The following is a 54772-nucleotide window of genomic DNA, read 5'->3' on the forward strand; positions in this document are numbered from 1 at the left end:
TCCGGCGGGTTGTCCATGCCGCTGCTGATCGCGCTGGTGGGCATCGTCGGGTGCGGCCTCGTACTGTTCGAGGTCGCGACACCGTCCTTCCTCCCGGCGGTCGTGCCCGTGGCCTTCCTGCCGCAGGCGAACGCGCGCCTGCAGGCGACGACGGCCACGATGCAGGTCGGCGGGCCCGGCATCGGCGGGGCGCTCGTGCAGCTGCTGACCGCACCGGCGGCGCTGTGCGCGACGGCGGTGGGGTACGCGGCATCCGCCATTGCGCTGGCCCGAGTGCGCGTGCCGGAGACGCGGGGGCAGTCCACGCCGTTCCTCCGGGCGCTGCGCGACGGGCTCGCGTTCGTGCGGGCCGACCGGTACCTCGTGGCCAACCTCGGGTTCTCCGCGATCTACAACCCGTTCTCCCAATGGGTGATGGTGCTGCTGCCGCTGCACGCGGTGGCGACGTTGGGGTTGGATGCCGCGGCGATCGGCCTGGTCTTCGCGGTGGGGGCGGCCGGTGCCGTGCTGGGCGCGATGTGCTCCGCGGCGGTCGTGCGGCGATGGGGCGCGGGTCGTCCGCTGATGTGGTGCGCCGCAGTCGAGTGCGTCGTGCTGCTCGGGCTGCCCGTCGTGGAGCGTTCGTGGGGCACCGTGGCGGTCATCGCCGCGCTCGGTGGCATCCTGGCCGTCAACGGCGCCTGCACCGCACTGTCGAGCGTCATCCTCGTGACGATCCGGCAGTACCGCTCGCCGGATCGGATCCTCGGACGCGTCAATGCCAGCATGCGGTGGCTGACCTACGGCACCGTCGCGCTGGGATCGGCCGCCGGCGGGTTCGTCGGCGAAGCGATCGGCACGCGCGGGGCGATGACGATCGGGGCGATCCTGTGCCTGGGCACGATCGTGTGGGTCGCGCTGTCGCCGCTGCCGCGAATCGGCGATCCTGCTGAGCTGGCGGTGGTCAGCCGCCGCTGACGCGGCGGCGGGGTGCGGCATCCACTCCCCGGCGCCGACAGCCAGTTCCCGGAACAGGAGAACTCCCCGCCACAGGACGATTTCCGCCGGAAGCGACCTGTACCGGGGAGATCGCCTACGTCGGAGAGATCGCGGTGCCGGATTACTCCAGGCCGCTGTAGGCGTGCAGACCCTTGAAGAACTGGTTCACGATCGTGAAGTTGAAGATGACGGTCGCGAAGCCGATGATCGACAGCCATGCGGAGCGCACGCCGCGCCAGCCGCGGGTGGCGCGGGCGTGGATGTAGCCGGCGTAGAGCACCCAGATGACGAAGGTCCACACTTCCTTGGTGTCGAATCCCCAGTAGCGGCCCCACGCGTCGTTGGCCCAGATGGAGCCGGCGATGAGGGTGAAGGTCCAGAAGATGAACCCGATGATCGCGAACCGGTAGGCCAGCGACTCGAGCGCGTCGGCGCTGGGCAGGATGCGCAGGAACCCGGAACGCACCGGGCGGGCGACGGCGGCGTCGACGGCGACGGCCTCGGCGGCGCGCGCACGCGTCTCGCGGTGTGCTTGGAACAGTTGCAGCACCGACAGCGCGAACGCCAGCGCGAAGAAGGCTGTCGACAGGGATGCCACGAAGACGTGGACCACAAGCCACACGCTCTTGAGCGGGTCCATGAGCGGCACGACGTCGACGTGGTAGAGCGTCGCCCCGCCGAGGAGCACGGCGACCAGGCCCGTGATGAATGCGCCGAGGAAGCGCAGGTCGTAGCGGAACAGCACGCCGAGGTAGACCGCGACGATGAGCATGGTGCCGGTGAGGGCGAACTCGTACATGTTGGCCCACGGCACCCGCTCGGCCGCGATGCCGCGCAGCACGTCGGCGGCGACGTGGAATCCGAAGCCGAGCCACGTCAGTGCGGTGCCGATCCGCGCCCACAGGTATCGGGCGCGCTTGCCGGGGCGCGCGTCGAGTTCGGCCGCGGCCGCCTCCTCCTGCGCGCGCAGTTGACCGGCGGTCTCGCGGGCACCGGCAGCGCCGGCTCCGACGAGCTCGCGCGCACGGGCATCCTGCGCCTTGACGGCCTGGTCGGAGCGGCGGGCGAGGTCGACGGCGTATGCCACGAAGGCCAGCGCATAGATGACGATGGCCGTCCACACCAGCAGCAGGGAGACGTCGTCGAGCGAGAGCGCTTCGGTCGCAGGCATGGCATCCAGTCTACGTCGGGCACCTTCCGCCGAAGCGGGCGGGCAGGGCGGTACAGAGGGGTGGGGTGCGAGTACTCACTCGGCGACGCGAATACTCACTCGGCGATGCGAATACTCACTCGGCAGCGCGAATACTCACTCGGGAGCGGAGGCGGGACTCTAGGGCGTCGGTGTGGCGACGGGCGACGTCGTCGACGGCCGCGCGCAGCGTCGGGTCCTCGCCGCGGGCAAGACCGGCGTACTCGAGGCGCACGGTGCCGCCGTCGACGGTCGCCTTGACCCACATGCGCCGGCGCGGCATGAACAGCGCCACCATGAGCCCGAGGGTCGCCAGCACCGCGAAGAACAGCACCCACGGGGCGCCCACGTCGCGGTGGATGGACAGCGAGGCGAATCGCGGCACCGATTCGGTGTACCCCTCGGCACCGGCGGGCGAGGCATTCTCGAACGTCACAGTGCCCCAGCCGTTGGGAAGGTCGGCCGTCTCGCCCGGGGCCAGCTCGATCGAGTCGGCATCCACGGCGCGACCGGTGAGCTGCTCCATGCCCTCCGGGTCGAGCGTGTAGACCGAGCGGGGCGTGCCGTCGTCGATGCCGAGATCGCCGGCGTAGACGTCGAGGGTGACCACGGGGTTGATGAGCGCCGGGTACACCGAGGTCAGCGCGCCGGTGCCCAGCGCCGTCGCGGTGGGGTAGAAGAACCCGATCATGCCCAGCTGCTCCGGCAGGCCGTCGGTCACCTTGACGACACCGAGCGAGGTCATGGCGGCATCCTGCGGCAGGAACGGCACCGACTCACTGAAGACGACCTCACCGTCGGCGTCGCGCACCGTGATGGTCGGCGCATAGCCGTTGCCCATCAGGTAGATGCGGTCGCCCTCGAGGTCGACGGGGTGGTTGACCCGCACTTCGGCGGCCTGCTCGTCCTGGCCGGGCACCTTCGTCGTCAGCACGGCGGCGAAATCGCCCGCCTGACCGGCGCCCTGCTCGCCCATCGGGATGTAGTTGACCTGGAACTCCTCCAGCGTCATCGAATACGGCGGCAGCGCCTCGGTATCAACGAACCGCCCCGGGCTGAAGGAGGAGTAGTCGGCGAGGGTGTTGACGAAGCTCTGCCCCTCCACCAGCACGTCCTGGCCGGTGTAGGTGAACCCGCCCCCGACGGCCACGGCCACCAGCACCCCCACGAGCGACCCGTGGAAGACGAGGTTGCCGGTCTCCCGCAGGTAGCCCCGCTCGGCCGACACCGAATAAACGCCGCGGCCGTCGTAGCGCTCCACGCGGTACCCGGCCTTGCGCAGCTGGTCGCCGGCCAGGTCGATCGCCTCGGCGGCGACGGGTTCGGCATCCGTCCCCTCCGGCAGCGGGACGACCGCATCGGTGTGATCGTCCAGGCGCGACAGCCGCGCGGGCGTGCGCGGCGGGCGGGAGCGCATCGCCTTCCAGTGGTGCTTGGTACGCGGGATGACGCACCCGATCAGCGAGATGAACAGCAGGATGTAGATCGCCGAGAACCACGGCGACGAGTACACGTCGAACAGGCTCAGCCCGTCGAGGATCGGGTACAGGTCCGGGTTGTCGGACTTGTACTGCGTGACACCGTTGGGGTCGGCGCTGCGCTGCGGCACGATCGACCCGGGGATCGCGGCGATCGCCAGCAGCAGCAGCAGCACGACGGCCGTGCGCATGCTGGTCAGCTGCCGCCAGCCCCAGCGCAGCCATCCGACGAAGCCGAGGTTGGGCTGCTGGATGCCGGTGGGAGCGTCGCCGTCGGCGTGATCGGCGGGCCGCATGGGACCGTCGATCGGCTCGTCGGGGGTCACCGTGTCAGAGGGGGAGCTGGACACTGCCGATCACCGCCCCGAGCCGTGACATCAGATCGGTCCACACACCCGTGACCATCAGCAGTCCGAGAGCGATCAGCAGGATGCCTCCGATGATGTTGATGGCGCGGATGTAGCGCTTGACGAACGCGACCGAGCGGGTCGCCCAGCCGAAGCCGATGGCCAGCAGGATGAACGGCAGGCCCAGGCCCAGCGAATAAGCCACCCCGAGGATGCCGGCACGCACCGGGTCGCCCTGATTGATCGAGATCGCGAGGATCGCCGTCATCGTCGGGCCGATGCACGGCGCCCAGCCGATGCCCATCGCGATACCGAGGAGCGGGGCCCCGACCAAGCCGAGATTCTCGCGCATGCGGGGTCGGAAGGTGCGCTGGGCGACGCCGAAGACGCCGATGAACACCAGGCCCAGCAGGATCACGATGACACCCAGCACGCGCGTGATCGGGTCCTGATACCGGATGAACAGCTGACCGAGCGTCCCGCCGATCACGAAGATCGCCACGAACACCGCGGTGAACCCTGCGATGAACAGCAGCACGCCCCACAGCAGCCGGGACTTGTTCTTCCCGCCGGTGCTGCCGGCGCGGGCCGGAGCGGCCCCGCCGAGGAAGCCCAGGTACCCCGGGACCAGCGGCAGCACGCACGGGGACAGGAACGACACCAGCCCCGCGAGCATCGCGATCGGGATCGCCAGCCACAGTGCGCCGTCGAAGACGATCGCGAACGGGTTCACGAGCTCTCCGCCAGGGTGTCGCGCACGATCGTGGTCAGGATCGAGGCGTCCTGCAGCTGCCCGATGATGCGCGCGGCCAGACGGCCCTCGCCGTCGAGCACGAGGGTCGTCGGCACGGCCTGCAGGGACGTCACCTCGGCGAACGCGAGCTTGAGGTCGGGGTCGCGGTGGGCGAGCACCGACGGGTAGGTGATGCCGTAGGTGCGGTCGAAGGATGCTGCAGTGGCGGCTTCGTCGTAGATGTTGACGCCGAGAAACGACACGTCGGCGTCGGTGAACTCCTCGTTCGCCTCCTGCAGGTGGGGCGCTTCGGCGCGACACGGGCCGCAGCCGGCGTACCAGAAGTTGACCACCACGACGTCGCCGGCGAGGTCGTCGCTGGTGATCGTGCCACCGTCGACGGCGGTGCCGGAGAACTGGATCGGCGCCTCACGGTCGGCCGCGGTGATCTCGGTGACGGCGAAGTCGCGCGAGACGAACCCATCGCCCTCCTGATAAGCGTCGACGAGGTCGTCGTTCTGCCCGCTGCAGGCGGCAAGGCCCGCCGTCAGCGCCACGGCGGCCAGTGCGGCGGCGATGGTGCGCAGCCGGTGAGTGCGTCGGAGCGCCATCACACCGCTCCGACGTCCACGGCGCCGGACAGCGTCGCCGGCTCCACGTACGCGATCTCCGACCAGGTGCCGTCGTCGTCCAGGCGCAGGCTGGTGATGCTCGACAGTGCGCAGCGGCGCTGGGTGGGATTGTGCCGCAGCAGCCCGCCGGTGACGGCGAGGTGGGTCACCCAGATCGGCAGCTGGTGCGAGACGATCACCGCGTCGCCGGCGGCGGTGGCGGTCCAGGCGTCACGCATCGCGGCATCCATCCGCGCGACGATGTGTGCGTACGGCTCACCCCAGCTGGGCAGGTCGGGGGAACGCAGGTGGCGCCAGTTGGCTGGGTTGGCCAGGGCGCGCTTCATGCGACGGCCCTCGAAGACGTTCGTCGGCTCGATGACGCGCTCGTCGATGACCGGTTCGAGGCTGAACAGCTCCGCGAACGGTTCCGCCGACTCACAGGTGCGCTGCAGCGGCGAGCAGACGAGGTGGCCGACGGGGCGCTGCAGTGCCTGCACGTACTCGGCGGCCTGCCGGGCCATGCGGTGGCCGTCGCTGCTCAGCCCGAATCCGGGGAGCCGGCCGTACAACACCCGTCCGGGGTTGTAGACCTCCCCGTGGCGCACGAGATGGAGGCGGTCGGCAGGCACGCGGCAAGTCTACGGTGGTCGGTTCTGTGCACGCGCTGAGCGGCCGGAACCTATGCGGCGTCGGGGTCGGCGGCGCGGCGGGTGTCCAGCAGCAGGCGGATGCGTGCGTAGAGGAACCACGCCACACCCACCGCGACGGCAACGATCACGACGTACTGCAGCACGTCGGCATACGCCTCGACGACGTGCCACGACTCACCGAGGAAGAACCCGGCCAGCACGAAGATCGTGTTCCAGATCGCACTGCCCGCGAGCGTGAGCAGGCCGAAGCGCCACACCGGCATCCGGGCGACACCGGCGGGGATGGAGATGAGGCTGCGGAAGATCGGGATCATGCGCCCGAAGAACACCGCTTTGCCGCCGTGCTTGGCGAACCAGGCGATGGTGCGGTCGATGTCCTCGGGGTGCAGCAGCGGCACCTTCGCGGCGATGGCGCGCAGCCGGCCGGCACCGAGCCACGCACCGAGCCCATAAAGAAGGAAGGCGCCGACGACCGATCCGGCGGTGGTCCACAGCAGCGCTTCGAACAGGGTGAACCCGCCGCGGCTGGCCGCCAGACCCGCCATCGGCAGGATGGCCTCACTGGGCAGCGGGGGGAACAGGCTCTCCAGCGCGATGGCTGCTCCGGCGCCGACGGGGCCGATGGTGTCCATGAGCGACACCGTCCAGTCCGCCAGTGCGGTCAGCCACGAGCCGTCCGAGGGGTCGGTGGCGGCGGAGGCAATCGTCACGGCGGCGAGCGTCATATCCCCACGGTAGGGAAGGCCTCCCGCTGGAACCTGGGGGAAGCCCGTACGCCTCGGGCGGGATTTCCCGAAAGCCTCCCCCACGTAGACTGGTCGATCGTGAGTGAACGCGTTCTCGTCCAGCAGCTTCAGGGTCTCCCCGATGGGCCCGTCACGGTGTCCGGATGGGTAGAGACCGTCCGTGATCAGAAGAAGGTGCAGTTCGTCATCCTGCGGGATGAAACCGGGGCCGTGCAGCTGGTCAATCCCGCCACGCGCCCGCCGGCCGCCGACGCGGTCGACGCACCCGAGCAGGATGCCGCAGCGCTCGCGCTGACGACACTCATCTCCGAGCTGACCACCGGCACCTTCCTCACCGTCACCGGTGAGCTCAAGCACGACGAGCGCGTCAAGCTCGGCGGCGTGGAGATCAAGATCGGCTCGCTCGAGGTGGCATCCGCCGCCCTCCCGGAGACCCCCATCGCCGCCGACAGCGGCATGGACAAGCGGATGGACTGGCGGTTCCTGGACCTGCGCCAGCGCCGCAACAACCTGATCTTCCGCGTGCAGACGACCCTCGAGCACGCGATGCGCTCGTACTGGATCGAGCGCGACTACATCGAGATCCACACCCCGAAGCTCATGGCATCCGCGTCGGAGTCCAACGCCGAACTGTTCGAGGTGCCGTACTTCGAGGACAAGACGGCTTACCTCGCGCAGTCGCCGCAGTTCTACAAGCAGATGGCCCAGGTCGCCGGCTTCGGCAAGATCTTCGAGATCGCCCCGGCCTTCCGCGCCGACCCGTCGTTCACGAGCCGTCACGCCACGGAGTTCACCTCGATCGACGCCGAGATCAGCTGGATCGACTCGCACGAAGACGTCGCCGCCATGCAGGAAGAGCTGCTGGCGACGGCCATCCAGGCGGTCAAGGACAAGCATGGCGCCGAGATCGAGGAGCTTTTCGGCCTCGAGGTGCAGGTGCCCGCGATCCCGTTCCCCCGCATCCCGCTGGCCGAGGCCCGCGAGATCGTCAAGGCCCGCGGCTACGACATCCCCCGCACCGACGGCGACCTCGACCCCGAGGGCGAACGCCAGATCTCGGCATACGTCGAGGAGACCTACGGTCACCAGTTCGTCTTCATCACCGACTACCACCCCGAGATCCGTGCGTTCTACCACATGCGCGACGCCGAGACCGGGTTGACGAAGTCGTACGACCTGCTGTTCAAGGGCGTGGAGATCACCACCGGCGCGCAGCGCGAGCACCGCGTCGACGTGCTGATCGAGCAGGCCCGCGAGAAGGGTCTGGAGCCGGAGCACCTGGACTTCTACTTCGACTTCTTCCGCTTCGGCGCCCCGCCTCACGGCGGGTTCGGCATGGGCCTGGCCCGCGTCATGATGCTGCTGCTCGGCGAGTCGTCGATCCGCGAGGTCACCTACCTCTTCCGGGGCCCCACGCGCCTGGCCCCCTAACCAAAACCGTGAGACCACAGCTGGTCGCCGAGACGTTGGGAATTTCCCACGGTCTCGGCGACCAGCTGTCGTTTCAGCGGGTGGAGGGCGGGGCGGCGGAGGTCAGGGTCGCGGCGGTGGTGCCGGGGGCGACGGCGTCGATCAGGGCCAGCAGGGCCTGATTCAGCCGGGTCAGCTGCAGCGACACCCGCGCCGCCGCTTCGGATGCCACGGCGAAGTCCTCCGCCGGATGCAGTCGCTCGGGGAGCCGCCCCGCGAGCACGTCGCGCGCGGCCTGTACGTTCTCGTCGGTCGCCTGCACGAGCGCACCCCAATCCGCAGCCTCCGGCATCGACGGGTGGATGCGGGTCACGGCACGGCCAAGGCGACGGGCGTAGTACAGCGCCGACCACAGCGCCGTCAGCTGAGCCTCGATGCCATCCGCACGCAACGCGCCCGGATTGCGCCGGACGGGCTTGGCGAGCTCCTCCAGCTGCATCATCAGCCGGCCGAGCTGGCTCTCCCGCTCCGCCCGCGCGTCCCGCTCGAGCGCGACACCGCCTACGAGTGGTGCCAGCTGGTCCTGGAGGAGCGCGCCGGTCTCGTCGAGGATGTGGCCCATGCTCGCCACCACGCGCGTACCGGTGCGGGTGGGCAGCACGACGGCGGCGATCACGGCCGCCACGACCGCACCGATCGCGGTCTCCACCAGCCGGATCTGCACCGTCTCGACATCGAGGGTGCCCTGCAGGTCGTACATCGTCGCCAGCATCAGGGTGACCCAGAAGCCCATCCACGCCGGGGCCACCGACCGCGACAGCGTCATGAAGAACACGCTCACGATCAGCAGCGGAAAGGCCCAGAGCGCGCTGTGCCCCGCGACGATCGCCAGGCCGAAGGCGATGCCGGAGCCGGCCATCGTCGCGACGATGCGCTGAATCGCCTTGCGTCGCGTCTCACCATCGGAGTCGCTGATCACCCGGAACGCCGGCATCGCCGCCCAGTACTGGTGACTGGTGGACACGAGGCTCCCCAGGAATAGCGCGAGGCCCGTGGCGAACCCTGCCTGCACCGCCTGCCTGTCGCTGGGACGCAGCCCACCGGCCTCCGCCGCCGGGGCGGCATGCGCCGTCGATCGTGCCGCGGTAGCCTCCGTGGTGGCGGCGCTATCCGTGGCGACGCCTTCCGTCGTGGCGGCGCTATCCGTGGCGACGCCCTCTGTCTCCGCGCCGCGCGGGCCGCCGGAATCCGCCTCGCCGGTCCCATCGTGGGCGAGCTGCAGCAGCCGCAACCCGTCGACCGCTTCGAGGAGCTCGACCGTGGCGAACAGGATGCCGCGCACCTCGGGAGCAAGTCCGTGCGGCGGCTGCCATGGCGCGCGCCGCACCGGGGGTGCCGTACCCGACGCGCCGTCCCGGAACGTGCTCAGTTCGAGACGCACCGCCACGAGATCGGCCGCCAGCCTCGCGCGTTCCTCCGGTGTGATCGAGGTACGCGACACGACCGGCAGCAGCGCCTGCAGGTTCTCCGCCGCCAACTGCACGTCGAACACGCGGATGCGCAGTGTGCGCGCTCGCTCGGGCGACATCTGCGCGGGCGTCAGCCTGTCGATCGGCCCGCTGATCTGGTCGACCGTGCGCTCCAGCGCCGCACGCTCGGCGAGGAGCGCGCGCACCAGCCGCCGGTCGGTGCGGCCGGTCGACACGAGATCGACCATCGTGTCCACGAGCACCCCGACGCGCTCGTAGAGGGCGGCGATCCCGCCGTCGAGCTGACGGGGGACGGTGGGCTCCGGGATGGTCTGCGCGAGCCAGGCGGCCGCGAGTCCCGCGACGGCGCACGCCAGCGTGCTGAGGATCGCGCCGGGGGTGAGACCGATGAGCAGGCTGAAGTAGAACGTCACGAACCCCAGTTGCGCCAGCGCCGTCAGTCGGCGGAATCTGCGCAGCCACACCGCCACTGCCGCCACGATCGCCATGGCGACCGCGATGGCGACGGGATCTTTCGGCAGCAGGCTGCCGAAGGTGATCGCGAACGCGACCGGGATGACCGCGACCGCCGTCGCTGCCAGCCGCGCCCGCGCCGTCGCGCCGGCGGCCACCGAGGGCGTGGCGAACAGCGCGATCATCGCGGCGATCGTTGCGCTGCCCGTGGCGGCCACCGACATGACGTTCGTCGCGATCGCCGCCAGGACGACCGCCACCGCGACGGCGGCAAGACTTCGCAGCGCATCGGTCACCCGCACCCGGCCGGGATCGATGAACAGCAGCTGCCGCCGCACCCAGGCCGTAGGTCCGAAGGGACGCCGACCGCTGCCGGAAGGGTCTTCGCCCGGTGCCGGGATGATCGGCACCCGGGGGCCGGTGATCGCGGCCGGCAACGGTGTGCCGGGCGTACGGTCGAGGGCGCCCGCGCCCGCCGTGGCGGCGAGGCCCCGGTAGACGGGCTGGTAGTCCAGGTCACGGCTGACGGCGGCCAGCAGCGTCTGCGCCTCGACGTCGAACGCGAGCCACTGCGTGTAGCGACGGTGGGCGTCGTCCGGGTCGATGGTCCCCGACGAGCGGACGAGCGCGGCCGCACGTCGTTCCACGGTGAGGAACCGCAGCACTCCGGGGTCGATGCTGCGCCTTCGCCCCGGTTCCCGAAACGCCGCCACCTCTTGGGCGAACTGCTCGACCCGCACCGGCGCGGGAGCCGATGGCACGGGGACGCGCAGCATCCGCCGCAGCCGTGACTGCAGCTCCTCGAGGTGATCGGCCAACGGTACGAGCGCCGGTTGCGTTGCGGCCGCACTCGCCGTCGGCATCCCCCAGCGCAGCGCCCCGACCACCCCCGCCGTCATGTACAGGCTGAACGGCAGGGAGACCTGATCCCGTCCGCTCTGGAGGTAGTACGCCAGCGGGTTTCGGCCAAGTCCAGCCGAGTAGGCGCTCAGCGGCTCGATGATCGAGCCGAGCCACGGATCGAGACGGCGCGGCCGGCCATCGGGAAAATACGGCGCGAGCACGTCGATGGGGTCGGGGATGCCGCGCCCGGCCCGGAAGTAGCGCGCCGACAGGGTGCGCAGCGCCCGCCCGACCCCGGCCACGCCGGAGACGAACGCCAGGACGAGCACGCCCACCAGCACGGCGACCACCGCCTGCACGACGGCGATCACGAGCAGCGCGTCGTCGTCGCCCGTACTGCCGCGGACGAGCTGCGACGCGGGCCACGCGCCGAGGTACAGCGCGTGCGCATAGTCCGCGTCGGCATCCCGTGCGGCGAGCATGGCGCCGAAGTAGATGAGGCTGAAGCCGGCGATGATGCCACACACCCACCACACGATCGCCGTGACCATGAGCAGCGAACCCGCCTGGCGCAGGGCGGCCGGCCGCCGTGCGCGCCGCAACCGCCGCGTCACTCCGCGCAGCAGCACCCACTCACCGCGCACGAGACGGTTCACGACGGGGCCGCCGGCGTCGGCGTCCAGCACGGTGACCAGCGCGTCACCCAGTGTCACCAGCACCAGAAGCGCCCCGCCGAGGAGCCATGCGGTCGCGCTCACAGCCGATCCCGGGAGCGGTGTCCCACCACCGCGGCGGATGCCGCGACGATGCTTGCCACCAGAATCCCGACAGCGAATGCGTCAGCGGCGAGAACACCCCCGACGGCGGCACCCAGCCCCATCAGCACGATCGCCAGCATCCGGCGCAGCACGCCGAGATCGCGCAGGCCCACGCCGAGGAAGAGAGTCATGCCCAGCCCCACCGTCGTACTCGAAACCGCGACCGTGATGATCTGCGACACCGCCACCTGCACCGCTGCCGCCCCCTGCGCCCCCATCGCGAACGACAGCACCGCCGTCACCGTGAAGGCGGATGCCGCGAACCGATGAGGCGGCCAGACGGCGGTCGCCGCCGCCACCAGCATGAGCAGGACGGCCACGCCCGCGACGACCGCGGTCGTACGTGACGTCCATCTCGGCGGTTCACCCCGTCCGATGCGACCGGCCACGGCAGCACCCAGCAGGAACCAGCCGAGCGAGAACAGCGCCGGCCCCCAATCGGTGCCGCCCGCACCGACCGCCCCCATGCTCAGCAGCAGCACGTTCCCCGACATGTTCGACGTGAACACGCCGTTCAGCGAGATCCAGCTGAGGGCGTCGACGATCCCCGTCCCGAAGGTCAGCGCGAGGAGACACCCGACATGGACACGCGACACTCCGTGACCCTGCGGATCGTCGTCGAACCACGTCCCTTCGAGAGAAGCCGCGCGCATGACGTCTCACCGAACGGGGTGCGGCACCGCGTGCAGGTGGCTGCCCCTCGAGCGCTCGACGTCGGTCATGCGGGCGAGCTTAGGTGGCCCCGGAGACGGCGGACAGGGGGGTTGACACACCCCTCGTCCCCGCGCCGCGGTAAACTCGAATTCTGCCTGCGCACAGTCGCAGGGTGGCCGACCGGGGTTCCTCCGGCGGTCCGAGGCTAGAAACCTCCGGCATCTCTCACCCAGACCCCCGGAGGTTTTTCTATGTCTACACCCATGTCCGGGCGCACCCGTTGGTGGGCCCTGGCGGTCCTCTCCCTCACGCAACTCGTGGTGGTGCTGGACGGCACGATCGTGAACATCGCACTCCCTCAAGCCCAGATCGCGCTCGATCTGACCGACAGTGCGCGGCAGTGGGTGGTGACCGCCTACGCCCTCGCGTTCGGCGCGCTGCTGCTGCTCGGTGGCCGCATCGCGGACTACTGGGGCCGCAAGCGCACCTACATGGTCGGCATGGTCGGCTTCGGCCTCGCGTCACTGTGGGGCGGGCTCGCGCAGTCCGGCTTCGAACTCATCGCCGCCCGCGGCCTGCAGGGCGTCTTCGCGGCGCTGCTGGCACCGGCAGCCCTCGCCCTCCTGACAGTCACGTTCCCGTCCGGCCGCGACCGCAACACCGCCTTCGCCGTGTTCGGCACCGTGGCCGGTGCCGGCGCCGCCGTGGGGCTGGCGCTCGGCGGTGTGCTGACGGAGTTCCTCAGCTGGCGGTGGTGCCTGCTGGTGAACATCTTCTTCGTGATCATCGGCATCGTCGGTGCGCTGCTGTTCCTGCGCGAATCCAGGGCCGAAGGCGACAACCGGTACGACGTCTGGGGCGCCGCCACCGTCACGCTCGGCCTCGGCTCGCTGGTGTACGGCTTCAGCCTCGCCGAGCACGGCTGGGGCAGCCCCTCGACGATCCTCTTCCTCGCCGTGGGCGTGGCGCTCATCGCACTGTTCGTGTGGATCGAGACGAAGGTGGACCAGCCGCTGCTGCCGCTGCGCGTGGTCACCCACCGCGTGCGTGCCGGCGCGTTCCTGATCCAGGCCGTTGCCGGCAGCGTCATGATCGGCGCGACGCTGTACCTCACATTCCACCTGCAGCTGGTGATGGGCATGTCGGCCCTCGAGGCTGGGCTTGCGAGCCTGCCGCTGCCGCTGGGGACCATGGTCACCGCGCCGATCGTGACGAAGCTGCTCGCGCGCATCGGCGCGCGTCCGCTGATGATCACCGGCCCGATCGTGGTGGCAGCGGCCCTGCTGCTGCTGTCGCGCATCACCGGCGGCGCGTACGCCGTCGAGGTGCTGGCCCCGCTCATCGTGATGGGTGCCGGTATGGCGTTCATCTTCGTGCCGCTGCAGAACCTGGCGCTGGCCGGCGTCCCGGCGCACGATGCCGGTATCGCCTCGGCCACCGCCAACTCGGCGATGCAGATCGGCGGTTCGATCGGCCTGAGCGTCTTCACCGCGATCTACGCCTCGGTCGTCGGCCCGCACGGTGCCGGCCTGCCGCCGGCAAGCGCCCTGATCGACGGGTACAGCGCGGCGTTCATCGCGGCTGCCGTCGGCATGGTCATCGCCGCAGTCATCGCGATCGTCTTCATCCGCGGCCCCCGGCACGAGATGATCCCCGGCAGCGGCGCGGCATCGGTCGCGCACAGCTGACCCGACGCAGCTGCCGCATGCGGCGGGTTAGGCTCGCCGCATGCCGCAGCGCCTGGATGGAACCGTCAATTTCCGCGACACCGGCGGGATGCCGCTGGCATCAGGTGGCACCACCCGGGAGGGCGTGCTCTACCGCTCGGATGCCCTGAGCGGCCTGACCCCCGAAGGCCTGGAGCAGCTCGCCGCGACCGATATCGACGTGATCGTCGACTTCCGGACGCCCTTCGAGCAGCAGATGGCCCCCGACCGGCTGCCGGCCAGCCGCACGTTCCGCACTCTCCAGTTGCCGCTGCTCGAGGGAGCACTCACCGCGCTCGCCCAGCAAGCCATGCAGACCGGCCAGCAGGCGGGGAATCCGGATGCCGCAGCGCGGGCGATCGGCGATGCACTGGAGCGGCTGCCGACACTGGGCACCCTCTATCTCGGGATGCTGCAGCACGCGGCATCCGCGTTCGCCGAACTCGCCCGCGCGATCGCCACGCCGTCCGCCGGCAACGAGGCCGTGCTGGTGCACTGCACCGCCGGCAAGGACCGCACCGGGGTCGCCATCGCGCTGATCCTGGACGCCGTGGGCGCCGAGCACGACGCGATCGTCGCGGACTACACGCTGTCCGAGCGCAACCTCGTCGGGCCGTGGGCGGATCGCATGCTCGGCACCGTGGCTGCCATGGGCGTGCCGCTGACCCCGGCGCTGACCACCCTGGTCGCGGGGTCACCGGCATCCGCCATCGAGGAGGCCCTCGCGTGGGTCCATGCCCAGGGCGGCGCGGCGGCATACCTCGGCACCGGCGGCCTCACCGACGACGAACTCACAGCGCTGCGCGCACGCCTGACGGCCTGAACGCCCGCCGTTCGAGTGTCAACTGCCACCCGAACGCGCGGCGGCGTCAGATCTCGAGGTCGACGGCCACGCGGTCGGAGCGGATGCCGCCGATGAACGCGGCGACCTCCTTGTGCGCGGGGTGCTCCTGGTAGGCATCGAGGCCTGCGACGTCGTCGAAGTCCGCGACGAGGGCGAGCTCCCAGTTGCCGGGGAGGTCGAGCGCGTTCGCGCCGGCGCTCATCGAGCGCAGCGTCGGAACGACACCGACCAGCGCCTCCAGCCGGCGGCCCGCCTCGGCGGCCTGCTCGGTGCGCGTCGCCGCGTCGTCGGCGGCGAGCTTGAATGCCACGATGTGACGGATCATCCGGGGACCTCCTCGGTCAGCGCCGCGCGCAGCCGGTCGGCCGAGACGCGCCAGTGTGCGTGCAGCCGGCCGTCGACGAGGACGACCGGGATCTTCTCCCACCACGCGTCGTACAGCGCGGGGTCGTCGAGGATCGACCTCTCCTGCACCGCGACGCGGTCTTCGGGGAGTTCGGCGACGACGGTCTCCACGATCTCGCGCGCGACGTCACACAGGTGACAGTCGGGCTTGGAGATCAGGGTGATCGTGGTCACGTCAGTGCTCGATCGGGAAACCCGCCGCGACCCAGTCGCTCGTGCCGCCGTCGACGTTCGTCGCGTCGTAACCGCGCTGCGTGAGCGCGGTGACGACCTGACCGGAGCGGCCGCCGACCTGGCAGATGACGTCGAACGGCTCGTCAGGGAGCCGGTCGAGCTGGTCGCCCAACTGTGACATCGGCAGGTTGATCGCCCCCGGCACGTGGCCGGCGGCGAACTCATGCTCTTCGCGCACGTCGATGAGCGGCGTGCCTTGGCGCTCCCGCAGCTGCTGAACGGTGATCGACTTCATGACACTCCTTTCGGCGGAACACGAAGCGCCCCCTGCGACGCGGTCATCGACCGGTCGGGGGCGCTTAGTGGATGCCGCTTACTTCTTGTTGCGGCGCTGGTGGCGAGTCTTGCGAAGCAGCTTGCGGTGCTTCTTCTTCGCCATGCGCTTGCGACGCTTCTTGATGACAGAACCCACGGGAACCTCACTATGTCGGGGGTCTGGGCGCGGTGGTACCACGCCCAAGATCGGGCAAACGGAAAATGCCTCGTGCCAGTCTAGCCGACGTCGGCGATGGGACGTTGCAGGGCCTCGAGGACGGCACTCTCGGGGACACGGTAGCTGCGACCGAAGCGCACGGCGGGCAATTCGCCGGCGTGCACCAGGCGGTAGACGGTCATTTTCGACACGCGCATGAGGTCGGCGACCTCAGCGACCGTCAAGAACCGCATATCAGGCAGCTCAGCCATGGTTTCCCCCTCACGCTGTGGTCACTCTAGAGCGAACGGGCGACGCGTGTAAACAGGTGTGACCGGTGGTGCAGATGGGACCAGCGCGTGCTAGTCCCATCCCGACCGCGGAGCCCGGCTTCGGTCAGCGGCCGGGGATCTTGTTGAACACGCTGGTGAACGCGTGCTTGGCGGATGCCGCGGCCCGGCCGACCGCGTCGGCCGCCTGCGCCGCCGAGTCGTTGAGGGTGTGCGCGCCGTCGTCGGCCTCGTCTTCGAGCAGGAACGGCACGAGCCAGTCGTCCACCGCATCCAGGGGCGCCGTGGACAGGCTGTAGTAGCGGTGCTGCCCCTCCTCGCGCACGGAAACGAGCTCGGCTTCGCGCAGCACCTTCAGGTGCTTGGAGACCGTCGGCTGGCTGACGCCGAGGTCGTGCACGATGTGCGAGACGCTGGTACCACCACGCTCGCCGTTGGACGCTCGGTCGAGCAGAAGCTGCAGGATGTCCCGACGGGTGCCGTCGGCGATCACGTCGAAGATATCCGCCATGGGGATAGGTTAGCGGCGGCCGTGCGGGAGTACCATGACACGGATCCAAGAGCGAGGGGGACGCCGCATGACGGGGCACACCGTCGGCACGCGTCTGCGGCGCCGCACCCTGGCCGGACTTCGTTCGGCGTGGGACGAACTGCGGGCGTTGACCACCTCCTCCCCCGCCCGGTTCGCCGTGCTGATCTTCGTCGCGCTCATCCTGGTGTTCACGGCGCTGTACTCACTCCCCGCCGCTGCGGCGGACGGGAAGCGCACTGCACTGGCCGACGCACTGTTCACCGCGGTGTCGACGATCTGCGTGACGGGCCTGTCGACGGTGAACATGTATTCACACTGGTCGCCGCTGGGCCACGTGATCACCTACATCGGCGTGAACGTCGGGGCACTGGGCGTGCTGACGCTCGCGTCGATCCTGGGACTGGTGATCTCCAAGCGCCTGGGGCTGCGCGCCAAGCTCATCGCCGCCGGTGACAGCAACCCGCTGCGCGCACACGGCGGCCCCGTCAACGAGGGCCAGACGGTGCGGCTGGGGGAAGTCGGTCAGCTGCTGGCCACGGTCGCACTTTCCACGCTCATCATCGAGGCCGCGCTGACCGTCCTGATCTACCCGGCACTGATCATCGCCGGCATCGACCCGGTCGCCGCCCTCTGGGAGGCGCCCTACTACGCGGCGATGTCGTTCACGAACACCGGCTTCGTTCCCAATGCCGAGGGCCTGGCGCCCTTCGCGGACGACTACTTCCTGCTCACGGTGCTGATGGCCGGCGTATTCCTGGGGTCGATCGGATTCCCGGTGATCTTCACGCTGTGGCGGCACACCTGGCACGTGCGGCGCTGGTCGCTGCACGCCAAGCTCACTCTCATCACCACCATCGTGCTGTTCTTCGCCGGCGCGGTCGTGTTCGTCGGACTGGAGTACCTCAACCCGAAGACCTTCGGGTCGATGGATGCCTGGGACACCGCGTTCCAATCGCTCTTCCTCTCGGCGATGACCCGCTCCGGCGGATTCTCGCTGATCGAGATCGGCGAACTGAACGGCTCGTCGCTGTTGGTCGGCTCGATGCTCATGTTCGTCGGCGGCGGGTCGGCGTCCACGGCGGGTGGCATCAAGGTGACCACCCTCGCGGTGCTCGCCCTCGCGGTGTGGTCCGAGGCAAAGGGGCGCCAGTCGGTGGAGGTTTTCGGCCGGCGCATCCCGAGCGACGTGCAGCGGGTCGCGCTGTCGGTCGTGGCCTGGGGCGCGACGATCGTGGCGGTGTCGACCATCACCATCGCGCAGATCACCAAGGCGCCGGTGGAGCTGGTGCTGTTCGACGTCATCTCGGGCTTCGCGACCGTCGGCCTGTCGACCGGCCTCACGGCGGAACTGCCCGACTCCGCGATCTACGTGCTGGCGGCGACGATGTTCATGGGCCGCGTTGGTACAGTGACTCTCGCGGCTGCGGTGGCTGCCACGACACGTTCGCAGCTGTACTCGATGCCGGTGGAAAGGCCGATCGTTGGTTGAGCAGATCCGGGGCGATGCCCCCGTCCTCGTCATCGGCCTCGGCCGCTTCGGCGCCGCGTGCGCCGGCGAGCTGGACCGCCTGGACCGTGAGGTGCTCGCGATCGACGCGAACCTCGAGCTGGTGCAGAAGTGGTCCGAGCGCGTCACCCACACCGTGCAGGCCGACGGCCGCAACATCGACGCGCTGCGGCAGGTGGGCGCGCAGGACTTCCAGGTGGCGATCGTCGCGACGGGTTCGTCTATCGAGGCATCCGTGCTCATCACCGCCAACCTCGTCGACCTGAAGATCCCGCAGATCTGGGCCAAGGCGGTCTCGCAGTCGCACGGCAAGATCCTCGCCCGCGTCGGCGCGAACCACGTCGTCTACCCGGAGCGTGAAGCCGGCGAGCGCGTCGCGCACCTGGTGAGCGGGCGGATGCTGGACTTCATCCGGTTCGACGACGATTTCGTCCTCGCCAAGATGTACCCGCCGAAGTTCATCCGCGGCGTGGGTCTGAACGAATCCGGCGTGCGCACCAAGTACCGCGTGACGGTGGTGGGTGTGAAGAGCCCCGGCAAGCCGTTCCGCTACGCCGAGGCCAACACGGTGGTCACCAACCACGACCTCATCATCGTGTCGGGCACCAACTCCGACATCGAGCGGTTCGCCGGACTCGACCGCTGACCCGCGTCAGGATCCGGCGGCCAGCTCCCGGGCCCGCGCAAGCGCGGCATCCGTCGCCGTCGTGAACAGGTCGTCCAGGCGCGCCTCCGCCAGCACGGCGACGGCCCGTTCGGTGGTCCCGTTGGGGCTGGTGACCTGACGGCGCAGCTCCGCCGGCTCCTCGCCGGACGCTTCCAGCAGTGCCGTCGCGCCCAGGAACGTCTGCTCGACCATGAGCCGGGCGGAGGCCTCATCGAAGCCCTTCGCGACGGCGGCCTTGGTGAGTTCCTCGATCAGCAGGAACACGTACGCCGGTCCCGACCCGGAGATCGTCGACAGCGCGTCGATCTGGTCCTCGGGAACCTCCACGACTGCGCCCACCGTCTCGAACAGCCGGCGCACCAGCGCGACGTCGTGGGCGGTCGCGGTCGTGCCGGCGGCGAGGCCGGTCACGCCCTTGCCGACCAGCGCGGGGGTGTTCGGCATCGACCGCAGCACCGCGACGCCGTCGCCCAGGATCTGCTCGAAGGTCGCGACGGTGACGCCGGCGGCCAGGCTCACCACGATCGTCCCGGGCCGCAGGTCGCCGGAGATCTCGCGCAGCAGATCCGGCACCATGCCCGGCTTCACGCCGATGAGGACGATGTCTGCGGATGCCGCGGCCTGCACGTTGCCATCCGGATTCTGCTCCAGGGCGACGCTCGTCACCCCGGCGAGGTCTGCCAGCTTGGCCGCCTTCGCCGCGGTGCGGTTGGTCACCGTGACCGAGGGTGCCAGGCCCGACTTCACCAGACCGTGCAGCACGGCCCCGCCCATCGAACCGGCACCCAGGATCGCGACAGCAGGCAGCGCAGAAGTCATGCATCCATCCTTTCAGACGTGCCGCGAGAGGGATTTGCGACGGCCGGGTGCCATCGGTGGTCACCGGGCACGCGGCTATAGTGACGAGCACGGGAACGGCCCCGGAGGCCCTCTCACCGAGCAGACGAAGGACTCATCATGCAGACCCTCCTCGACGGGATCTCGGCGCGGCTCATTGAGACGCCGCGCCTGACGGTCAACATCCTCGAGCGCATCGCAGACGATCCCGCCACGCCCGCCGACCGCACCGTCGTTTTCGTGCACGGCAACGTGGCGTCGAGCCTGTTCTGGCAGGAGATCATGCAGGATCTGCCCGGCGACCTGCGCCCGATCGCGGTGGATCTGCGCGGCTACGGCGACACCGATCACGAGCCGGTCGACGCCACGCGGGGCGTCCGTGACTTCAGCGACGACGTGCACGCGACGCTCGAGGCGCTGAACCTGCCGGCGACGCACCTGGTCGGCTGGGGAATGGGCGCGGGCGTGGTCATGCAGTACGCGCTGGATCACCCGGTGCTCTCCCTGACCTTGGAGTCGCCGGTCTCCCCCTACGGATTCGGCGGCACCCGCCGCGACGGCAGCCGGCTGACCGCCGATGATGCCGGCTGCGGGGCGGGTACGGCCAACCCGGACTTCGTCGAGCGGCTGACCGCAGGCGACAGCAGCGATGAGGCATCCACGTCTCCGCGCAACGTCTTCCGTTCGTCCTACGTGGCCCCCGGGTACCGCACCGAGCACGAGGACGTGTGGGTCGCGTCGATGCTGAGCACCTCCACCGCCACCGGCAACTACCCCGGTGACAGCGTGCACAGCGACAACTGGCCCGGCTACGGGGCGGGTCCCATCGGCGCGCTCAACACCGTGGCGCCGCGGTACTTCGACGTCTCCGGCATCGTGGACCTGGAGCGCAAGCCGCCGATCCTGTGGATCCACGGCACCGCGGACGTGGTCGTCTCGGATGCCTCGTTCTCCGATGTCAACCAACTGGGGCTGCTGGGCATCGTGCCGGAGTGGCCCGGCGTCGACGTGGCGCCGCCGCAGGAGATGGTTGCCCAGACCCGCGATGTGCTCGGTGCCTACGCCGACGCCGGGGGCTACGTGGTCGAACTGGCGCTCGAAGATGTCGGGCACACCCCCCACCTGGAGCGCCCGGCGGTGTTCCGCCACGAGCTGCTGGCCGCGGTCGGCTACATCGGCCGCCCGGCGAACCCCGCCCCGCCCACCGAGGCCATCGTCATCGCCTCCTCGGACTGAGCGAAGACGTCGGAGGGACGGCCGTGAGCGCATCGGGTGGCGGAAAGGCGATCGTCGCGGCGCTGCTCGCGAACGTCGGGATCGCGCTGGCGAAGTTCGTCGCCTGGCTGCTGTCGGGTTCGGCATCCATGCTCGCCGAGGCGATCCACTCGGTCGCCGACAGCGGCAATCAGCTGCTCCTGCTGCTGGGCGGGCGGCGGGCCAAGCGCGACGCCGACAGCGAGCACCCGTTCGGCTACGGCCGCGAGCGGTACGTCTACGCCTTCGTGGTGGCGATCATCCTGTTCTCCGTCGGCGGGCTGTTCTCTATCTACGAAGGCATCGACAAGCTCACGCACCCGCACGAGCTGGAGAACGTCTGGGTCCCGCTGACGGTGCTGGTCATCGCGATCGTGCTGGAGTCGTTCTCGCTGCGCACCGCGGTGCGCGAGTCCAACCACGTGCGCGAGAAGGGCACGTCGTGGGTCGCGTTCGTGCGGCGGGCCAAGGCGCCGGAGCTGCCGGTCGTGCTGCTCGAGGACCTCGCGGCGCTCACCGGCCTGGTGTTCGCACTGTTCGGGGTCGGCATGGCCGCGATCACCCACAATCCGGTCTTCGACGCGATCGGCACCCTCATGATCGGGGCGCTGCTGATCCTCGTCGCCATCGTGCTGGGAGTGGAGACCAAGAGCCTGCTGGTCGGGGAGGGCGCCACCGACGCCGACCACGACCGCATCGTCGCGGCGATCGAAGGAAGCCCCGGGATCGAGTCGCTCATTCACATGAAGACGCTCTACCTGGGTCCCGACGAGTTGCTGGTCGCCGCCAAGGTCGGGTTCGCGTCCGACAAACAGCTCGGCGTGGTGGCCGCGGACATCGACGACATCGAATCCCGCATCCGCGCCGCCGTCCCCGCCGCCCGCGTGGTCTACATCGAGCCGGACATCCGCCGCACGCCGAGTAGCCTGCCCACCAGCGACATCATCGTCACGTCCATCGACTGACCCCGCCCCGCCGCCGAGTGAGTATTCACGCCGCCGAGTGAGTATTCGTCGTCTCGAGTGAGTATTCGTCGTCTCGAGTGAGTATTCGTCGTCTCGAGTGAGTATTCGCGCCGCCGACGCGCCCGGCTCAGGGCTCGCGACGTGCGCCGAAGAAGTCACGCAAAAGCGCGGATGCCTCGTCCTGCCGCACCCCGGCGACCACTTCGGCCCGGTGCGGCAGCCGCCGGTCCCGCACGACGTCGTACATCGAGCCCGCCGCCCCGGCCTTGTCGTCCCAGGCGCCGAACACCAGCCGGTCCACGTGCGACTGGATGATGGCGCCCGCGCACATCAGACACGGCTCCAGCGTCACCACGAGCGTGCAGCGCGACAGGTTCCACGAGCCCAGCGCTTGCGCGGCCGCCCGCAGGGCGACGACCTCGGCGTGCGCGAGCGGGTCGTGCGTCGCCTCACGCAGATTCCGTCCCTCACCGATGATCGTGCCGGCGGCATCCGTCACCACGGCTCCGACCGGGATGTCGCCGTGCTCCGCCGCCTCGGCGGCCAGCTCGAGCGCGCGCTGCATCGCCACGAGATCGGTGTCACGCCCAGGCAGGTTCACGCGCTCCAGGCTATTGCCCGCCCGGCGCGGACTGGGAACTTCTCCCCCTGGGCCGGGGGTTGGGCTGCGTTCTAGACTCGCTCACGGCGGGAGGAGAAGCGGATGCCGGACGGTGCGACGGCACGCGTACGTGACCTGACCTTCCCGGCCTCGGTGGCCACATTCGATGACCACCCGGACGGCGTCATCCTCGCCACGACGGCCCCGCTGACCGACGCCGCGACGTTCACCGCCTTCGCACGGTTCCCCGACGGGCGGTTCGCGTGGCTCTCCAGCACGGCGGTGTGGGGCAGAGGCGGTCACCCGTGGGCGGTGGTGCGGCGGCTCCACATCGACGCTGACGCCCCAGCCCACCCTCCGGCGCACCCCGAAGACGCCCGCCTCAGCGGGGGCGGCGAGTTGACCGTCACCGACGACCTCGCCGCGGGACGTGACACGCTTTCCCCCGCCCGCACGACGGTGCGGCCCGCCCGGCTGCGCGCGCATGCCTGGCCCGGCGATACCGCCGGCGACGCGCGAGAGGCGCTCAGCGTCTTGGTTGAAGACGGCATCACTCCCGCGTCGCCGTCGACCATCACCGCCCTGAACGGAGGGGCGTTGCCGTCCGGGCTGACCCTCCGCGCCGAACCGGGCCTGGCCACGCGGCTCCTGGAGGGGCCGGTGGCGCTCACCTCCGCGACCGAGCCGCTCTCCCCTGACGCACCCCCGCGCCTACGCCGGAAACTGCCCGCGCAGATGACCGTCGTCGCCGACCCCTCGCCGGCGCGATGATCCCCGTCGCCAGCCGCGTTCGGGCACGGGCTCACGATCGCCTGCGCGGACGCCGCGTGGATGCCGCAGCAGGCCCGAGATTCGGATACTTCGCGTCACGGCCGGTCTGGGCCGAGAAAGAGGCGCCCGCAGCGCAGGAGCCCACCCCGTAGGCTGGACCCATGCGTGTGCACGTGGCCGACCACCCCCTCATCACTCACAAACTCACGGTGCTGCGCGATGAGCGCACCCCGTCACCGATGTTCCGGCAGTTGGTCGAGGAACTCGTCACACTGCTCGCCTATGAGGCGACGCGCAATGTGCGCGTGGAGCCGGTCGAGATCCGTACGCCCGTCACCGCGACGACCGGCGTCAAGCTCAGCGAGCCGCGCCCGCTCGTGGTGCCGATCCTGCGCGCGGGACTGGGCATGCTCGAGGGCATGGTCCGGCTGATGCCGACCGCCGAGGTGGGATTCCTCGGGATGCTGCGCGACGAGGTCACGCTGCAGCCGGCGACCTACGCCGAGCGGCTGCCCGACGATCTCAGCGACCGACAGTGCTTCGTGCTGGACCCCATGCTCGCCACCGGCGGCTCGCTGGGTGCGGCCATCGACTTCCTCTTCGCCCGCGGTGCGCAGGACGTCACCGCCATCTGCATCCTCGCCGCACCGGAGGGTGTCGCCGCGATCCAGAAGCAGGTCGGCGACCGTGACGTCACCCTCGTGCTGGGCGCCCTGGACGAGCGTCTCGACGAGCACGGCTACATCGTGCCGGGCCTGGGCGACGCCGGCGACCGCCTGTACGGCACGGTCTGACCCACCGGGTGGTGCGAGCGCCGAACGCGCGCCCGCACCGCCCGCCCTTCACGCTCGCACGAGACGCGCGAAGGCGCTCAGGCGGGCCACCCCCTCGGGCGTGCGGGGCAGGTCGTCGAGCAGTCCCGGTGCGTACACGACGTAGGCGGCGTACTTCGCGCGTGAAACGGCCACGTTGAGCCGGTTCTGCAGCAGCAGGAACTCCAGCCCACGCGGTGCGTCACGCCCGCTGGATGCCGCGAGCGACACGATCGCGATCGCCGCTTCCTGACCCTGGAACCGGTCGACGGTACCCACCGGCACCTCACCGAAACCGGCGGCGGCGAGGGCTTCCTCCACCTCCACCTGCTGTGCGTTGTACGGCGTCACCACGATGATGTCCGACGGGGTGAGCGGTCGGGGCGGCGCACCCGCGCCGTCGGTCCAGCCGCGCCCGACCACGTCGCGCACCAACGCGACCACCGTGGCCGCCTCTTCCGGCGACTGCGTCGCGTTGCCGTGGTGGCGCACCGCGACCGGGTGGACGCCGGGATCGATGCCCGTCACCAGCCGCGCAGCCGACGATGGGTGCGATGCCAGCTCCCCGGCGTACGCCAGTTGCGACACCGGCTCGGCGACCGCCGGATGCATCCGCCACGTCTGCGCCAGGAAGTACCCGTGCGTCTCGTCGATCACCTCGGCGCCGTCCATCACCCAGCCCAGCGCTGACGTGTCCACCGGCTCGGGGTGGGTGCCCTGGCTCACCTGCGGCAGTTGCTGCGGGTCGCCCAGCAGCAGCAGGCGGGACGCGGCGACCGAGACGGCGATGGTGGATGCCAGGGAGAACTGGCCCGCCTCGTCGATCACGAGCAGGTCAAGACTCCCCCGCGGGATGCGGGCGGGGTGGCAGAAGTCCCACGCGGTGCCGCCGACGACGAACCCGGCGGGCTGGTCGGCGGTGAATGCAGCCATGCCGTTCTTGGCGATGACGGTGAACGGCTCCTCGCCGGTCGGGGCTTCCTTCAGCGCCTTGGCGACCTGCGCCTTCGGCACTCCCGCGGCCACGACCCGGTCGAGCATGTTCTCCACGACCGCGTGGGACTGCGCGACGACGCCGACGCGGAAGCCCTTCTCGGCGACGAGCCGGGCGATCACGTGCGATCCGACGTAGGTCTTGCCGGTGCCGGGAGGCCCCTGCACGGCCAGGTAGCTGCCGTCGAGGTCGGCGATCGAGGCGGTGATGTCCGACGCGATGTCGCCGGTGCCGCGCGCGAGCGCGCCGGAGCGGGTACGAGGCGGGATGCGGCGCAGCAGATCGGTCGCGGCATCCGCCTGCATCGCCGGAGACGCGGCGATGACGGCATCCGCCCACTCGTCGATCGCACCCTGCTGGCTGCCCGCACCGGGAGGCCCTTCGGGTGTCAGCGCGACCGGCAGCTGCGACCAGGTGAATCCGTCGATGGGCGTCTCGCTGACGATCACGCCGTCGTCGAGCACCTCGACGATTTCCGCCGACCGGGCGGCGTGCAGCGCCCGGGGACCGGCGTCGACGGGGAACGGCGCGGGGCGCTCGTAGATGAGGAACGGCTTGCCGCCCTGCTTCAGCCGGGTGCCGGGGGCCGGTTCGCCGCGCAGTTCGACCAGGCGGCGGTCGACCCGTCCACCCTCGGGGCGATGCCAGTCCTGCACGACGCGGGAGCGTTCGGCGTCGAAGACGACGACGTCGCGGCTGTCGGCCCACACCGACACCGGCTCCCGTAGCCGCAGGAAATGCGTCGCCCAGAAGGTCTTGCGCTCGCGCGGGTAGTAGTCGATGGCCGCGGCGGCCAGCCGCAGCGCCTGCGCGTCGACCTCGTTCATGTCGGCGGCGATGCGGCCCAGCGCCTCGGCGCGCGGCGACGGGTCGTAGCCGGAGTCGACCGGGTCGGGTTCGACGGAAGGTCGCATGCCGGCATCTTTCGCGCGCTCGACGAGCCAGTCGCGCAGCCGCCGGGTGGAGACGCAGTCGTAGCGGTTGTAGTCGGCGAGGTCGGCGAAGATGGCCTCGGATGCCGCGGCGTCGCCGTCGGCGGCGTGGGCGCGGGCCTGCACGTACTTCACGATGGAATCGTCGCCGCGCTGCACGTCGCTGGTGCGCACTTCGGCGCCCATGTACAGCGGCTCCAGCTTCTTGATGGAGTACGACCGCGAACCCACCCGCAGCGCCCGCCGCACGATCGGATACAGGTCGACGAAGACGCCGTCGCGCAGCAGCCGGTCGACGTCGCCCTCGCGCACGCCGTAGCGGGCGGCCATCTGCAGCAGGTGCGTGGGCTCGTAGGGCGCGTAGTGGTAGATGTGCATGCCGGGCCGCTCGCGGCGCTGCAGCGCGATGAGATCGAGGAAGCGCTCGAACGCCTCCTTCTCCTCCGCGAAGCTGTGCGCCCACAGCGCGGAGTACTGCTCGCGCACGTCGACCCACCCGAACAGGTAGTCGATCCCCCACGTCGTGCCGGCGCCCTCGGTGTACAGCGGGTCGCCCTCGAAGTCGAAGAACAGGTCACCGGCGTCGGGCATCGGCAGTGCGCCGAGCGCCTGCGGGAAGACGACCTCGAAGGTGGGGATGGGGGTCGGTGCGAGGGTTTCGTCCGGCAGCGCAGGCTCGCCCACCGGATCGGGCTCGGGCACGCCGGCGGGACTGTCCAGCTGCAGGCGCGCCTGCGTCCGCAGCCCCGCGAACGTGTCCCACGACATGCGCGGCACCGCCTCGGTCGCGGCGGCCAGCTGATCGATCGTGGTGATGCCGCCCGCCCGCATCCGGTCGCGCTGCACCGGGCGCATTCCGGCGACCAGCAGCAGGTCGCGGTGCGCGACGACTTCCAGGTCGCAGGTGGCGCAGCGTCCACACGCGATGACGCCGAGGTCGCCGCGGGGGTCGCCCCACGGGATCGGCGCGCCGGCGGACCCCGACGTCACGTCGCGGTCCTCGATGAGTGCCAGCAGCCGCGCGCGGCGCAACCGGAAGGTGGGCAGGAGGTCGCGAACCGCGTGGGTGGACGTGGTGCCGTCGCCCAGCAACAGCTCCACTCGGTCGGCGCGCGCGACGCCGAGCGCATCGAGCTGAACGACGTATGCTGCCAACTGCATCAGCGCCGTGACGCGCGCGTGGCGAGCGAGCTTGGTGTCCTGCACGACCCACCTGCCGGTGGCGTCGTCACGCACCAGGAAGTCGGCGAAGCCCACGAAGTCGGAGGCGGCGAACGCGGCCTGATAGATCACCTTCGCGTCCGAGCGCAGTGCGTCCTGAGTCCGCTGGACCGCGTCGGCGAGAGCCGCGGCATCCGTGGATCGCGCCTCCGGGATCTCCACGACCCCGTTCGGGTACTTCTCGCGGTACGCCTCCAGCGCGCGACGCTCGTGCGCCATACCCAGCCGGCCGGCGCGTTCCAGAGTGAGGTCTTCGGGGTCTTCGACCGCGGCGACCCGTCCGAGCTTGGCGTCGATTGCTCGCAGCCAAGCGAACTCGCACTCGGCAGCGGCCTTCAGGTCGCTCGCGCTCCAGACGATTCGGGCTTCGTCTTCGATGTATCGCATGTCCACCTTCCGCGTTCGACCCTAGCCGCGGGGTCGGACAGTGCCAGACTGGGACGATGAGCCTCCCCTTCGAGAGCATCTACCGGCACGGGTACGCACGCATCGCCGCGTGCACGATCCCGCTGGCCGTCGCCGACCCGGCGACCAACGCCGAGACGGTGCTCGCCTCGTGGCGCGAATGCCACGACGAGTCGGTTGCTGTCGCGATCTTCCCCGAGCTCTGCCTCACCGGGTACTCGATCGAAGACCTCGTGATGCAGGATGCCGTGCTGGATGCCACCGAGCGCGCGATCGAGCGCCTCGTCGAGGCATCCACCGATCTCTTTCCCGTGCTCGTCGTCGGGGCTCCGCTTCGTCACCGCAACCGTATCTACAACTGCGCCGTGGTGATCCACCGCGGCGAGCTGGTCGGCGTCGCACCGAAGTCGTATCTGCCGACCTACCGGGAGTTCTACGAACGGCGCTGGTACGCGGCTGGCACACCGTGGGCGGGTGAATCGATCCGCGTCGGTGAGTACGAGGCGGTGTTCGGCAACAACCTGCTGTTCGACGTGCGCGACGTTCCGGGGCTCGTGCTGCACGCCGAGGTCTGCGAGGACGTGTGGGTGCCGGTGCCGCCGTCGTCGCGCGCGGCGCTGGCGGGGGCGACGGTGCTCGCCAACCTGTCCGGCAGCCCGATCACGATCGCCCGCGCCGACGACCGCAAGATCCTGTGCCAGTCGCAGTCGCTGCGCTGCCTCGCGGTGTATGCGTATGCGGCGGCGGGAATGGGCGAATCGACCAACGACCTCTCCTGGGACGGCCAGACGATGGTCTACGAGGGCGGCACGCTGCTGGCCGAGACCGACCGGTTCCCGGAGGGGCCGCGGCGCAGCGTCGTCGACGTCGACCTCGACCGGCTGCGTCAGGACCGCATCCGCCAGGGCACGTTCGACGACAACCGGCTCGCCGACGGCGGGGAGTTCCTCACCGTGGAGCTGTTCCTGGAGCCGCCCGCGACCGACGTCGGCCTGCGCCGGCCACTGGACCGATTCCCGTTCGTGCCGGACGACCCGGCACGACTGGACCAGGACTGCTACGAGGCGTTCAACATCCAGGTATCCGGGCTCGAGCAGCGGATGCGTGCCATCGGCGGCCCGCGCCCGGTGATCGGTGTGAGCGGCGGCCTCGACTCGACGCACGCGCTGCTGGTCGTGGCGCGGGCGATGGACCGCATGGGCCGGCCCCGCAGCGACATCCTCGCTTATACGATGCCCGGCTTCGCGACGAGCGAGCACACCAAGTCCAACGCGATCGCCCTCGCCGAGGCGATCGGGGCGACGATCTCCACGATCGACATCCGCCCCGCCGCGAACGAGCTGCTCAAGGGCATCGGGCACCCGTACGCTGCGGGCGAGCCGCTCTATGACGTCACGTTCGAGAACGTGCAGGCGGGCGTGCGCACCGACTTCCTGTTCCGCATCGCCAACCGCGAGAACGGGATCGTCATCGGCACGTCCGATCTGTCCGAGCTCGCGCTCGGCTGGGCCACCTACGGCGTCGGCGACCACATGAGCCACTACGCCGTCAACGTGGGCGTGCCCAAGACCCTCATCCAGCACATCATCCGCTGGGTGATCGCGCACCGCCCGTCCGGGGCGGGAGCCGCCTCCGACGACGCCGCGACGAGCCTGAGTGACGACGCCGTGTCGGTGCTGCGCTCGGTGCTGGACACCGAGATCAGCCCCGAACTCGTGCCGGCGGGCGAAGACGGCAAGGTGCAGTCGACCGAGGACACCATCGGCCCGTACGCCCTGCACGACTTCACGCTGTTCTACGTGCTGCGCTATGGCTTCCGCCCGTCGAAGATCGCGTTCCTCGCCGAGCATGCGTGGAAGGATCCGGATGCCGGTGCGTGGCCTCCCGGCTTCCCCGATGCCGATCGGTACGGCTACGACCGCGACACGATCGTGCGGTGGTTGCGGGTGTTCCTGCAGCGCTACTTCGGGTTCGCGCAGTTCAAGCGCTCCGCGATCCCCAATGGCCCGAAGGTCTCGGCGGCGGGCTCGCTGTCGCCGCGCGGGGACTGGCGCGCGCCGAGCGACGGCAACGCCCGCGCGTGGCTCGCTGAGCTAGACGCGGCGCTGCCGGGGTCGTAGCCGGGTCAGCCGCGGCGAGCCTCAGACCGGGGTGGTCCCGTAGGCCATCGTGATGATCCAGCCCTCGCGGGACAGGTCGACCAGGTGGTACCCGGCCCTGCGGTCGGGAAGCCATCCCTTGCGTCGCGCCGGGTCCAGCCGCACATGCTCGGCTGCGACGCGCACGCCGCGGCCATCGGCTTCGAGGACGGCCTGCACCTTGGTCCAGTGCTCGAGGAGCGCGGGGATGTTGTTCTCATCCAGCAGGTGCGAGTGCTTCTGCATCATGTGGATGTCGGCGGCGTCCGGATGCATGTCGCGCACGTCGATGCCCAGTGGCGTGGCCGGATCGGACACGGCAACGACGGTGGCGGCGCGGAAGCTGGCGGTCTTGACCGCGTAGGGCAGGTTCACTCCATCGCGCGACGCGATGAGGCGCGTGTGGTAGCCGTACCCGCGAGGAGGTTCGCGTTCCACGCGGATCTCGCGCGTCTCGCAGCGAAGGAGTCCGGCGATGATCTCGCGGGTCAGGATCCGGCGACGATCGTGCACGCTGACGCCCGGGTCCCAGCCGAGCCTCGCGGTGATGCCGTCTGGCGTATCGAGCGGAACCGATTCCATGTGTCGAGCCTCTCCCCCCGGCTTGGACCGGCGGTCCTCCCATCCTCTCCCAGAACGGTCGCGGGGGCCACGACCCCGCCCCGTGAGAAAGAACCCGGTTGGCTCAGCTGCCTCCGGAGACGATGCCGATGATCCCGGATGCCAGGAAGTACACGCCGATCGCACCGACGACGAGCCAGATGGTCACACGTGCCGTGGACGGCTTGTTCTTGTCAGGGCCGGCGGAGCTCATGGCGACCGCCTCAGTCCCGCGAACCGGCGAAGACCGACCGCAGCACCAGGAAGACGATGACCGCGACCACCGCGACGATCGCCAGCTTGCCGACGAACCAGAGCAGGCTCCCCAGCACGCTGACCAGGATCCACGCGATGATGACCGCCACGATGACGCCGATGACGGTCCACACTGTGCTTGTGTTCATGCCGCCAGCTTACGAGGCCGCCACTGCCTCGTCCTGCAGGATGAGGCTCGGCCCGCGCGGCGTCGCCTCCACGAGCAGCTGCGCGGGCAGCTGCTCCTTCATCGCCTCGACGTGACTGATGACGCCGACGGTGCGGCCGCCGGCGCGCAGTTCGTCGAGCGTGCGCATCGCCAGCTCGAGCGTGTCGGCGTCCAGTGAGCCGAAGCCCTCGTCGATGAACAGCGTGTCCAGGCGCATGCCGCCGGCCCGCGCGGTGACCACCTCGGCGAGGCCGAGGGCGAGGGCCAGGGATGCCAGGAACGTCTCCCCGCCGGAGAGGGACTGCGGCGGTCGCAGCTGCCCGGTGTGCGCGTCGAGCACATCGATCCCGAGCCCCGACGCGGCACCGCGGGCGGCCCGCGCGTCGGAGTGGTGCAGCGTGTAACGCCCCGACGACATCTCCTCCAGCCGCACGTTCGCCGCCGCGACGATCTCTTCCAGTTCGGCGGCGAGCACGAAGGTCTCGAGGTCCATCTTCATCGTGTTGGGTGCGCGGCCGGCGACGGTGTCGGCCAGCCGACGCACCGCCTCTGCCTCCTCGGCGTGCGCGGCGACCGCGGCGTACGCGGCATCCGTCTGCACCACGAGGTCGCGCAGGCGGGCGGCCACGTTCTGCGCGTCGCGTTCCGCGGCGATCGCGGCGGCGCGGGCCGCGTCGGCTGCAGCGACGGCGGCGGCGGATGCCGCCAGGTCGACGGGCTCGTCGGTCGACCCGGCCAGTTCCAGCTCGAGCTCGAGGGCGCGCTGCCTGGTGGCCGCCAGCGCCGTGTCGTGTGTGCCGATACGGTCGGCGAGCTCCCGCACCGCCCCGGCGTCGCGCAGCGCCGCGGTCGCGTCGGCGGGGTCGGCGAACACGGATGCCGCCAGGTGCGCGTCCCGCTCGGCGACCGCCGCGGTGAGGTCTTCGGCGGCGCGTGCCGCCGCGGCGCGCGCCGCGCGGCAGGCCCGTGCCGCGTCACGCCGCGTGGTGGCCACGGCGATGCGCTCGGCCACGGTCGGGTAGTCGCCCCGAGCGGCGGCGACCGCCTGTCGCGTGTCGGTCAGCGTCGCCTCGAGCGCGGCGAACGACTCGCGTGCGGTGCCGAGGTCGGCGTCGCAGGCCGTCCGCGCCGCGTGCGATGCGGCGTCGAGATCGTCGAGTTCCCGCAGCCGGCTGTCGAGCTGCTCCGCCTCGCGCTGTGCGGCCTCGGCGGCGGTGAGCGCGTCTGCAGCCGCCGCGAGTTGCGTCTCGAGGGCCTCCAGCGGCTCGCCGCCGGCGCGGGCGGCCGCCTGCGCATGCGCGTCACGCGCGGAACGTGCGGTCTCGGCGGCGACACGTTCGGCGGCCAGTGCGGCGTCGCGGTCTGCCTCGGCCGCGGCGACCAGTTCGTCGGTGACCGGCTCGTCGCCGCGTGTGGCAGGCCGCGGGTGCGCCGTGGAACCGCACACGGCGCAGGCCTCACCGTCGACGAGTGCGGCGGCGAGCTCGCCGGCGTAGCCGTCGAGGCGGCGCTGCAGCAGCGCGGCCACCGCGGCGCCTGCCGCGGCCGAGGCGGCCGCAGCGGCAGCGCGGACCACATCTGCGTCGTGCAGGGCGGCAGCCAGCGTCTCGGCCTCGCGGGCTGCGGCGACCCGTGCCGCCAGCGCGTCACGCTGCGTGCGCGCCGCGCCCTGCACCGCCGCTCGTGCGCGGGCGGCCATGAGGTGTTCCCCGAGCCTCACGCGTTCGGCGGGGATCAAAGCGCGCTGCTCATCGAACGTCGCCAGCTCCCGCTCGAGCCGGGCGACCCGCTCGCGCGCCGTGGCAAGAGCAGCCTCCCGCGCCGAAAGCTCGGCTTCCTGCCGAGCGGCGGCGGCCCACACGGCGAGGTCGCCGGTGAGCTGCTCGTCGATGACGGCCAGGTCGACGTCGGCTTCAGCGTCGCCGGCGACCTGCGCCCACGCGCGATCGGCGGCCGCGGCGGTCGCGGCGGCAGCCGTCGCGAGCTGCGCGGCGCGAGTGGCGGCGGTGAGCACCGACCGGATGCCCTCGGCGGCCCGGGCGCGCTCCAGCGTCACCCGGTCGCCCGCGATGCGCTCGGCGTCGTTCTCGAGGGATGCCAGTCGCTCGCGCGCCTGCGCGAGGTCGGCGTGTGCCTTGGCGAGGGCGACGCGGGCGGCGTGGGCGGTCGTCGCGGCGGCGAAGGCGCTGTCGGCATCCGCCCGCTCGCGCCCGAGCGTCTCGACCCGGTAGTCGGCGCGCTGCACGGCGCGCTCGGCGGCGTCGCGGCGGCCGGCCAGATCGGTGGGGGCCACGGCGTCGCCGGCGAGGTCGTGCTCGGCGATGACGCGCTCGGCCTGGTCGAGCAGGGTGCGGGCGTGCTCGCCCAGGGTGTCGAGACCGGCGAGCGCGGCTTTGCTTCGTTCCCCGATTGCGCGGACGTAGTCCTCGTACCGTCGCGTACCGAACAGTGTGCGCAGCAGCGGCTGCCGCTCGCCCCCGGAGGCGAGCAGGAACCGGGAGAACTTGTTCTGCGCGAGCAGGATGACCTGCTGGAACTGCTGCGCGTTCAGGCCCAGCACCTCATCGAGGGCGAGGGCGACATCGCGCGGCTTGGCTGCGCGGCCGATCCACTGACCGTCGACCAGTTCCTCCAGCTCGGCCCGCGTGGGCTCGGTGGTCAGTCCCCCGCCGCGCCGCGCCGGACGCTGATACTCCGGGCCGCGCGTCACGCGCCATCGGCGGTCGGCAACGGTGAACTCCAGCCGCACCTCGGTGGGGTCCTCGGGTGCGCAGTGGTCGCTGCGCAGTCGCTTGTCGCCGGACTCGTATCTGGGCACGCTGCCGTAGAGGGCGAAGCTCACCCCGTCGAGAATGCTGGACTTGCCTGCTCCGGTGCGCCCGGAGATCAGGAAGATGCCGTCGCGCGCGAACGCGTCGAAGTCGACCGTTTGAGTCGAAAGGAACGGCCCGAACCCGGTGAGCTCCAGCCGGTGCAGCTTCACGTCGCCGCCTCCGCGAGCGTGCGGGCGTCGAGCAGATCCTCGATCAGGGCTGTCTCGCGGTCGCTGGCCCCTTCACCGTCGCGCACGTGGCGCAGGAACGCGTCGAGCAGTTCGCGGTCACTGCGCGCCCCACGCACGCGCTGCGCGTAGCTGTTGCCGCTGTCGTCTCCGGTCTTCTGCGCCGGCTTGTGTGCGACGCACGCGCAGTGCGCGAACCGCTCCTGCAGCCGGCGCATCGGGTCGCGCTGCGGCAGCGTGTCGGTGTACTCCACCGACACCCACTCGCCCTCGTGCGGGGCGTACTTCTCGTTGGAGAGCAGCTCCTCCAGCGGCCCGACCAGCGTGACCAGCCGGCGCGGCACGGGAAGCTCCAGCCACTGCACGCCCGCCAGTCCGCCGGCATCCAGCTCGATGAGCCACGAGCCGCGGGGCTTGTCACCCTCGCCGAAGCTGTAGTGCAGCGGGGCGCCGGCGTAGCGCACCCGGTCCGACAGCCGCTGCCGGCCGTGGATGTGCCCGAGCGCCATGTAGTCGACCCCGTCGAACGTCGACAGGGGCACGACGTCGAGGCCGCCCTGCTGGATGTCGCGCTCGAGATGCGGGGTGGGCTCGACGCCGGCGGCGAAGCAGTGCGCGATCGCGACCGATCGCCCGCCGCGCGCGGCGAGGTCGGTGCGGACGAGCTGCATGGCACGGTCGAGCACCTCCGCCTGCGAGCGCACCCCCGGCCAGGTGTGCCGCAGCAGCGCCGGCTCGAGGAACGGGATGCCGTAGATGTGGACGGGACCGTGCGCATCGGACACCGTGATCGGCGTGCCCACCGTCTGCGGATCGGTGACGACGTGGATGCCGGGGCGCAGCAGCGCCGCCTGGAAGCCGAGCCGTGCCGCGGAGTCATGGTTGCCACTGGTGACGACCACCTGCGCGCCGGCATCGGCGAGCGCGGCGAGCGCGTCGGTGAGCAGCGCGTAGCAGCCGGCGGCGGGCGTGGCGGAGTCGAACACGTCGCCGGCGACGATCACGACGTCCACGTCGTTCTCGCGCACCTGGGCCACAAGCGCGTCGAGCACACCACCGAGCGCATCGAGCGTGGAGTGACCGTGGAAGGTCCGCCCGATGTGCCAGTCCGAAGTGTGCAGGATGCGCATATTCACACGGTATGCGCCGCCTCCGACATCGACGGGGAGGATCGCCCGCGTAGGCTGAATGGCCGTGACCACCCTCCCCTCCGCCGCCGCCCCGACGTGGCGCAGCTGGCTGGTGTGGGGAGTCGGCGTCGCCGCGTACATGCTCTCGGTCACCAACCGCACGTCGCTGGCATCGGTCGGTGTGGATACCGCTCACCGCTTCGACATCGACGCGTCGACGCTGTCGATGTTCGCCGTGATCCAGCTCGGCGTGTACGGCGCGATGCAGATCCCCGTCGGGCTCATGCTCGACCGCTACGGTGCGCGTCCGCTGATCACTGCGGGTATGGCGCTGATGGCCGTCGGCCAGCTGGTCATGGCGGTGTCGCCGAACGTGGGCGTCGCGATCGCCGCGCGCATGCTGCTGGGGGCGGGTGATGCCGCAGTGTTCCCCAGCGTCTTGCGACTCATCGCCACCTGGTTCCCCTCCCAGCGCGGCCCGGTCATGGTGCAGCTGACCGGCATCCTCGGCCAGCTCGGCCAGATCGCCGCAATCGTGCCGCTGGCGGCGCTGCTGCACGCCACCAGCTGGTCGATCGCGTTCGGCAGCGTCGCCGGTCTGTGCGTCCTGTTCACGGTGCTCGTGTTCGCCCTCATCCGCAACCATCCGCCCGATCGCGACACCGACGTCACCGTCGACGCCTCGACCGGCGCGATCCGGGTGGTCACCTCGGCGCTGGACAACCGGGTCGGCGTGCGCGCCGCCTGGTCGCATCCCGGCACCCGGCTCGCGTTCTGGTCCCACTTCACCACCCCGTTCGCCGGGTCGGCCTTCATCATGCTGTGGGGCATCCCGTTCCTCACCGCCGGCGAAGGGCTCACGCAGGGCCAGGCGGCGCTGGTGACGACGGTGTACGTGCTGGCCGGGATCGCGATCGGGCCGTTCATGGGCATGCTGTCCAGCCGCATCCCGAACTTCCGCTCACGCGCCCTCGTGCTCCCCTCGATCGCAGTGCAGGCCGTCGCCTGGCTCATCGTGATCGCCCAGCCGGGCCCCGCCCCGCTGTGGATGCTGTTCGGTCTCGCGATCGCGCTGTCGATGGGGGGACCTGCATCCATGATCGCCTTCGACCATGCCCGCACCCACAACCCGTCGCACCGGCTCAGCACCGCCACCGGCATCACCAACGCGGGCGGCTTCCTCGCCGGGCTGATTGCGATCTTCCTGATCGGTGTGGCGCTGGACCTGCAGGGCGCCGGCACGCCGGAGACCTACACGCTCGATGCGTTCCGCCTTGCGTTCCTCACGCAGATCCCGCTGTGGGTGATCGGGTGGGTGTTCATCGTGATCGAACGCAAGCGCACCCGCATCCACATCGGCATGGACCAGCCACGCCGGCGCGGTCAGGCAACGCGCGGCGCGTAGCGGCCCGACTTCTCCGCCCGGGCGCGCGCCTTGGCGGCCTCCTCTTCGCGGTTCTTCGGCGCTGACACCGCGACGAGGTCCGCGAGCAGGTGGCGCGTGGCGTGCGCGATCTCGTCGACGGCGCGGGCGAACGCCTCGGCGTTGGCCTGGGAGGGTTTGGTCGTCCCCGTGATCTTGCGCACGTACTGCAGCGCGGCGGCGTGGACCTCATCGTCCGTCGCGGCGGGTTCGAAGTTGTGAAGGGTGTGGATGTTCCGGCACATGCGGTCACCGTACGCTCAGGATGCCGCAGCGGCCACCCCCTAATCTCGGAGCGTGGACGACCGCGCACCGACGACCCCCGAGGATGACCGCGTCACCACGTTCACGCACGGCGGCGCCCAACTCGTCGTCGCCGAGCGGGGAACGGGCGGCCGCACGTTTCTGCTGGTCCACGGCATCGGCATGGGACGGCGGGTGTTCGGTGATCTGGTCGAACAGCTGAGTCCGCACGGGCGCGTGGTGGCGGTGGATCTGCCGGGGTACGGCGCGGCCGAAGAACCGATCCGCATCCCGACGATCGAACGGCTGGCCGACCTGCTCGCGGCCTATCTCGCGGCCGAGGACCGACCCGATGGGGACACCATCGCGATCGGCCACTCGATGGGCTCGCAGGTCGTCGCCGAACTTGCCGCGCGGCATCCGGGCGCCGTCGACCGCGTCGTGCTGATCGGTCCGACGGTCGACCCCGCGGCCCGTAGCGCCCTGGCGCAGTTGGGGCGCCTCGCGCACGACCTGCTGGTGGAGAGCCCGACGGTGCTGCTGCTGGGCGCGCGGGAATACGTGCGGGCGGGTCCGCACCTGCGCCGCAAGATGCGGGCGATGCTGGTGCACCGGCCAGAGCTGGTCTACCCGCGCGTGACCGTGCCGGGACTGGTCATCCGGGGCGAACTCGACGTGGTGTGCCCGCCGGCGTGGTGCCGGCAGGTGGCCACAGCGCTGCGCGCCCCGCTGGTGGAGATCTCCGGCCACGGCCACGAGACGATGATCCGCGACGCGGCGCCGGCCGCGCGCGCGATCCTCGCCGACCTCGGGATTCAGCCCGTCGACACCTGACGCGCCAGCTCCGCGATCTCGTCGTCGGGCAGGTGGATGCCGGATTGCTCCAGCCGCTGGCGCAGCACGTGCACGATGCGATCGTGTGGCTCGGTCGCGAGGTCCGAGCGCGTCTGCGCGAGGATTCCCGCCACCTTGTCGACCTCGGGCGCGTTGTTCTGCGCCATCGCCGGCAGCCGCTGCTCCTGCTCACCGGACAGGTCCTGCTGCTGCGTCTCGCTCACGGTGAGCGTGTCGCGGCCTTCGTCCTGGCCGAAGTGCTCGGTCCCGACGTTCTCGCCGCTGTCGGTGACACCGATGCCCACCGCTTCGTGGCTGGGCGGACCGGCAGGCGGGGCGGACCCGTCGACGGGTGCCGGCGCAGCGCTGCCGGCTTCCTCGGCCGGGTCGGTGACCGTCGGGCTGTCGGCGGCGGTCTTCTGCATCGCGTCCTCGTCGGCACCGCCCTGGTCGGGGTAGTTGCCGCCGGTGTTGTCGAATTCGTTCTGGCGCTCGCTCATGATTCCTCTACTCCCATGTCGGGGTCGGCTCCGCGGGACGGTTCGGCCGATTCGACGTCGCCCACGTCCTCCGGGGCGCCGCTGAGGTCGGGCGAGCCGACGGCATCCGCGTTGCGCTCCCGTGTCTCGACGTCGTCGATACCGCTCCACCCACCGGGCGGGTCGGCGTTGATGACACCCTCGGGCAGATCCTGATCCGGATTTCCGGTCATGGCGTGCTCCTCTCGTCTGCACCCCACTCTGGCGCTCCGGCTCAACCCGCCGCACGGGGTTGACGAACGGGCGCGCCCCGCGTAGTGCTACGTCGTGTCGGCGGTTCGAACCGTGCCGGCCTTGGCGACCTCGCCTGCCACGACCTGGGCTCCGCTGGTGAGCAGCGCCCGCCGCCACGGCAGCACGCCCTCGATCTCGATCTGGATCGAGATGGACAGCACGGTTCGGATCAGCACGATCATGCCCAGGATCGCGGCATCCTCGAACGACGGCTTAGACGTGATGGTGCGGATGAGGTCGGCGGCGACCAGCACCTCCAGTCCGAGCAGGATCGCTCCCCCGAGCGTCGTGCGCAGCGTGGTGAACGCGACCTGCCCGCCCCGCTGGTGCAGCAGCGCGAGCGCACCGAGCACGATTGCGATGACGAAGCCGATCACCATGACCACCGCGCCGACGACTTCGAAGCCGACTGCGACCGCGGTGAACACGGTCTCCATCACGCCGACCGGGGCTGCCTCAGGATGCCGCGATGGCGGGGATGCGCGTCGAACCAATCCGCGACGTACCAGCACGTCGCGACCACGTCGCGGTCGCCACGGGCCTCGAGTTCGGCGACGGCGTGGTCGACGAGCTGCGCGGCATAACCGTGGCCGCGGAACGGCGGCACCGTGTAGGCGCGGGTCATCGCGACCGTGTGGCCATCGTCGCGGTAGTCCAGGACGCTCACCAGATCGTCGCCGCGATACATCGCCCAGCGGGACGCATCAGCCTGATTCTCGAACCGAAGATCGGTCATGCCACCAGGCTACGCCTGGGATCGGACCTTCCGGCCGGCAGCGCGCGGGTTCTGGAGAACTCAGTGCCGCAGGAGCGAATCGCGCCAGTCATCCACGCTGCGTTGTCCGGACAGGCGCACGATCGGCCAGCCGTCGGCGGCCCGAGCCGCCATGGTTTCGCGCTGGCGGGAATGCTGGGTCCACGCCCACCGGATGATGTTCTCCTCCGGGTCGAGCCGCAGCCAGGACGACGGCCGCTCCCTATTGCCGTGCCAGAGCTCTTCGCGCAGGATGCCGCGCCGCAGCGTCCGGCGGATCACGCGGGCCATGACGACGGGGCGCGCGTGGTCGAGCCAGACGACCACATCGGGGCCCCCCGCGGTCCCGGGCGCGAGCAGCCCGTCCAGACGAGAGGTCCAGTTGCCGTCGATCACCCAGCCGTCGGGGTTCTCGGCCACGAACCGGCGGATGGTGTCGTGTGCCTCGGCGAGGTCGCGGTACTGCCAGTCGGCATCCCAGAACACGGCATCGAGTTCGAGCCGCGGGATCCCGGCAAGGGCGGCGACCTGCTCGGCCAGCCGAGTTTTTCCGGACCCCGAGGTGCCGACGATGCGGATGCGGCGGGGCACGGGAACGGCGTCGCTGGGCATCGCCCCAGGGTACGCGGTGGTGCCGATGGAGCCCGGGTTGAGCAATCTGTCATATTTCGTCATGCGGAGACCGCGGCATCCGAGCGGTTTGACATGCTGCGACACGGTTGGACATAATGAGCCCCATGACTGTCAACGCACGCTCTCTGTCCGCCGTGGAGGCGAACGGGACTGCCGCCATGATGATGGCCGGCCGTGTTGCTGTCATGTGTTGCCGAATGTGTCGCTGACACGATGACCCGTCGGGCTCCCGTCGCCGCTGATCTGAACGCCGCGACCGAGCCCCCGAGCACCGCACTGAGCGCCCACGACGCGCCAGCGGTTGCTCAGACACACAGCCCGTCCCGGGCTCCGCAGCACACACGCGAACCCGCTCCAGGCCCAGCGCCCGGGTTCCCCTCCGCATAGGACCTCTTCCATGTCGACCACCGCCCTTCTCACCCGTCCCGCCACCACCCGCCACCTCCGCGCCGTCGAGGATGTCACTCCGGTCGCCGCCGCTGCGCCGACCCCGGCTCCCGCCGCTCCCGCGGCTCCCGCGGCCGGCCGGCCGCTTCCCGCCGGCACGGCACCGCGCGGCTTCGCGCTCTATGTCGGCATCGACGAGGCCAAGGCCGCAGCAGACGGCATCTCGCTCTCCGTTCTCGTCGAGGCGCTGCGTCGCACGCTCGGCGAGCTCGCCCCACACGCCGAGACCTACGCCACCGTGGCGCTGGCCCCCACCGGCGCCGGCGGTCGCGACGTCGACGTGGTGCGTCTGGCGCTGCACGAGCCCAGCGCCGTCGCCCGCACGCAGCAGGACGAACCCGACGAGGACGTCGCCCCCGGCGGCGTCACGGTCGACATCTCGCGCAAGCGCGTGCTGATCGACGGCGCGTCGGCCGCACTGACCTTCAAGGAGTTCGAGCTGCTGCAGTACCTGGTGCTGCGCGAGGGCCGCACGATCGAACGCACCGAGCTGGTGTCGTCGCTGTGGCAGGGCACGACCGACGATGACGCCCCCGGCGAGCGCACGATCGACGTGCACGTGCGCCGGCTGCGTTCCAAGCTCGGTCGGTACGAGGACATCGTGCGCACGGTGCGCGGTGTCGGCTACCGGTTCGACCGGCACGCCGACGTCGTCATCCGTTACGGCCACGGCTCGCCGTCGCCCGACCGCTTCTGACCCGCCGGTTTCGCGTTTGATGTAAAGGGACCTTGTCTGTAAAGTTTCCTGTACATCGGGGACTGGCGCAAAGAGACGCTCCGCCTCGGAGAAAGGCGGACGACATGGATGAGAGCACAACGACGCGGAGCCGTTGGGGACGCGCTCACTTCGGCGGCGGTTCCGCAACATTGTTGGGTGCGTCACTACTAATGGGCGGGCTCGTCTCCGCCGGCGCGGGCGGACTCTTCGTGTCAGTGACCCCCACCGAACGCCCGATACTCGCTTTCGCGCTCGTCATGGTGGGGACCTTCCCCGTCGCGACAGCACTGGGCTGGGTGCTGTTCCTCGACCGCTCAACCCTTTCGGAAGCAATCGAGAACCCCGACGATTCCGTCGAGTCCTTCTGGTACCAGAAGGCGGCGAGCGGTGCGTTCCATGACCTGCTGATCGTCGGCGGGCTGGGCGCAGCCGGATTCTCGCTCCTACAGATCGAGGCATCCGTCGGTTTGGTGCTTGCTGGGGTCCTGCTTTTCACCATGCTCGACATCGCAGCGCGTTACCTGTGGCTGAAGAAGTCCGCCGCCTGATGCGGAACACGCTGCCGCAGCGCCGCCAAGATCTGGGCTGGTCTCAACAACGACTAGCCGACGAACTCGGAGTGTCACGCCAGACGATCATTTCGATTGAGAAAGGCCGTTACGACCCGTCGCTGCCCGTTGCGTTCAGGCTCGCAGCCACGTTCCAATGCAGCATCGAGGACTTGTTCCTCTTCGACGAAGGCGCCACTGCGTAACGCGGCGTCTGTTCTCGTGACAGGCACGCGACAGGCGCGCGGCACCCACCCAGCCGGATGTCGGCGGGGTGCGCGTAGGGTCGACGACATGAGGACGGCACAAGCGGGACGGATGCCACGCGCAACCCTCCCCGCCGCGCCCGCCACTCACGCGCACCCGCGTCCACTGGAGACCGAGTACCGGCCGCGGGTCGCCCTCGATGCGGCGCGCGCGATCCGCTACCAGCGCCACGGCGCCAGCGATCCCACGTTCACCGTCGACGGCCGCGTGCTGTGGCGCGCGAGCCGCACTCCCGACGGCGTCGCGACGCTCGCGATCCGCGTTGACCGCGACCGCGTCCGCGCCGCCGCGTGGGGGCCCGGCGCCGAGTGGGCGCTGCACCAGCTTCCCGCCCTGTGCGGCGCGTTCGACGATCCCGACGGATTCGACGCGTCGCGGCATCCACTCATCGCCGACGCCCACCGCCGCCACCCCGACCTGCGCATCGGCCGCACCGACCTCGTCTTCGACGCGCTCGCCAGCGCGATCGTAGAGCAGAAGGTCACGGTCATGCAGGCGTTCGGCGCCTGGCGCTCACTGGTCACCTGGTTCGGGGAGCGGGCGCCCGGCCCCACCCCGAAGCCCATGTTCGCGCCGCCGACGATCGACGGCTGGCGGCATATTCCGAGCTGGGCGTGGCACCGCGCCGGTCTGGAACCGCCGCAGGCTCGCACCATTGTCGAGACGGCCCGGCGCGGCGAATCCGTCGTGGCCGCCGCGACGGCGGCATCCACCGGCGAAGACGTCGACCGCGTGCTGATGAGCCTGCGCGGGGTGGGGATCTGGACCTCCGCCGAAACGCGCATCCGCGCCTTCGGCGACCGCGACGCCGTCAGCGTGGGCGATTACCACGTCGCCCACGAGGTGGGTTTCGCGCTCACCGGGCACCGGGTGGACGACGACGGGATGCTGGAATTGCTCGAGCCCTGGGCCGGTCACCGGCAGCGGGTCATCCGGCTCATCGGCGTCAGCGGGGTGCGCGAGCCGCGCCGCGGGCCGCGACTGCATCCCGAGGACCACCGCGACCGGTGACCTCGTAGGCTGGCACCATGACGGATTCCCGCTCGGGCTGGCCCCGCGGCCGCGTCGGCTGGATCGGCGGCACGGCACTGCTGCTGGCGCTCGGCGTGCTGTTCGGCATGATCATGGGCAACGTCTGGCTCGGCCTGGTACTGGCCGGCGCGGTCTCGGTGGGCTGGCTCATCGCCTATGAATCCTGGCGCGGCCACAACACCGGCATCTACGACCGCGACGACGACGGCGCGCAACTCTAGTCAGGCGTAGTACAGCGCGACCGGCCGGCCGTCGATCTCACGCACGTCCACGGGGGTCTCGTAGACCTCGGCGAGCACCTCGGGGCGCATGATCTCGGCCACCGGGGCGTCGGCGATGACCCGGCCCTCGCGCATCGCGACGATGCGGTCGGAGTAGGTCGCGGCGAAATTGATGTCGTGCAGCACGACGATGACCACCTTGCCCAATTCGTCGGCCATGCGCCGCACGAGCTTCATGATCTCGCCCATGTGCCGCACGTCGAGGTTGTTCAGCGGTTCGTCCAGCAGCACGTACTTGGTGTCCTGCGCCAGCACCATCGCGATGAACGCGCGCTGGCGCTGCCCACCGGAGAGTTCGTCGAGAAAACGGTCGCGGAACGCGTCGAGATCCAGATACGCGATCGCGCGGTCGATCTGTTCGCGGTCCACGGCGGTCAGCCGTCCCCGCGAATGCGGGAAGCGCCCGAACTCCACGAGGTCTTGAACCGTCAGCCGCGCGGCGATGTGGTTGTCCTGTCGCAGCACCGCGAGGGTCTTGGCGAGGTCTGCGGATGCCGCCTTGCGCACGTCCGTGCCGTCGATGGTGACCGTGCCCTCGTCGGCACGGATGAGGCGCCCGACCAGGCTGAACAGCGTCGACTTGCCGGCGCCGTTGGGTCCGATCAGCGCGGTCACCCCCGACTCCCCGAGCGTGATGGAGACGTCGTCGAGCACGGTGTGCCCGTTGTAGCGCTTGGTGACGCCTTCGAGCGCGATCATCGCGCCCCCTTTCGCAGCACGAGATAGAGGAAGAACAGTCCGCCGGCGAACTCGATGACCATCGACAGGCTCCCACCGAACCCGAACAGCCGCTCCAGCAGCAGCTGGCCGCCGAGGAGGAACACCACGCCCAGGAGCGCGGCGGTCGGCAGCGTCCAGCGATGCCGGAAGGTGCCGGCGTACGAGTAGGCGAGGTTGGCGACGATGAGTCCGAAGAACAGGATCGGCCCGACCAGGGCGGTGGATGCCGCGACCATCACCGACACGATCGCGAACAGCGCCATGATGACGCGGCGGTGATTCACCCCGAGCCCCACCGCGGTCGGCTCCCCGAGGGTGAGCACGTCGAGGGTGCGCAGCAGCGGCTGGATGGCCAGGCATGCCAGCACCACGAGGATGCCGGTGAGCAGCAGCAACGTCTCGTCCGGGCGGGTCAGCGAGGCGAAAGCGGTGTCGGTGAGCACCTGGAAGTCGAGGGGATCCAGCATCCGCTGCATCCACTCGGTGAGACTGCGGAAGAAGGTACCCAGCACGATGCCGACCAGCAGCATCAGGTGGATGGAGCGCCGCTTGCCGCCGAAGAGCCACGTGAACAGGAACACGCTGAAGGCCACCATGACCGACACCTGCAGCAGCCACAGGGTCACCGGATCGGCGCGGAGGAACGCTGTCGAGCCGAGGAAGAACACGATGACGGTGGAGATGAGCATGTAGAACGCGTCGAAGCCCATGATCGACGGCGTCAGGATGCGGTTCTGCGTGATCGTGTGGAACACCACCGTCGACACGCCGACGGCGACGGCGACCACGACCATGGCGATCACGCTCAGACCGCGGATCTTCAGCGCATAGCTGAGCGACCCGGGTACGGCGGTGAACAGGTATACCGCGACGAGGACGGCCACGACGGCTACGAGCAGCCCCAGACGCACCCCGGGACGAGCCCAGAGCGCGGCCAGGCGGGAGCGGCCAGTGGCGGCGGCGGCGACGGGCGGCGGCGGCGCGGCGGTGATGTCAGTGCGCACGGCTCCCCTTCCGCAGCAGGAGCCACAGGAACAGTCCCGCACCCACGATGCCGACGATGACCGACAGCGGGATCTCATAGGGGAACCGCACGGTGCGGGCGACGATGTCGCACGCCAGCACGAAGACCGCGCCGAGCCCCGCGACCCAAGGGATCGCCCGGCGCACGTTGTCGCCGATGATGAGGCTCACGATGTTGGGGACGACCAGGCCCAGGAACGGGATCATGCCCGCGGTGACCAGCACTGCGGCCGTGATCACGGCGACGACGACCATGCCGATGGCGACGACCCGGCGGTAGTTCAGCCCCAGGTTCGTGGCGAACTCCTCGCCCATGCCGATGACGCTGAACCGGTCAGCGGCCACCCAGGCGACCAGCACCATGATCCCGGCGATCCAGACGTATTCGTAGCGACCGGCCATGATCGTGGCGAAGCTCCCCTGTGACCACTGCGACAGCGACTGCAGCAGGTCGAGCCGGTACGCGAAGAACGCCGTCACGGCGCCGACGATGCCGCCCAGCATGATGCCGACCAGCGGCACCAGCACCAGCTGGCGCACCGGGACGGCGCGCACGACCCGAAGGAACACCCACGTGCCGACCAGGCCGAACGCCGCGGCGACGCCCATCTTGCCCATCACCGCCATGCCCGGCCACAGCACGATCGCCACGAGCATGCCGAGGGTGGCGAACTCGGTGACACCGGTCGTCCCCGGCTCGACGAACTTGTTGCGCACGAGCATCTGCAGGATGAGTCCGGCGATGCCCAGCGACGCGCCGACGAGCAGCACCGCGATGGTGCGCGGCAGACGGCTGGCGGCCAGCAGGAACGCGGCGGTGCTGTCGGCGCCGCCCTCGAGCAGTGCCGCAGGCGAGACGTCGGAGACGCCGATGAACAGGCTCGCGGCGCCGAGAACGACCAGGGACACACCGATGAGCACCCCCACCCACGTCCGCCGGGGGCGGGTGGGGGTGGGGGTGCTCGTCGCGACGACTGTGGCAGTCACCTCAGTGCGGGATCTCAGGCGTCAGACGCTTATTCGGCGATCTGCAGGACGTCCTCGATCATGATGCGGGTGGTGTCGATCCCGCCGAAGACGATGTACCAGGCGGTGGGGTCGAGGTAGACGATCTGGTCTTCCTGGAACGCCGTGGTCTGCTTCACGATGTCGTTGTCCAGGACGGCCGCAGCCGCCTGCGCGTTCTCCTCGCCGGTGGCCGCATCGCGGTCGACGACCCACAGGAAGTCGGGGTTGTGCTCGAGCAGGAACTCGAACGAGACCGGCTCGCCGTGGGTGGCCGCTTCGACGTCCTCGACGACCGGCTCGACGCCGAACACGTCGTAGATCAGTCCGCCACGCGCGTTGCGTCCGGTTGCGGCGTCGCCCGCGGGGGCCATGGCGCTGAGCCGGCCGCCCGAGATCATGAGGCCCAGGCCCGTGCCGGCGTCAGCGGTGACGGTCTTCGCGTCTTCGATGCCCGCCTCGAGTTCGGCGAGTGCCTCCGCTGCGGCATCCTCGGCGCCGAGAACCTCACCGAGGAACGTGGTGTTGCGCTCGAGGGTGTCCAGGAACGTGCCGCTGATGCTCAGGTCGACCGTCGGGGCGATTTCGCTCAGGTCCTCGAACAGCGCCGTCGAGCGGCCGCCGATGATGATGAGGTCGGGCTGCTGCGCCTCGATCGCGACGAGGTCGGCTTCGAAGAGCGTGCCGGCGTTGAAAGCGTCCTCGGCGAGGTAGCCCTGCAGGTAGTCGGGGACCGACTCCAGCGGCGCACCGGCGATCTCGCCGCCGAGAGCACCGATCGTGTCGAGGCTCGCCATGTCGAACACGACGATGGACTCGGGGTTCTTCGGCACCTCGACGGTGGTCTCTTCGTAGTTGGGCTCCTCGTCCTCACCGGCGAGGTTGCGGTCCCAAGTGAACTCGACCGTGCTGGACTCGCTCGCCTCCGGGGCGTCGGCTTCGGCCTCTGCGGAGTCGGTCGCGCAGCCGGTCAGGGCGGCGGCGGTCACGAGGGCGATGGACGCCGCGATCAGTGGGCGAGTCGTGCGCATGGCAAGTCATCTCCTGGGGGCAGGCATCGGAACGGCGCATCGACCGATGGCGCGTCCGACGTCAACGTCGATATGGTGGATCGACCGGCGATCCCGATCGACCGGCCTGAGGATAGGCTAGCCTAACCTTCATGAGCTCGACGACCATTCCGGCATCCTTCCGCCTCGAGCGTCGTCCGCTCGACCTGCGTTTCCGCATGACCCGCCTCGCCGCGCGGCAGTGGCTCACGCCGGGCTACGTGCGGGTGCGGCTCGTAGGTGAGGACCTGCGCGGCTTCGACTCGCTGGGTGCGGACGACCACATCCGGGTGTTCTTCCCCGACTCCGCGCCGGAGACCGTGGAGCAGCTGCGCGCGGCGCCGAGCCGCGAGTACACCCCGCTCGGCTGGGATGCCGAAGCGGGCTGGCTCGATCTGGAGTTCGCCATCCACGGCCGCGGTGTCGCAGCGTCCTGGGCGGCGACCGCCGAACTCGGCGCAGTCGCAGGCGTCGGCGGTCCCCGTGGATCGATGATCATCACGGGCCGCCCGGACGGCTGGCTGCTGGCAGGCGACGAGACCGCCGTGCCCGCGATGCGCCGATACGCGCGCTCGATGGATGCCGCTTCGGTCGGCCGCATCATCGTCGAGGTCGCCGACGCCGACCACGAGCTGCCGATCGATGCGCCGGCCGGGGTGATCGTGGAGCAGTTGCACCGCGGGACGGATGCCGCCGGCGTCGCGCTCGCGCGCCGACTGAATGCCCTCACCCCCGCGAACCGCCCCGACGGGGACGTGTTCGCGTTCGTCGCGGCGGAGCAGGCGATCGTCAAGCCGGCCCGCGCCCTGCTGCAGGAGCGATGGGCGCTGCCGACCGACGCGTTCGTGACGAAGGGCTACTGGAAGCGCGGCGAAAGCGAGTACCACGCGCCGCACTGAGCGACTCAATACCAGTCGGTCGCCTGCGAGTGGGCCCACGCGGCGCACGGGGTGCCGTACGCCCGGGCGATGTAATCCAGCCCCCACCGGATCTGGGTCGTGGCGTTGGTCTGCCAATCAGGACCGGCGGCGGCCATCTTGTGGCCGGGGAGCGACTGCGGGATGCCGGTGGCGCCACTGGAGGGGTTGACCGCCTGGTAGTTCCAGTCGGACTCCTTCTGCCACAGCGAATCCAGGCACTGGAACTGGTCGCTCCCCCAGCCGTACTGGGTCGCAGCCAGGTGCGATGCCGTCGCCTTCGCGCCTTCGACGGTGTTGCCGGCGGCAAGCGCCGCGGCGGCGGCTTCCGCCTCGGCCTGCGCCTGCGCGGCGGCTGCGGCGGCGGCCTCCTCGGCGGCCTTCTGCGCCTTCGCCTCGTCGAGCCGGGTGCGTAGTTCGGCCACCCGGGCGTTGACCGACTCGGTCTGCTCCGCGGTGTCTTCCACGACATCGGGGATCGGCAGGATCGGCATGATGTGGACGTCTTCCAGCCGCTCCACCGCCTCGCGCAGATTCGTCGTGTCGACTTCGGTGCTTTCGACACCGAGGTCCAGCCCCGATTCGGCGATTTCGGTGGTGAGGGACTCGGCGCCGGCCAGCGCGGCGTGGGCGGCATCCGCCGTCGCCTCGGCCTCGGCGGTGACCTCCCGCAACGTCGTCGCCCCGGGCCTATCCACCGCCGACGGCAGCACGACGGCGGCCGCCGCCGCTCCCGTGGCGACCAGCACGCTCGTCGCGACACCCGTGGCGATGCTGGCCGAGACGGCCAGACGCCGGCGTGAGCGGCGACGGCGTTCGGCGCGCAGGACGCGCCGGGACATGACGGACTGAAGAATTGGATGCATGGTGAACGTGCTTCCTTCACAGGACGAGCGCCGGCACGGCGGCGCGGCGTCTTCGGGCAAGACGCGGTAGCCCACTGTGCAAGGCCAGGCTGGGCAGAGACTGCGGTCTTGCTCACTTACTCATCCGCGGCACCAGGGAAAGCGCCGCGACGACGGTATGCATCACCTCCGAGCGCCGTGGTTGAATACAGGACACCGCCGGGGAACCGGCATCCATGACCTCAACGGAGAGGGAACAACATGCTGACGCTGAACCCGTACCTGTCCTTCAAGGACCAGGCCCGCCCGGCGATGGAGTTCTATCGCACCGTGTTCGGCGGTGAACTGAGCATCGACACGTTCGGCTCGGCGGGAGGCAGCGAGAATCCCGACGACGCCGACCTGGTGATGCACGCGCAACTGGAGACCCCGCAGGGCTTCACGCTCATGGCATCCGACACCCCCAGCGGCATGCCGTATGCCCCCACCTCGGGCTTCTCGGTGTCGATCAGCGGCGACGACGAGCCGGCGGAGCGCAGAATGTGGGACGCCCTCGGCGAAGAAGGCGCCGTCACCATGGCGCTGGAGCCGGCACCGTGGGGCGGGCTTTTCGGCATGCTCACCGACCGGTTCGGCATCGCCTGGATGGTCTCCGTCGACGCCGGGGACCGCGGCCAGTGAGAATCGTCGTCGCCGGGGGCACCGGTCTGGCTGGCCGCAGGGTCGTGGCGACCGCCCGCGAGCGCGGGCATGACGTGGTCGCCCTCTCCCGCAGCAGCGGGACGGATGCCGCCAGCGGGGCGGGACTGCGCGATGCGCTCACGAACGCCGATGTCGTCGTCGACACCCTCAACGTCGCGACGCTGAACGCGCGCGAGTCCGAAGAGTTCTTCCGCGCGACGACCGCCAACCTGCTGGCGGCCGAGGGCGACGTCGGCGTGGCACATCACGTGGCCCTGTCGATCGTCAACTGCGACCGCGCTCCGTACGGCTACTACACCGGCAAGGTCGCGCAGGAATCGCTCGTGACGCAGGGCGAGGTGCCGTGGACGATCCTGCGCGTGACGCAGTTCCACGATTTCGCGGCGCAGATGTTCACCCAGGCCCGGGTCGGCCCGCTGCGCTTCGCCCCGCGGATGCGCACGCAGCCGGTGGCGATCGGCGAAGTCGCCGCGCGCCTGGTAGACCTCGCCGAGGCAGCGCCGGCCGGCCGGGCCACCGATCTCGCCGGCCCCCGCGAGGAGTCGCTGGCGGCGATGGTCCGCGCCTACGCGCGGGCAACCGGCCGGGGCGGATGGATCCCGGCCGTGCCGCTGCCGGGGCGCTACGGCCGAGCGCAGCGTGACGGCACGATGCTCCCCGGACCGGACGCCGATCGCGGCACCGGCACGTTCGGCCAGTGGCTCGCGACGCTGAGCGGATGCCGCGCGTAGCGGCATCCGCTCACATCTCTTCGTGCGTCTCGGGATCCGCGCCCCACAGCCGGCCGCGCTCGAGCGCGCTGATCGCGGCGACCTCGGCATCGGTCAGGGTGAAGCCGAACACGTCGGCGTTCTCCCGCTGCCGGTCGGGATCGGCAGACTTCGGGATGGGAGTCGACCCCAGCTGGGTGTGCCACCGCAGCACGACCTGCGTCGGGGTCACGCCGTGCGCGGCTGCCGCCTCGGCCAGCACCGGCTCGGTGAGCAACTCGCTGCGCCGCGCCAGCGGGCTCCAGCTCTCGGTGCGGATGCCGCGGGCGGAATGGAATTCGCGCAGCGCCGCCTGCGGGAAGTACGGGTGCAGCTCGACCTGGTTCACGGCGGGCGTGATGCCGGTCTCGTCGATGAGGCGGGTGAGCATCGCCTCGGTGAAGTTGGATACCCCGATCGAGCGCACCGTGCCGCGCTCGCGCAGCTCGATCATGGCGCGCCAGGTGTCGACGTACTTGTCGACCGAGGGGTTCGGCCAGTGGATGAGGTACAGGTCGATGCGCTCCAGCCCCATCCGCTCCAGCGAGCCGGCCGCGCTGGCGATCGTCTCGTCGTAGCCGTGGTGGCGGCCGGGAGCTTCGTGGTGACGATCAGTTCATCGCGGATGCCGCTGCGGCGCACCGCCTCGCCGACCTCGGCTTCGTTCGTGTAGTTGACCGCCGAATCCAGCAGCCGGTACCCGCCGGTGATCGCCGCGGTGATCGCGTCGACGCCCTCCGCACCACGCAGGTTGTAGGTGCCGAGCCCGAGCTCGGGAAAGTCCGTGCCGTCATTGAGAGTGACCGTGGGAATGGTGACCATGGGGGCAACGCTACGCGCCGACGGCTGCGCTCGGGATAACCCGAAGGAAAGACTCCGGATGCCGGGGCGGTGGCGCACCCAGCCGAGTCCTACGTTTGAGCCATGACCACTTCCCCCGCCCCCGCCGTACCGGCCGCGACAGCGCCGCGCAACAAGGCGCTGCGCGTTCTCGGTGCCCTGGCGCAACTGGCCGCGATGGCCGTCGCCGGGACCGTGCTGTTCTCGATCCTCGCCGTGCTGCTGAGCCTCGGACTGAGCCTGCTGCTCGTCCTCGGCATCGGCGCCCTCTTCCTCATCGCCTTCATCTACGTGCTCTATTTCACCGGGTGGCTGGAGTACGGGCGCGCGGACGGCCTCTACGACTACGGCCTGCCGTCGCTGCGCACCCGGCGGATGCCCAGCCCGGGCTTCGGCGGCTGGCTGCGCATGCTCTGGCAGCAGTTCATCGACGGCCCGATGTGGCGGGGCGTCGCCAGCGCGGCGATCGCGACGGTACTCGGCTCGGTCGTGCTGTGGCTGGTCGGAACACTGGCAGCCGGCATCGCGCTGCTGTTCTCCCCGCTGTACAGCGGGGAATCCGTGCGCCTGCCCTGGTTGAGCGTGACCACCGCGACCGGCTGGGCCGTCGTCGCCGGCGTCGTCGCGATCATCGTCAGCGCTGCGCTGCTGGTGGGCATCGCCGTCCTCGACGGCGTGCTGACCCGGGCGATCCTCGTCCCCTCAGAGGAGGCGATGCTGGCCGAACGCGCACGCACCTCCGACGTGCAGCGTGCCGGGGCCGTGCGTGCCAGCGAGGTGGAGCGCACCCGCATCGAACGCGACCTGCACGACGGCGTCCAGCCTCGGCTGGTCTCGGTGGGGATGACGCTGGGATTGGCGCAGCAGAAGATCGATTCCGATCCGGATGCCGCTCGCGAACTCATCACCGAGGCGCACACGTCCACCAAGGCAGCGATCACCGAACTGCGCCAACTGGCGCGCGGCATCCACGCCTCTGTGCTGGACGATCGCGGGCTCGATGCCGCACTGTCGGCTCTCGCCGCCCGGTCGCACGTACCCGTGCACCTGGACATCCGGGTCGACGGACGGTGCACCCGAGAGGCGGAGGCGGCGGTCTACTTCGCCATCGCCGAATCCCTGACCAACGCCGCCAAACACTCTCGTGCCAGCGACTGCCGCGTGACCGTGCGCAACCGCGAAGACGGCACCCTCTGGGCCCGCGTCGAAGACAACGGCACCGGCGGCGCCCGGGTGCTGCCCGGCGGCGGACTCGACGGCATCTTCAACCGCATCGTCGCCGCCCGCGGCACCGTCCGGCTGGACAGCCCCGTCGGCGGCCCGACCTCCCTGGAGGTGAGCGTGCCATGCGCATCCTGATCTGCGAGGACTCCGCGCTGCTGCGCGCGGGACTGGTGCGACTGCTGGAGGACGCGGGCCACACCGTGGTCGCTGCGATCCCGGACGCCCACGACCTCGACGCCGTCGTGGCCGACACGGCACCGGACCTGTGCATCCTCGATGTGCGACTGCCGCCGACATTCACCGACGAGGGCATCCGCGCCGCGCTCACGCTGCGCGCAGCCAACCCGCACCTGCCGGTGCTGGTGCTGAGCCAGTACGTCGAGGAGCGGTACGCGTCCGAACTCATCGCCGGCGGCGGCGGTGCGCTCGGCTACCTGCTGAAGGACCGCGTGGCCGACGTCACCGAGTTCGTCGAGACGGTCGCCCAGATCGGCGCCGGCGGCACGGTATTCGACCCCGAGGTCGTGTCCCAGCTGCTGATGCGTCGCACCCGCGACGAACGAATGGCCCGCCTGACCGATCGCGAACGCACCGTGCTGGCGCTCATCGCGGAAGGCAAGTCCAACCAGGCCATCGCCCGCACGCTGCACGTCAGCGAGGCGAGCGTCGAGAAGTACATCACCTCCCTCTTCCAGAAACTCGACCTCGAGCAAGACGAAGCAGGAAACCGGCGGGTGCTCGCCGCGCTCGTTCATCTCGAGTACGGCGGCGAACTGCCGCAGACAGGAGCATCACGATGAGCACCACACTGATTCCGCCGACTGCCCCCCAGCAGCCGGCGCAGCCCCCCGCCTCCGGGGGCTCCGGCGGCGGAGCATCCAAGGTCGTCGCGATCCTCGCGATCGCCGTCGGGGCCGTGCTGCTGCTCGGCGCCCTCGGCTGGGGCGCCGTGCGCGCCATCGCCAGCACGGCGACCGGGTCGACCGAGCGGTACGCCGCCGACGTCAGCGGAGTGGACAACCTCGACGTCGACGTGTCTGCGGCGGCGGTCACGGTGCGCTTCACCGACACCACCGAGGCCACCCTCGAGGTGGTCGGCGGCTGGGGTGCCGACGACTGGACCTTCGAGCGAAGCAACGAAACGCTGGTGCTGCGCTCGCCCGACCGACTCTTCGGCTGGTGGTTCGGCAACACCGAGCGGGTGACCGTGGAACTGCCCGAGTCGCTGCAGGGCGAGAGCTTGGATGCCGGATTCACGTTGTCGGCGGGTTCACTCGCCGTCGACGGGGAGTTCGGCGAGCTAGACCTGGAGATGAGCGCCGGAGACCTCGACCTGGCCGGGTCGGCCCAGGATGTGTCGGCGCAGGTCAGCGCCGGTACCGCCGTGGTCGAACTGGCAGGTGTGCAGGCGGCGGACCTCAGGGTCAGCGCCGGGGATCTGAACGCCCTCTTCAGCGGCACCGCACCCGAAGACGTCCGCATCGACGTCAGCGCAGGCTCGTTCGACCTGACCCTCCCCGACGACGTCTACCACGTCGACTCCGAGGTGTCGGCTGGCGACCTGGACAACCGTCTCGACACCGCCTCGGACGCGACGAACGTCGTGACGGTCACGGTGTCGGCCGGTAACGTCAGCCTGCGCGCCGCTCGCTGACCCGACGCGCTCCTCCCCCGCGCGACACGCCACGTGCGCGGGAGGAGTTGGCGCCGTTACCGTGCCGTTATACATTCGGAGCGTCGCAGTTCCTTCTCTGAACTGCTTCGGTGTGACATCTCTGGTGCAAGGGATCAGGGCCGGTCGGATCTTTCCGCCCGGCCCTCCGTCATGCGCGTTGTCACGGCCACCCGCGTGGACGCTCCCGTCCTACGGGGCTAGCGTTGATCACGTGACCGCCCCGATCGATGCCACCACCACGTCCGCCTGGACCGAACTGACCGCACTGCGCGATGGGTTCGCCCCCGATCTGCGTGGCTGGTTCGCCGCCGACCCGGGTCGCGTCGAACGGTTGAGCCTGCCGCTGGCCGACCTGCACGTGGACCTGTCGAAGAATCTCGTGACCGACGAGGTGCTCGCATCGCTGGTTCGCCTGGCAGAGCAGACCGGTGTCGCCGAGCGTTACGCCGCGATGCTCGCCGGTGAGCACATCAACACCACCGAAGACCGCGCCGTGCTGCACACCGCGCTGCGCCGCCCCGCGGGAGCCTCCCCTGCCCTCGTCGTCGACGGGCAGAACGTCGACCAGGACGTGCAGGATGTGCTCGCGGCGGTGACCGCGTTCGCCGAGCGGGTGCGCTCAGGGCAGTGGCTCGGCGTCACCGGCAAGAAGGTGCAGACGATCGTCAACATCGGCATCGGCGGCTCGGACCTCGGGCCGGTCATGGTGTCCGCGGCGCTCGAGCCCTATGCGGATGCCGGCATCTCGGCGCGATTCGTGTCGAACATCGACCCCACCGACATCGCGCAGAAGACCGCCGGGCTCGACCCCGAGACGACGCTGTTCATCGTGGCATCCAAGACCTTCACGACGCTGGAAACACTCACCAATGCGCGGCTCGCGCGCGACTGGCTGTGGACCCACCTTGAGAAGGCCGGCGCGATCGACGGCAGCGAGGGGGCACGCACGGATGCCGTCGCGCACCACTTCGTCGCCGTCTCCACT

The 54772-nt window shown here is 70.4% G+C and carries 58 protein-coding genes and 1 pseudogene (2 of these 59 running past the window's edge); 25 read left to right on the forward strand and 34 right to left on the reverse strand.

Annotated features, from left to right (window positions below; all coding sequences use genetic code 11):
• Positions 1–957, forward strand: the 3' portion of a protein-coding gene (locus QNO11_RS12915; RefSeq protein ID WP_257507882.1) for an MFS transporter. It extends 294 nt beyond the left edge of the window; only the last 957 of its 1251 coding nucleotides appear in the window; its start codon lies beyond the left edge, outside the window; its stop codon occupies positions 955–957.
• 142 nt (positions 958–1099) lie between these two features.
• Here the strand turns inward: QNO11_RS12915 and ccsB are convergent, their stop codons facing one another.
• The 6 genes from ccsB to QNO11_RS12945 all read right to left on the reverse strand — a co-directional run bounded on the left by ccsB (position 1100) and on the right by QNO11_RS12945 (position 6714).
• Complete coding sequence (ccsB, locus tag QNO11_RS12920; RefSeq protein ID WP_257507881.1) at positions 1100–2149, reverse strand: c-type cytochrome biogenesis protein CcsB; 1050 nt, start codon at positions 2147–2149, stop codon at positions 1100–1102.
• A 115-nt stretch (positions 2150–2264) separates the two neighbouring features.
• Positions 2265–3995 (reverse strand): cytochrome c biogenesis protein ResB, encoded by a 1731-nt coding sequence (gene resB, locus QNO11_RS12925; protein WP_374113792.1) that lies wholly within the window; start codon positions 3993–3995, stop codon positions 2265–2267.
• Entirely contained in the window at positions 3976–4725 is a 750-nt protein-coding gene (locus tag QNO11_RS12930; RefSeq protein ID WP_257507880.1) for a cytochrome c biogenesis CcdA family protein, read from the reverse strand. The genes resB and QNO11_RS12930 overlap by 20 nt, the downstream gene beginning before the upstream one ends.
• Positions 4722–5336 carry a TlpA family protein disulfide reductase gene (locus tag QNO11_RS12935; RefSeq protein WP_257507879.1) on the reverse strand — a complete coding sequence of 205 codons (615 nt, stop codon included), beginning with the start codon at positions 5334–5336 and terminating at the stop codon, positions 4722–4724. Before QNO11_RS12935 ends, QNO11_RS12930 begins: the two co-directional genes overlap by 4 nt.
• The gene (locus QNO11_RS12940; protein WP_257507878.1) at positions 5336–5968 is read right to left on the reverse strand and encodes a histidine phosphatase family protein; all 633 of its coding nucleotides are present in this window, start codon (positions 5966–5968) and stop codon (positions 5336–5338) included. The genes QNO11_RS12935 and QNO11_RS12940 overlap by 1 nt, the downstream gene beginning before the upstream one ends.
• Before the next feature lie 50 nt (positions 5969–6018).
• Positions 6019–6714 carry a DedA family protein gene (locus tag QNO11_RS12945; protein WP_257507877.1) on the reverse strand — a complete coding sequence of 232 codons (696 nt, stop codon included), beginning with the start codon at positions 6712–6714 and terminating at the stop codon, positions 6019–6021.
• A gap of 99 nt (positions 6715–6813) precedes the next feature.
• On the opposite strand from QNO11_RS12945, the gene aspS reads away from it, so the two are divergent.
• The gene (aspS, locus tag QNO11_RS12950) at positions 6814–8166 is read left to right on the forward strand and encodes an aspartate--tRNA(Asn) ligase (protein ID WP_257507876.1); all 1353 of its coding nucleotides are present in this window, start codon (positions 6814–6816) and stop codon (positions 8164–8166) included.
• A 73-nt stretch (positions 8167–8239) separates the two neighbouring features.
• Here aspS and QNO11_RS12955 read toward each other — a convergent pair whose 3' ends face one another.
• Both QNO11_RS12955 and QNO11_RS12960 read right to left on the reverse strand, forming a co-directional pair.
• Entirely contained in the window at positions 8240–11689 is a 3450-nt protein-coding gene (locus QNO11_RS12955) for an FUSC family protein (protein ID WP_257507875.1), read from the reverse strand.
• Positions 11686–12402 carry a YoaK family protein gene (locus QNO11_RS12960; protein WP_257507874.1) on the reverse strand — a complete coding sequence of 239 codons (717 nt, stop codon included), beginning with the start codon at positions 12400–12402 and terminating at the stop codon, positions 11686–11688. The genes QNO11_RS12955 and QNO11_RS12960 overlap by 4 nt, the downstream gene beginning before the upstream one ends.
• 252 nt (positions 12403–12654) lie before the next feature.
• On the opposite strand from QNO11_RS12960, the gene QNO11_RS12965 reads away from it, so the two are divergent.
• Positions 12655–14091 (forward strand): MFS transporter, encoded by a 1437-nt coding sequence (locus QNO11_RS12965; RefSeq protein ID WP_257507873.1) that lies wholly within the window; start codon positions 12655–12657, stop codon positions 14089–14091.
• 40 nt (positions 14092–14131) lie between these two features.
• Positions 14132–14932, forward strand: a complete 801-nt coding sequence (locus tag QNO11_RS12970; RefSeq protein WP_257507872.1) for a tyrosine-protein phosphatase — start codon at positions 14132–14134, stop codon at positions 14930–14932.
• A gap of 46 nt (positions 14933–14978) precedes the next feature.
• On the opposite strand, the gene QNO11_RS12975 is transcribed toward QNO11_RS12970, so the two are convergent.
• From QNO11_RS12975 to QNO11_RS13000, 6 genes are all read right to left on the reverse strand, one after another.
• A complete protein-coding gene (locus QNO11_RS12975; protein ID WP_257507871.1) occupies positions 14979–15278 on the reverse strand; it encodes a Dabb family protein in 300 nt (99 codons plus the stop codon).
• The gene (locus QNO11_RS12980) at positions 15275–15532 is read right to left on the reverse strand and encodes a glutaredoxin family protein (protein ID WP_257507870.1); all 258 of its coding nucleotides are present in this window, start codon (positions 15530–15532) and stop codon (positions 15275–15277) included. The genes QNO11_RS12975 and QNO11_RS12980 overlap by 4 nt, the downstream gene beginning before the upstream one ends.
• Before the next feature lies 1 nt (position 15533).
• The gene (locus QNO11_RS12985) at positions 15534–15827 is read right to left on the reverse strand and encodes a rhodanese-like domain-containing protein (RefSeq protein WP_257507869.1); all 294 of its coding nucleotides are present in this window, start codon (positions 15825–15827) and stop codon (positions 15534–15536) included.
• A 78-nt stretch (positions 15828–15905) separates the two neighbouring features.
• On the reverse strand, positions 15906–16004 hold the full coding sequence (locus tag QNO11_RS12990) for a 30S ribosomal protein bS22 (RefSeq protein ID WP_003792170.1): 99 nt from the start codon (positions 16002–16004) through the stop codon (positions 15906–15908).
• A gap of 80 nt (positions 16005–16084) precedes the next feature.
• Positions 16085–16276, reverse strand: a complete 192-nt coding sequence (locus QNO11_RS12995) for a helix-turn-helix domain-containing protein (protein WP_257507868.1) — start codon at positions 16274–16276, stop codon at positions 16085–16087.
• Between the two features lie 124 nt (positions 16277–16400).
• On the reverse strand, positions 16401–16805 hold the full coding sequence (locus tag QNO11_RS13000; RefSeq protein ID WP_257507867.1) for an ArsR/SmtB family transcription factor: 405 nt from the start codon (positions 16803–16805) through the stop codon (positions 16401–16403).
• A gap of 67 nt (positions 16806–16872) precedes the next feature.
• On the opposite strand from QNO11_RS13000, the gene QNO11_RS13005 reads away from it, so the two are divergent.
• On the forward strand, positions 16873–18315 hold the full coding sequence (locus QNO11_RS13005) for a TrkH family potassium uptake protein (protein WP_257507866.1): 1443 nt from the start codon (positions 16873–16875) through the stop codon (positions 18313–18315).
• Positions 18308–18979: a potassium channel family protein gene (locus QNO11_RS13010; RefSeq protein ID WP_257507865.1), complete on the forward strand. Its 672-nt coding sequence runs from the start codon at positions 18308–18310 to the stop codon at positions 18977–18979. Before QNO11_RS13005 ends, QNO11_RS13010 begins: the two co-directional genes overlap by 8 nt.
• A 6-nt stretch (positions 18980–18985) precedes the next feature.
• On the opposite strand, the gene proC is transcribed toward QNO11_RS13010, so the two are convergent.
• Positions 18986–19819 carry a pyrroline-5-carboxylate reductase gene (proC, locus tag QNO11_RS13015; protein WP_257507864.1) on the reverse strand — a complete coding sequence of 278 codons (834 nt, stop codon included), beginning with the start codon at positions 19817–19819 and terminating at the stop codon, positions 18986–18988.
• Between the two features lie 138 nt (positions 19820–19957).
• Here proC and QNO11_RS13020 point away from each other — a divergent pair, with 138 nt between their 5' ends.
• Both QNO11_RS13020 and QNO11_RS13025 read left to right on the forward strand, forming a co-directional pair.
• Positions 19958–21073, forward strand: coding sequence for an alpha/beta fold hydrolase (locus tag QNO11_RS13020; protein ID WP_257507863.1), 1116 nt, complete (start codon positions 19958–19960; stop codon positions 21071–21073).
• A gap of 23 nt (positions 21074–21096) precedes the next feature.
• Positions 21097–22056, forward strand: coding sequence for a cation diffusion facilitator family transporter (locus tag QNO11_RS13025; protein WP_257507862.1), 960 nt, complete (start codon positions 21097–21099; stop codon positions 22054–22056).
• A 127-nt stretch (positions 22057–22183) separates the two neighbouring features.
• Here the strand turns inward: QNO11_RS13025 and tadA are convergent, their stop codons facing one another.
• Positions 22184–22621 carry a tRNA adenosine(34) deaminase TadA gene (gene tadA / locus QNO11_RS13030; protein ID WP_257508725.1) on the reverse strand — a complete coding sequence of 146 codons (438 nt, stop codon included), beginning with the start codon at positions 22619–22621 and terminating at the stop codon, positions 22184–22186.
• A gap of 138 nt (positions 22622–22759) precedes the next feature.
• Between tadA and QNO11_RS13035 the strand changes: the two genes are divergently transcribed.
• Together QNO11_RS13035 and upp are read left to right on the forward strand one after the other, a co-directional pair.
• The gene (locus tag QNO11_RS13035; RefSeq protein ID WP_257507861.1) at positions 22760–23428 is read left to right on the forward strand and encodes a hypothetical protein; all 669 of its coding nucleotides are present in this window, start codon (positions 22760–22762) and stop codon (positions 23426–23428) included.
• A gap of 161 nt (positions 23429–23589) precedes the next feature.
• Positions 23590–24222: a uracil phosphoribosyltransferase gene (gene upp / locus QNO11_RS13040; RefSeq protein ID WP_257507860.1), complete on the forward strand. Its 633-nt coding sequence runs from the start codon at positions 23590–23592 to the stop codon at positions 24220–24222.
• Between the two features lie 48 nt (positions 24223–24270).
• Here the strand turns inward: upp and QNO11_RS13045 are convergent, their stop codons facing one another.
• Positions 24271–27774: a TM0106 family RecB-like putative nuclease gene (locus QNO11_RS13045; protein ID WP_257507859.1), complete on the reverse strand. Its 3504-nt coding sequence runs from the start codon at positions 27772–27774 to the stop codon at positions 24271–24273.
• A 56-nt stretch (positions 27775–27830) separates the two neighbouring features.
• Here QNO11_RS13045 and QNO11_RS13050 point away from each other — a divergent pair, with 56 nt between their 5' ends.
• Positions 27831–29912 (forward strand): NAD(+) synthase, encoded by a 2082-nt coding sequence (locus QNO11_RS13050; RefSeq protein WP_257507858.1) that lies wholly within the window; start codon positions 27831–27833, stop codon positions 29910–29912.
• Between the two features lie 21 nt (positions 29913–29933).
• On the opposite strand, the gene QNO11_RS13055 is transcribed toward QNO11_RS13050, so the two are convergent.
• From QNO11_RS13055 to QNO11_RS13075, 5 genes are all read right to left on the reverse strand, one after another.
• Positions 29934–30512 carry a hypothetical protein gene (locus QNO11_RS13055; protein ID WP_257507857.1) on the reverse strand — a complete coding sequence of 193 codons (579 nt, stop codon included), beginning with the start codon at positions 30510–30512 and terminating at the stop codon, positions 29934–29936.
• Positions 30513–30615: 103 nt separating this feature from the next.
• Positions 30616–30744, reverse strand: coding sequence for a hypothetical protein (locus QNO11_RS13060; RefSeq protein ID WP_257507856.1), 129 nt, complete (start codon positions 30742–30744; stop codon positions 30616–30618).
• Positions 30745–30754: 10 nt separating this feature from the next.
• Positions 30755–30934: a hypothetical protein gene (locus QNO11_RS13065; protein WP_257507855.1), complete on the reverse strand. Its 180-nt coding sequence runs from the start codon at positions 30932–30934 to the stop codon at positions 30755–30757.
• A 9-nt stretch (positions 30935–30943) separates the two neighbouring features.
• Positions 30944–33937 (reverse strand): AAA family ATPase, encoded by a 2994-nt coding sequence (locus tag QNO11_RS13070; RefSeq protein WP_257507854.1) that lies wholly within the window; start codon positions 33935–33937, stop codon positions 30944–30946.
• Positions 33934–35085, reverse strand: a complete 1152-nt coding sequence (locus QNO11_RS13075; RefSeq protein ID WP_257507853.1) for an exonuclease SbcCD subunit D — start codon at positions 35083–35085, stop codon at positions 33934–33936. Before QNO11_RS13075 ends, QNO11_RS13070 begins: the two co-directional genes overlap by 4 nt.
• Before the next feature lie 58 nt (positions 35086–35143).
• On the opposite strand from QNO11_RS13075, the gene QNO11_RS13080 reads away from it, so the two are divergent.
• Positions 35144–36490 (forward strand): MFS transporter, encoded by a 1347-nt coding sequence (locus QNO11_RS13080; protein ID WP_374113791.1) that lies wholly within the window; start codon positions 35144–35146, stop codon positions 36488–36490.
• On the opposite strand, the gene QNO11_RS13085 is transcribed toward QNO11_RS13080, so the two are convergent.
• Positions 36469–36753, reverse strand: a complete 285-nt coding sequence (locus tag QNO11_RS13085) for a DUF2277 domain-containing protein (RefSeq protein ID WP_257507852.1) — start codon at positions 36751–36753, stop codon at positions 36469–36471. The genes QNO11_RS13080 and QNO11_RS13085 overlap by 22 nt on opposite strands.
• Before the next feature lie 52 nt (positions 36754–36805).
• On the opposite strand from QNO11_RS13085, the gene QNO11_RS13090 reads away from it, so the two are divergent.
• The gene (locus QNO11_RS13090; RefSeq protein ID WP_257507851.1) at positions 36806–37585 is read left to right on the forward strand and encodes an alpha/beta fold hydrolase; all 780 of its coding nucleotides are present in this window, start codon (positions 36806–36808) and stop codon (positions 37583–37585) included.
• Here QNO11_RS13090 and QNO11_RS13095 read toward each other — a convergent pair.
• The 5 genes from QNO11_RS13095 to QNO11_RS13115 form a co-directional block, all read right to left on the reverse strand.
• The gene (locus tag QNO11_RS13095) at positions 37567–38085 is read right to left on the reverse strand and encodes a hypothetical protein (protein ID WP_257507850.1); all 519 of its coding nucleotides are present in this window, start codon (positions 38083–38085) and stop codon (positions 37567–37569) included. The genes QNO11_RS13090 and QNO11_RS13095 overlap by 19 nt on opposite strands.
• Positions 38082–38297: a hypothetical protein gene (locus QNO11_RS13100; protein WP_257507849.1), complete on the reverse strand. Its 216-nt coding sequence runs from the start codon at positions 38295–38297 to the stop codon at positions 38082–38084. The genes QNO11_RS13095 and QNO11_RS13100 overlap by 4 nt, the downstream gene beginning before the upstream one ends.
• Positions 38298–38384: 87 nt before the next feature.
• A complete protein-coding gene (locus QNO11_RS13105) occupies positions 38385–38795 on the reverse strand; it encodes a DUF1622 domain-containing protein (protein ID WP_257508723.1) in 411 nt (136 codons plus the stop codon).
• On the reverse strand, positions 38795–39094 hold the full coding sequence (locus QNO11_RS13110; RefSeq protein WP_257507848.1) for a GNAT family N-acetyltransferase: 300 nt from the start codon (positions 39092–39094) through the stop codon (positions 38795–38797). The genes QNO11_RS13105 and QNO11_RS13110 overlap by 1 nt, the downstream gene beginning before the upstream one ends.
• Positions 39095–39154: 60 nt before the next feature.
• Entirely contained in the window at positions 39155–39724 is a 570-nt protein-coding gene (locus QNO11_RS13115) for a P-loop NTPase family protein (RefSeq protein ID WP_257507847.1), read from the reverse strand.
• A gap of 418 nt (positions 39725–40142) precedes the next feature.
• Between QNO11_RS13115 and QNO11_RS13120 the strand changes: the two genes are divergently transcribed.
• From QNO11_RS13120 to QNO11_RS13140, 5 genes are all read left to right on the forward strand, one after another.
• Complete coding sequence (locus QNO11_RS13120) at positions 40143–40889, forward strand: winged helix-turn-helix domain-containing protein (protein ID WP_257507846.1); 747 nt, start codon at positions 40143–40145, stop codon at positions 40887–40889.
• A gap of 104 nt (positions 40890–40993) precedes the next feature.
• Entirely contained in the window at positions 40994–41458 is a 465-nt protein-coding gene (locus QNO11_RS13125; RefSeq protein WP_257527658.1) for a hypothetical protein, read from the forward strand.
• The gene (locus QNO11_RS13130; protein WP_257508722.1) at positions 41458–41664 is read left to right on the forward strand and encodes a helix-turn-helix transcriptional regulator; all 207 of its coding nucleotides are present in this window, start codon (positions 41458–41460) and stop codon (positions 41662–41664) included. Before QNO11_RS13125 ends, QNO11_RS13130 begins: the two co-directional genes overlap by 1 nt.
• Positions 41665–41776: 112 nt before the next feature.
• Positions 41777–42736: a DNA-3-methyladenine glycosylase family protein gene (locus tag QNO11_RS13135; RefSeq protein ID WP_257508721.1), complete on the forward strand. Its 960-nt coding sequence runs from the start codon at positions 41777–41779 to the stop codon at positions 42734–42736.
• 17 nt (positions 42737–42753) lie between these two features.
• On the forward strand, positions 42754–42978 hold the full coding sequence (locus tag QNO11_RS13140; protein ID WP_257507844.1) for a hypothetical protein: 225 nt from the start codon (positions 42754–42756) through the stop codon (positions 42976–42978).
• Here the strand turns inward: QNO11_RS13140 and QNO11_RS13145 are convergent, their stop codons facing one another.
• Genes QNO11_RS13145 through QNO11_RS13160 form a run of 4 tightly spaced genes read right to left on the reverse strand, consistent with a single transcriptional unit; the run spans position 42979 to position 46817 of the window.
• Positions 42979–43737 (reverse strand): iron ABC transporter ATP-binding protein, encoded by a 759-nt coding sequence (locus QNO11_RS13145; RefSeq protein ID WP_257507843.1) that lies wholly within the window; start codon positions 43735–43737, stop codon positions 42979–42981.
• Positions 43734–44762: an iron chelate uptake ABC transporter family permease subunit gene (locus tag QNO11_RS13150; RefSeq protein WP_257507842.1), complete on the reverse strand. Its 1029-nt coding sequence runs from the start codon at positions 44760–44762 to the stop codon at positions 43734–43736. The genes QNO11_RS13145 and QNO11_RS13150 overlap by 4 nt, the downstream gene beginning before the upstream one ends.
• Positions 44752–45768 carry an ABC transporter permease gene (locus QNO11_RS13155; protein ID WP_257507841.1) on the reverse strand — a complete coding sequence of 339 codons (1017 nt, stop codon included), beginning with the start codon at positions 45766–45768 and terminating at the stop codon, positions 44752–44754. The genes QNO11_RS13150 and QNO11_RS13155 overlap by 11 nt, the downstream gene beginning before the upstream one ends.
• A gap of 29 nt (positions 45769–45797) precedes the next feature.
• A complete protein-coding gene (locus tag QNO11_RS13160; protein ID WP_257507840.1) occupies positions 45798–46817 on the reverse strand; it encodes a siderophore ABC transporter substrate-binding protein in 1020 nt (339 codons plus the stop codon).
• A 131-nt stretch (positions 46818–46948) separates the two neighbouring features.
• Between QNO11_RS13160 and QNO11_RS13165 the strand changes: the two genes are divergently transcribed.
• The gene (locus tag QNO11_RS13165) at positions 46949–47734 is read left to right on the forward strand and encodes a siderophore-interacting protein (protein WP_257507839.1); all 786 of its coding nucleotides are present in this window, start codon (positions 46949–46951) and stop codon (positions 47732–47734) included.
• Positions 47735–47739: 5 nt separating this feature from the next.
• On the opposite strand, the gene QNO11_RS13170 is transcribed toward QNO11_RS13165, so the two are convergent.
• The gene (locus QNO11_RS13170; RefSeq protein WP_257507838.1) at positions 47740–48594 is read right to left on the reverse strand and encodes an aggregation-promoting factor C-terminal-like domain-containing protein; all 855 of its coding nucleotides are present in this window, start codon (positions 48592–48594) and stop codon (positions 47740–47742) included.
• 264 nt (positions 48595–48858) lie between these two features.
• On the opposite strand from QNO11_RS13170, the gene QNO11_RS13175 reads away from it, so the two are divergent.
• On the forward strand, positions 48859–49278 hold the full coding sequence (locus tag QNO11_RS13175) for a VOC family protein (RefSeq protein ID WP_257507837.1): 420 nt from the start codon (positions 48859–48861) through the stop codon (positions 49276–49278).
• Positions 49275–50030, forward strand: a complete 756-nt coding sequence (locus tag QNO11_RS13180; RefSeq protein ID WP_257507836.1) for an SDR family oxidoreductase — start codon at positions 49275–49277, stop codon at positions 50028–50030. Before QNO11_RS13175 ends, QNO11_RS13180 begins: the two co-directional genes overlap by 4 nt.
• Positions 50031–50040: 10 nt before the next feature.
• Here the strand turns inward: QNO11_RS13180 and QNO11_RS13185 are convergent.
• Positions 50041–50870 (reverse strand): annotated as a pseudogene (locus QNO11_RS13185) (aldo/keto reductase).
• 102 nt (positions 50871–50972) lie between these two features.
• On the opposite strand from QNO11_RS13185, the gene QNO11_RS13190 reads away from it, so the two are divergent.
• The 4 genes from QNO11_RS13190 to pgi form a co-directional block, all read left to right on the forward strand.
• The gene (locus QNO11_RS13190; RefSeq protein ID WP_257507835.1) at positions 50973–52247 is read left to right on the forward strand and encodes a sensor histidine kinase; all 1275 of its coding nucleotides are present in this window, start codon (positions 50973–50975) and stop codon (positions 52245–52247) included.
• The gene (locus QNO11_RS13195; protein WP_257507834.1) at positions 52235–52912 is read left to right on the forward strand and encodes a response regulator transcription factor; all 678 of its coding nucleotides are present in this window, start codon (positions 52235–52237) and stop codon (positions 52910–52912) included. The genes QNO11_RS13190 and QNO11_RS13195 overlap by 13 nt, the downstream gene beginning before the upstream one ends.
• Positions 52909–53766, forward strand: a complete 858-nt coding sequence (locus QNO11_RS13200; protein ID WP_257507833.1) for a DUF4097 family beta strand repeat-containing protein — start codon at positions 52909–52911, stop codon at positions 53764–53766. Before QNO11_RS13195 ends, QNO11_RS13200 begins: the two co-directional genes overlap by 4 nt.
• Before the next feature lie 232 nt (positions 53767–53998).
• Positions 53999–54772: the start of a glucose-6-phosphate isomerase gene (gene pgi, locus QNO11_RS13205; protein WP_257507832.1), read on the forward strand. 909 nt of this gene lie beyond the right edge of the window; the window shows 774 of its 1683 coding nt (coding positions 1–774); its start codon is at positions 53999–54001; the stop codon falls past the right edge of the window.

It is taken from the genome of Microbacterium sp. zg-B96 (assembly GCF_030246865.1).
Taxonomy (GTDB): Bacteria; Actinomycetota; Actinomycetes; order Actinomycetales; family Microbacteriaceae; genus Microbacterium.

What these genes read in the sequence shown, in the direction of transcription:
- ccsB (WP_257507881.1), bottom strand. Translation starts at nt 2,149, where the DNA reads ATGCCTGCGACCGAAGCGCTCTCGCTCGACGACGTCTCCCTGCTGCTG.
- QNO11_RS12935 (WP_257507879.1), bottom strand. Translation starts at nt 5,336, where the DNA reads ATGGCGCTCCGACGCACTCACCGGCTGCGCACCATCGCCGCCGCACTG.
- QNO11_RS12945 (WP_257507877.1), bottom strand. Translation starts at nt 6,714, where the DNA reads ATGACGCTCGCCGCCGTGACGATTGCCTCCGCCGCCACCGACCCCTCG.
- QNO11_RS12960 (WP_257507874.1), bottom strand. Translation starts at nt 12,402, where the DNA reads ATGCGCGCGGCTTCTCTCGAAGGGACGTGGTTCGACGACGATCCGCAG.
- QNO11_RS12965 (WP_257507873.1), top strand. Translation starts at nt 12,655, where the DNA reads ATGTCTACACCCATGTCCGGGCGCACCCGTTGGTGGGCCCTGGCGGTC.
- QNO11_RS12970 (WP_257507872.1), top strand. Translation starts at nt 14,132, where the DNA reads ATGCCGCAGCGCCTGGATGGAACCGTCAATTTCCGCGACACCGGCGGG.
- QNO11_RS12975 (WP_257507871.1), bottom strand. Translation starts at nt 15,278, where the DNA reads ATGATCCGTCACATCGTGGCATTCAAGCTCGCCGCCGACGACGCGGCG.
- QNO11_RS12985 (WP_257507869.1), bottom strand. Translation starts at nt 15,827, where the DNA reads ATGAAGTCGATCACCGTTCAGCAGCTGCGGGAGCGCCAAGGCACGCCG.
- QNO11_RS12995 (WP_257507868.1), bottom strand. Translation starts at nt 16,276, where the DNA reads ATGGCTGAGCTGCCTGATATGCGGTTCTTGACGGTCGCTGAGGTCGCC.
- QNO11_RS13000 (WP_257507867.1), bottom strand. Translation starts at nt 16,805, where the DNA reads ATGGCGGATATCTTCGACGTGATCGCCGACGGCACCCGTCGGGACATC.
- QNO11_RS13005 (WP_257507866.1), top strand. Translation starts at nt 16,873, where the DNA reads ATGACGGGGCACACCGTCGGCACGCGTCTGCGGCGCCGCACCCTGGCC.
- proC (WP_257507864.1), bottom strand. Translation starts at nt 19,819, where the DNA reads ATGACTTCTGCGCTGCCTGCTGTCGCGATCCTGGGTGCCGGTTCGATG.
- QNO11_RS13020 (WP_257507863.1), top strand. Translation starts at nt 19,958, where the DNA reads ATGCAGACCCTCCTCGACGGGATCTCGGCGCGGCTCATTGAGACGCCG.
- tadA (WP_257508725.1), bottom strand. Translation starts at nt 22,621, where the DNA reads ATGCAGCGCGCGCTCGAGCTGGCCGCCGAGGCGGCGGAGCACGGCGAC.
- QNO11_RS13035 (WP_257507861.1), top strand. Translation starts at nt 22,760, where the DNA reads ATGCCGGACGGTGCGACGGCACGCGTACGTGACCTGACCTTCCCGGCC.
- upp (WP_257507860.1), top strand. Translation starts at nt 23,590, where the DNA reads ATGCGTGTGCACGTGGCCGACCACCCCCTCATCACTCACAAACTCACG.
- QNO11_RS13045 (WP_257507859.1), bottom strand. Translation starts at nt 27,774, where the DNA reads ATGCGATACATCGAAGACGAAGCCCGAATCGTCTGGAGCGCGAGCGAC.
- QNO11_RS13050 (WP_257507858.1), top strand. Translation starts at nt 27,831, where the DNA reads ATGAGCCTCCCCTTCGAGAGCATCTACCGGCACGGGTACGCACGCATC.
- QNO11_RS13055 (WP_257507857.1), bottom strand. Translation starts at nt 30,512, where the DNA reads ATGGAATCGGTTCCGCTCGATACGCCAGACGGCATCACCGCGAGGCTC.
- QNO11_RS13060 (WP_257507856.1), bottom strand. Translation starts at nt 30,744, where the DNA reads ATGAGCTCCGCCGGCCCTGACAAGAACAAGCCGTCCACGGCACGTGTG.
- QNO11_RS13065 (WP_257507855.1), bottom strand. Translation starts at nt 30,934, where the DNA reads ATGAACACAAGCACAGTGTGGACCGTCATCGGCGTCATCGTGGCGGTC.
- QNO11_RS13075 (WP_257507853.1), bottom strand. Translation starts at nt 35,085, where the DNA reads ATGCGCATCCTGCACACTTCGGACTGGCACATCGGGCGGACCTTCCAC.
- QNO11_RS13080 (WP_374113791.1), top strand. Translation starts at nt 35,144, where the DNA reads ATGGCCGTGACCACCCTCCCCTCCGCCGCCGCCCCGACGTGGCGCAGC.
- QNO11_RS13085 (WP_257507852.1), bottom strand. Translation starts at nt 36,753, where the DNA reads ATGTGCCGGAACATCCACACCCTTCACAACTTCGAACCCGCCGCGACG.
- QNO11_RS13095 (WP_257507850.1), bottom strand. Translation starts at nt 38,085, where the DNA reads ATGAGCGAGCGCCAGAACGAATTCGACAACACCGGCGGCAACTACCCC.
- QNO11_RS13100 (WP_257507849.1), bottom strand. Translation starts at nt 38,297, where the DNA reads ATGACCGGAAATCCGGATCAGGATCTGCCCGAGGGTGTCATCAACGCC.
- QNO11_RS13105 (WP_257508723.1), bottom strand. Translation starts at nt 38,795, where the DNA reads ATGGAGACCGTGTTCACCGCGGTCGCAGTCGGCTTCGAAGTCGTCGGC.
- QNO11_RS13110 (WP_257507848.1), bottom strand. Translation starts at nt 39,094, where the DNA reads ATGACCGATCTTCGGTTCGAGAATCAGGCTGATGCGTCCCGCTGGGCG.
- QNO11_RS13115 (WP_257507847.1), bottom strand. Translation starts at nt 39,724, where the DNA reads ATGCCCAGCGACGCCGTTCCCGTGCCCCGCCGCATCCGCATCGTCGGC.
- QNO11_RS13120 (WP_257507846.1), top strand. Translation starts at nt 40,143, where the DNA reads ATGTCGACCACCGCCCTTCTCACCCGTCCCGCCACCACCCGCCACCTC.
- QNO11_RS13125 (WP_257527658.1), top strand. Translation starts at nt 40,994, where the DNA reads ATGGATGAGAGCACAACGACGCGGAGCCGTTGGGGACGCGCTCACTTC.
- QNO11_RS13130 (WP_257508722.1), top strand. Translation starts at nt 41,458, where the DNA reads ATGCGGAACACGCTGCCGCAGCGCCGCCAAGATCTGGGCTGGTCTCAA.
- QNO11_RS13135 (WP_257508721.1), top strand. Translation starts at nt 41,777, where the DNA reads ATGCCACGCGCAACCCTCCCCGCCGCGCCCGCCACTCACGCGCACCCG.
- QNO11_RS13140 (WP_257507844.1), top strand. Translation starts at nt 42,754, where the DNA reads ATGACGGATTCCCGCTCGGGCTGGCCCCGCGGCCGCGTCGGCTGGATC.
- QNO11_RS13145 (WP_257507843.1), bottom strand. Translation starts at nt 43,737, where the DNA reads ATGATCGCGCTCGAAGGCGTCACCAAGCGCTACAACGGGCACACCGTG.
- QNO11_RS13160 (WP_257507840.1), bottom strand. Translation starts at nt 46,817, where the DNA reads ATGCGCACGACTCGCCCACTGATCGCGGCGTCCATCGCCCTCGTGACC.
- QNO11_RS13165 (WP_257507839.1), top strand. Translation starts at nt 46,949, where the DNA reads ATGAGCTCGACGACCATTCCGGCATCCTTCCGCCTCGAGCGTCGTCCG.
- QNO11_RS13170 (WP_257507838.1), bottom strand. Translation starts at nt 48,594, where the DNA reads ATGTCCCGGCGCGTCCTGCGCGCCGAACGCCGTCGCCGCTCACGCCGG.
- QNO11_RS13175 (WP_257507837.1), top strand. Translation starts at nt 48,859, where the DNA reads ATGCTGACGCTGAACCCGTACCTGTCCTTCAAGGACCAGGCCCGCCCG.
- QNO11_RS13190 (WP_257507835.1), top strand. Translation starts at nt 50,973, where the DNA reads ATGACCACTTCCCCCGCCCCCGCCGTACCGGCCGCGACAGCGCCGCGC.
- QNO11_RS13195 (WP_257507834.1), top strand. Translation starts at nt 52,235, where the DNA reads ATGCGCATCCTGATCTGCGAGGACTCCGCGCTGCTGCGCGCGGGACTG.
- QNO11_RS13200 (WP_257507833.1), top strand. Translation starts at nt 52,909, where the DNA reads ATGAGCACCACACTGATTCCGCCGACTGCCCCCCAGCAGCCGGCGCAG.